This window comes from Fructilactobacillus florum DSM 22689 = JCM 16035 (assembly GCF_001436645.1).
Lineage (GTDB): Bacteria > Bacillota > Bacilli > Lactobacillales > Lactobacillaceae > Fructilactobacillus > Fructilactobacillus florum.
This window is the reverse complement of the sequence record NZ_AYZI01000006.1, coordinates 1-57,671: the sequence shown is the minus strand read 5'-3', so window position 1 is coordinate 57,671 and position 57,671 is coordinate 1. Positions and strand designations below refer to the sequence as shown.

Sequence of the window (57,671 nt, the reverse complement as noted above, 5' to 3'; positions counted from 1 at the left end):
AAAACTACAACCGGCAAACCAACCGCTAACTATTGTGCAACTTCGGCTTGAAAAAACGGATGCTCCAGCAAATTTAAAAAAATTCAGTAAACTAGTTAAAAAAAATAATCAAAAATAAAGCTGCCCGTAATAAGGACAGCTTTATTTTTTAAACATACCCTTAGCAAGCAACTGTGTTAACCCCAGTCCTTTCTTGACTACCGTCTTAAATTAAAAACTGGATAAATTAGAAATTTCAGTCTATCCAACTACGTTAAGCGAGCTTAACTAACAATCATAATAGCAACTAGCAGTAATCCAAAGTAAAACAATACCGGTAGGGCGTTTTCACGCAGTACCTGTCCCTCTTTGCCAGTTAGACCGACTACCCCACTTACCGCTACAATATTATGAATGCAAATCATGTTTCCGATCGAAGCCCCAATCACTTGTAGCGCCAACACAAGGTCAACATCCAGACCAGCATCCTTAGCCACACTTGCCTGTACCGGTGCAAATGTCAAGGTTGAAACAGTCGTACTGCCAGTTACAAATGATCCCAATCCACCTAACAGTGGTGCAATTCCGAGCCAAATTCCACTAAAGGCGTGCGCTAATTTTTCTGCCAAAAATTCTGGCATGCTAGCTAAAGAACTGGTATTAATCCCTGAATTAGTGAACACTTGAACCATTACCAGCGTTACTACCAACGCCAAAACAGTATACTTCATCGAAACAACTACTTGTTTGGTCTCCGTGCCAAAGTCCGCCCAAGATACCCGATGAATTAATAACGTTACAATCGCCACTAACACCAGCACCGTCCCTGGCGAAGCCAATAATAACCACTCGGAGTTAATCGTCTTAAAGCCCAAGATTTTCATCCAGGACAGGTTGACCTGGTTAGTTAAGAAATGATGGATTGCTGGTACAAATTTAGGTAAAACCAACAAAATCACCGTTAATACGTAGGGAAACCACGCTAGCCATAGCGGCATAGTCACTGACTCAGCCGAATTCAACTCACGAGACTGAGGCGTCTGCTGCCAAGGGTGTTTTTCAAGCTTGGCGGGTAGAAGGAAATGCAACCGAATCGTCAGAACTGCTAAGCCTAACGCCCCAATCGAACTAATAATGGCCACCATTTCGTGTCCCAAAAAATGTTGGGTTATCCAACCAATCCCGTTATAGCAAAAACCAATTAGCAAAGCCCACGGTGCTAATTCTAAGACGCTGCCAAGCTTATTTTTTTGCTGCTGATTTGGGAGTAATACGACTAGTAAAAAGATTAAAATTAATGGCAAAAACGTTCCACTAATTAATTCAACGGTCGTAATTTTGGTGCTAACGTTCTCCAGACCCCCAGCGGAGAGCGTATTACTAAGACCAACTGTCAACGGAGTCCCTACTGCGCCAAAAGAAGAAGCAGTCGAATCAGCAGCTAAGGCCAACACTACCGCAGACAACGGTTTAAAACCCAGTGCAATTAGCAGTGGCGCGGTTACCATTGCCGGGGTTCCAAACCCGGAAACCCCTTCAATTAAGGATCCAAAGAGAAAGGTCACAATCACTGCTTGCAGTCGCATATCCGTAGTTAATCGTGTAAACCCAAGGTTAATTCGTTGAATGGAATTAGTGAATTCCAAGGCTCGTAGCAACAGGAGTGCTCCAAATAAAATCCAAACAATCGGCAAACTCTTGTGAATTCCTTGCAATAAGGAAGCAGTTACGGCCAAAATCGGCATTTTCCAAAAGAAAAATCCGACTATCATAATCATGACAGCACTAATCCCCATCCCCTTGGGAGCAGGCCAATTTAAAACCCCCAAAAAGAATACTGGTAACAGAATTGGTAGCACCGACAGCAATAAATACATAAAAACCCCAATCTATCTTATTTTCTAAAAAGTCGGACAACATCACTAAATTTATTTTACGGGAGTTGGCTATACTTTTCAGCAACTAGCTCTCTATCCCGGCGGTAAGCATTCGATTATTTTTGCTGTTGTTGCCAATTGGTTAACTTATCAATGCAAAATTGGAGATAGGCGGGATTATGCTCGGGGTACAACGGCTCCGTTGGAGGAATCGGACTGATGGTTTCATAGGGCGGGCAACTTTTACCGCGATAACAGGCATCATACCAGTGCTCATCTGGATGGTATCCGCGCCGTTTCATTTCATCTAGCACTTTAACGTGAAATTGGTAGAGCTTATAAGGCGAATAATTAAAAACGTAATTAACCGTTGCATGTTTACGTCCCCACCCATTGCCGCGCAGAGCAGCGCATTCTCGATGTTGCCCTAACAGTTGCTGTCGTGGCAGGGTTGGGATTAAAGCCTCATGCCAGAGTCTCATAAATTACTCCTTTTTCAAATAAAAAAACAGTCCTGCCCATTCGCAAAACTGCTTACTAACTACATGGCTAAACTAACCGCTTGTCAAACCATTTAGCCAACAGCGATAAACTATAATTAACTACAAAATAGAGTGCTGCAATCGTAATAAACATCGGAACCATATATTTAGGGTTCTGCCCATAAATTACCTGAGAACGAAACATTAATTCAGGTAAAACGATTGCTGTCGCCAACGATGTATCCTTTACTAGCGAAATGAATTGGGAAATCAACGGTGGAATCGAGCGCTTCAACGCTTGGGGAAGAATAATGTACCAAAGCGTCTGCACCTTGTTCATCCCGGTTGAAAGGGCTCCCTCAGTCTGTCCAATTCCCACCGAAAGTAAGCCTCCGCGGATGATTTCTGCAACCATTGTCGCTTCAAAAACAGACATCGCAAAGACCGTTGCCGAAAAAGCATTCAGTTCAACTCCCAATTTTGGTAGCGCAAAGTAGGTGAAAAAGATAATTAACAGGAGGGGAAGATTTCGAATTGTGTTTACGATTAGGCGAACTGTTTTGGTAAAGTACGGAACTTTTTCATATAAAATAATTCCCAAAACAGAGCCGGCAATAAAGCTAATAATAATTGAGATTATGGAAACTCCCACGGTCACGCCTAGACCCTTAAGTAGATACTGGACGTTACTGGTACTAAATGCTCCACTCATCGAATAACCTCCTTTCCAATCCGATTTTCAAGTCGTTTGACCACCCAGGAAACGGAGGCCGTAATCAATAGATACAAAATTCCTACAATAATGTACGTATTAAATGGATCCAAGTTGGCCCCCGAAATAACATTTGCTTGGTACATCAAATCAAATCCCGCCACAAATGATAAAATCGAAGAATTTTTAACTAAGTTAATAAACTGATTCCCAAGTGAGGGAATTGCCAGCCGGAAACCTTGGGGTAAAACAATGTGGGTCATTGCTTGGGTATAGGTCAAACCATTTGACCGGGCACCCTCCATTTGACCAGCATCAACCGAAGCAATTCCTCCGCGCAAACACTCAGCAATAAAAGCTGATGTATAGAGAATTAACCCAATGGTTCCAGACCAAAAACCACCGATTTTAAAACTCGATGAAACTACGACGTAGAAAAACATAGTGATCACTAGCAACGGAATATTCCGAAAGAATTCGACAAAAGCGGTCCCAATGATTCGCAGACTACGGCTCGGTGCCAGTTCTAAAAGTGCAAAAATTGTCCCTAATAAGAGCGAGCCGACCAAGCCAATCACAGAGGAAAGGATCGTCACCCAGAAACCATTTAAAATGGTTTGCCAATTTTGTGTAAAAATATCGATCATTTTGTGAGCTCCCTCCAATCCAATCCCGGAATGTTTGAGAACCATTTCTGGATCAACCGGTTATAAGTGCCGTTGTCAATCGTTTCTTGTAACGCTCGATCTACCGCCTTGCGTAATGACGCCTGTCCTTTATTGACTGCTAACCCATATGGCTGGTTAGTAAAAGGTTTGCCCACAACTTGGGTATCATGACTCTGTTGGGCGAGCCCATACAAAATGGCATTATCGGTCGTAATGGCATCCCCTTGTCCAGATTCTAGGGCGCTTAAAGCCTGCGAGTTATCCGGCATGGCAATCACCTTAGCATTTGGCGCGAATTTCTTCATTGTATCCAGCGCCGTTGTTCCCATGATTCCAATTACCGTATATTTAGGATTATTTAAATCACGAATGCTCGTAACTGGTGACCCTTTTTTCACTAAAATAGATTGTCCCGCGGGAAAATATGACTTAGTAAAATCAACCACCTTGGCCCGTTCCGGCGTAATTGTCATCGATGCAGCTACTGCATCAACTTGGTTATTTTTTAGTAATTGAATTTTAGAATTCGTGGTTACTGGTGTGAACTCTGGTTTAATTGTGGTTCCTTGATCTTTTGCAATTTGCGCAGTTACTGCTCGGGCAATATCCACATCAAAGCCCTGACTTTCACCAGTTTTAGGATCAATCAAGCCAAATAGTCGGGTATCACACTTAACCCCCCACCGCATTGTGTGTGTTTCTTTGACGGTTTGCAGCTTATCAGTTCCCTTGAGTTGCTGCTTTTGCGCATTAATTCCAAAAAAGATGCCACCAATGATGACCAAGACTAGGATCACAGATGCCACTAGCCCGATGCGTTTTAGTTTAAATTTACTCATGCTAGGTCACCTCGATTTCTAATGATGCTCAACTTGTGATAAGAACTTACGAGCTCGTTCGCTCTTAGGATGTGCAAAGAAAGTATCCGTATGTTCGTCTTCCATGATCCGACCATCGGCCATAAAAATTACTCGGTCAGCAACGGCCTGCGCAAACTCCATTTCATGGGTCACCACCAGCATCGTCATGTCAGAATTTTTAGCAATGTCCCGCATAACGCTTAACACACTACCAACCATTTCTGGATCAAGAGCTGACGTCGGTTCATCGAACAATAGAACCTTGGGATCCATTGCTAATGAACGCGCAATTGCAATTCGTTGTTGCTGGCCTCCAGATAACTGGGCCGGATATTTGGGTGCCTGATCAGATAAGTCGACCCGTTTCAGGAGCTGCTGTGCAATTTTTTCGTTTTCTTCTGGCTTTCGTTTAAGCACTAAGCGTGGTGCTAACATAATATTTTCTAGAATTGTTTTGTTATTATATAAATTAAAATGTTGAAACACCATACCAACATCGGTTCGTAGTTGGTTTAAATTTGTCTGACTGCTAGACACATCGGCTCCATCAACTACTAATGAACCTTTCTGAATCGTTTCTAAACCATTAATCGTTCTCAAGAGGGTTGATTTCCCTGAACCAGAAGGTCCGATTAACACAACCGTCTCTCCAGCATCAATTTCTAAATTAATATCATGCAGGGCATGAAAATCCCCATAATATTTATCGACATCTTTAAATTTAATAATCGCTGACATTCGCATGTCCCTCCTTTTATTAGGAATTTATTAAGCAGTTATTTTCAATTTTACGTAACTTAGTAGCAAAAAACCAGCTTTTATGTTGCTTTTTGTAACATCTGAAGCTTGTCACGGTACTAACGACATCGTTTACTAGGCAACAACGTCGCTATAACGACCCCTAGAAGCAATAAAGTTCGTTTTGTCACTGCTTTCGTCGTCATATCGTTTCAACTCCTTACAATAAGGGTGACAATAACCGACTAAAATGTTGTTTAAAGTTCAACCAATGCGATTGACTAGCAAATACTGCTGTCGTTTGGGGCGTACTGGCAGCAACACTCTCAGCAAAGATCGCTTCAAACTGATCAGCCAACTCTTTATCATAGATAAAGGCATTACATTCAAAGTTAAGTTCAAAACTTCGATAATCTAAGTTAGCAGATCCGACTGATACAATTTCACCATCAACTACTACCGTTTTAGCGTGAATAAACCCTTGGTTATATGCGTAAACTTTAATCCCCAACTCTACTAGTCTTCGTGAATAGTACTGAGTCGCCCGATAAACAAAGGGATGATCTGGCATATTTGGTGTTACAATTTGGACGTCAACCCCTGACTGAACAGCAATTTTAAGGGCATCCAGAACTGAAGAATCTGGAATTAAATACGGCGTAGTAATCTTGATCGAATGTTCTGCCAAAGAAATCATCTTGATGTAACCAGTTTTAATCTGTTCTAACTGTGGATCCGGACCGCTAGACACAATTTGCATCATTGCAGCTCCCTGATTCTCTATTTCTGGGAAATACTTGGCACTCTGCACTGGCAAATTAGGATCAATGGCCGTCGTGGGATCTGTTCCGTTCCAATCTAGTAAAAAGCGAGATTGTAACCCATAAACTCCCTTACCATAGATTCTAATCATGCCGTCCCGCCAATTTCCAAATTTTGGTTTGCGACCTAGATACTGATCACCAATATTAAAACCACCAATATAGCCGTACTTTCCATCAATGACCACTACCTTGTGGTGATCGCGAAAGTTTACTCGCATATCGAGCAGATTAAACCGGTTGTGAAGAAACGGAAAAGCATGCCCACCAGCTTGCAGCAGCGGTTTAAAAAACTTTTGCGTGGTCCCTAAAGAACCCCAGTCATCATAAATAACCCGCACATCAACTCCCGCTTGGGCCTTCTTTACCAGCAAATCCAGCGTTTGATGACCGATTTTATCAGCATAAAACGTATAAAATTCAATGTTAATAGAACTTTCAGCGGCCTCGAGATCAGCAAAAAATTGTTTAAAGAATGGTTCCCCATCTGTATACGTCTCTACCTCGTTATTCGACAACAACGGGGCTGTATCTGAATTCATGAACATTTCAATCAAGCCAGAAGCTTTCTTAATAATCTGCTGATTCGTGGTCAATCCTGGTCCTTTGAGACCAGCCAACTCTTGCTTTTGTTCTTTGATTACTTGATCAACCTGACGCCGGCTACTATCAGATAACCGTACTAATTGATTTTTGGGTAAGCGCCGCCCAAAAAAGGAATAAATGATAAATCCAACAACGGGAATCAAAATCAAAACTAGTAGCCAAGCCCACGTGGCTGCAATGTTTCGTGGCTGCCGAAAAACTGTTATTACTGCTGCAATCGTATTGATCACAATGATTGCTAAGAAAATTAGTAGAAAAATGTTCATATACTGGCTCCTCTCTCTACTATTTATCATACTAGAACCCTAGCAAAAATGTCGGGTTTTTTCGTCAGGCCAGTGGATCCCATGGCAACAGGGTTTGTGCTGGTTGTTCTAATACCAACTGGTCAGTTGCATCCAAGTAGTCACGCTTAACAACTACTTCATAGGTAAATTCATCCATCCAATTATCTGCCATTACAAAATAGCCTTTAACTCCAACTTGATCGCCCCAACTATTTTCAACTTTCCATTTAACCGGTTGTCCCTTTTGCAAATCAACCCCCGTGAGAGTCATCGCATGGCTAACTTCTGCATCATGCATGGAAAATCTTTCCGCTTTTGTGAGCTGCGGTTCAAGTCCAAACAACTGTGCTTCTTGGTATAGATCACGGTCCAATAAACCAGCCTGACGATCTGACTGCTGTAAGACATCATTACCAAACCAGACACTAATTCCTGCCTGCAATTGTTTAATAGCTGCCTGCTTAAGCTTACTCATTGGTAAATTAATAAATTCAATTTCACGCCCACCGACCACGTTGTTCTGACTAGGTAGGGCAAATTTTTGTTGCATCGGTTTGCTAGGATCATTACTTAAAACCACATATTGATCCAAATCATTCGAGAAATATTTTTGATAAAACTGGATCGGCGTAAGTCCCTGATCGAGCTGATATTGGTGCTGATCATCCCGGTACTCGAAGTCAAATTGCGCCGGTGGTTCCCCCAAACTTTCTGAAACCATTCGGTAAACGGTTGCAAGGGCCGCCGTTTTAGCTTGGTTAAGTTGTTCATCACTTGCTTGCTGTTGAATTAAATTTCTTAACTTTAGTGCATCACTGCGGAGGGTTCGGTTCAGTAATTGTTCAAGCGCTGCCGTATTTTCGGTGTTAGCAGTCTCTGGAAATGTTTCACGTGGAACAACTCCATATTTTTCAATTAGGGCCGCCGCCATCGCCCATTGTCCCCCATCGGACCCTGGATTATCCAGATAATAAGAAACTTCTCGATCATGAACTGGTTGGTTGGCAAGTGCAATCATGCGATCATAAAAAATATTAGCACGCTCCAATTTGTCCCAAAAAAACAAGTAACTTTCTGATAGCTCAAAATCTTTAAAGTGATATTGTGCTGCAAATTGGTGGCGCAGCGTATTTAAAATCGAAAAAAGCCAACACCGTCCGCTTTTCTTTTGATTAGCAACCTTGCCCGTCGGTAACTCAATTGAAAATGTTCGATTCAACTTTGCCGGCACCTGAGCATTGTAGGCTGCCTGTTTAATCCCGTTTTTAGCCACTGCATTAGTAATCATCCGATAATCCGGACGAGCATGAAGCTGAGCTTGCAAGCTCTGAATAACATCTGGCGTAAGGGGGTGATTGAACTCTGTCATGAGGTTTGCTCCTTTAAATTTTAGTTGTCATTCTAGCCGTTTCTCAATAAAATAGCAATTTCAGAAAATAAAAAAGCTGATTAATTATAATCAGCTTTTTTATTAACTTCGATCATTTACATTTTCACGTTGTTGCTTAGTGGTTGACCATGGGAAGGTTTTCACGACCCCAATGACCTTGTCCTGAGGAACAAAGCCCCAGTACCGGCTATCATTTGACACCGAACGATGATCTCCTAGAACAAAATACTTTCCTTGTGGAACCTTCATCGCACCATTGTCCTTTGACCAGTTGGTTGAAAGTGATTTCAAATCCCAATTTCCTGGCTGGGCTTCATATTCGGTTCCCTTGCGCTGTTCCGTTTTACTGATGTAACCCTGGTCGACCACTTTACCATTAATCAAAATCTTACCATTTTGAAAAGCGACGGTATCCCCGGGCATCCCCACAACACGCTTGACATAATCTGTCCCGGCAGTTCCCAGGATTCGTTTAGTAAAACTAGTGTTTGCTGCTGCATCCGGATCAACTCCTGATGCATTAAAGACAATTACACTGTTTCGCTTGATTTTTGCCTGTCGCCAAGCAATGATGCGCTCATTATTGACGAGGTTTGGTTCCATTGACGGACCATCAACCCGCGCCATTGTGAACACAAATTGTCGAATTAGCAATGCAATTGCTAGTCCAATTACAATTGGAATTATCCAGCTAAAAATACTTTTAAAGGTTTTCATTCTGAGCTCCTTGCTTCTTTTTCACTATTACCCACTATTTTAACACTAATGGCTATGTTTCCGTAAAAAGGAAGTTTTTTCATCCCAAACCGCTTGATTCATAAACCCAGCTGGTCCGTGAGCAACATCTGGTAATATCCGTAATTCAACCTTTTCCTTTCCAATAACCGCCGTCAACTCTGCAGCTAAGTTAATGGTTTGTAAGTAAGGGACAACCCGATCACCCGTCCCCGCATACAGCAAGGTCGGAACCATGTTGTTCGTAAAATAGGTGGCCGGGTTGGCTTGCGCATTTCGCTCCAAAACTTTGTCGGGACGTTGAAAACCTAGCATTACTCCTTCAAAGGAATCAGCGGCTCCCGTTTCAGCAAACTTGGGCGTTTGTCCTAGCACCGCAAATTGCGGTTTCATCAGGGCCAAATCATAGGGACCGTAAGAAGCAATAACCCCCTGCACTTGGTCAGAATATTTAAAATTACCTCCAAATGAACTAATCAATTTCCCAGCAGTAGTACTAGCAGCGGTCACCATCGCCAACTGCGCTCCAGAAGATTCTCCCATTAAGAAGATCTGCCGCGGATTGAGGTGATAGCTAGCGGCGTGAGCCTTTACCCATCTGATAACCGCTTTTAACTCGTAAATTGGGGTTGGAAACGGAGCCATGTAGCTTAACGAATAGTCGGGGCTAACCACGGCAAAGCCTCGTCGGAGCAATTGCAAGGCTCCGTTTAGTTTTTGCGAACTACGCTGTCCAAAATACATCCCGCCCCCATAAATATCAATAATCACTGGATGTTGTTCTAAAGCCTGGTTTGGTAAATATAAATCTAGTTGATGACGTTCCCCTTCAGCATAGTTCAGTGACAAGAACTGCCGGTTGATTCCAGCAGTCTCAGCCGGCACAAATGTCGGGGTTCGATCAATAAAGCGTTCCATCTTAAATCACTTCCTTCATGGGTACATGATTAAAATTTTTGTATTAACTTCGCTAAGAAGATTGTCACAATTAAGAGATCGGCTGAGCCACCCAAACTCAGCTTTTGGAGTGCAAAATCATGACAGATTTGTTGCCACTGCTGCTGTGGAAACTGCTTAGTTTGGGAGTAAGTTATCAGCAGCTTTTGCCATTGACCATGAACGGTGGCCACAATCTGTCGATTACCCGCCCGCTTAATTAAATTACTATCGTTGCTATTAGTAACAATTGCTATTAATGCTAACAATAAACGCTCGTTGGTACTCCCTTGACTATCAACGAGCCAAGGCAGCCCAAAGTTCATTACCGTTGCAAATCCGGTTTCTGCCTCTCCTCGAATTCCCGTTGTCCCGTACTGTAAATACTGCCGTTCCCCCGCCGTCTGGGGCGGTCGTTGCTGCAAAACAGCAAAATCTTTGCGAACTAGGTCTTTCGTAAGGAGACGTTCCCTAGTTATTACGGCAGATAAAGTCGGCTGCGCTAGCTGTTGCACCGTTAGTGCAACGGTTGCCACTAAAATCCCTAGCGCAAAGATGGCCCCTTTATGCGTATTAACCTGCTTGGTTACTTGATACATTCGCTTTTCTGCAGTTTTCCCTAAAGGTCGTAGTTCCTGAAACAACTGCGTTAAATCTTTTTTTTGAAATTGAGCCCCACAGCGATAACAAGCTTGTAAATATGGCTGCATCGCCAGCGCACTATCAATAAAGTTAAACACATTCATATCAGGATGACTAGCATTTCCCGTCGGATCTACTAGCCCGGGCTTGGGATTCGCCGTCACTTCGTAGAGAAGCGCCTTAATTGCCACCTGCACCACGTCGGCCTGACTCGTTTGGGTGAGTGGCTGTTCGCTTAGTCTACTTGTCATCTTGAAACACCTCGTAATACAGCTGGTTCACATATGCTTGGAGCGCTTCTACAGAATGCGTCCGGTTCCGACCACATTCCTTAGCCAGACGACCACACAAAAAGCAAGTCCGCTTGGAAGCTGATAACTCCGCTCGATGGTAGGTTCCATGCGTCCGATTAAGCACATCCACATCAAATAACCGCCCCAGGTGATCGTGATCTTCAAACCTAACCGCCACGTGTTTGACGTCACTAGCAGCCCTCGTCACCACCAACCATGCTTCTGGTCCCGTTGGCGCTACCTCGGTCTTAGTCTTAATAATCGGCGTCAAGGTAGTTAGCTGGTCCATAAACCGCTGATAACCCACCTGAAATAGCTGTTCAATCTCTGAATTCGTCTTAATTGGTCCTGGAATGTTGAGTTTAATCGCCACCACGGTGGCATCTGGAAATTCTCGCAATAACTGTTGTTGGTAGCGGACTCGTTTGTCTTTATTGTGCAATACCTCGGCAATGGTTTGCGGAGTGCCTTTTTTAAAAATATTAATTGCCATCTAATTCCTCACAAAAAAGCTGCTATCAAATAGACAGCAGCCACTTTATAATTTTAATCTTTACGCTGTTTAATGGCATCGATAATTGAGCCATCACGATATTCCACAAGCGCAACCGTCCGATCAGTAAACTCTAATGGGGCTTCTGTACCAACAATTTGTTGGGCTAGCTCGGCTAACTCATCAATCGAATAGATTTGGAGTCCCGGTACGTTTTGCAACTGTGCTAATAAATCTGGTCGTTGCGGATTTACAGCAATTCCACGTTCTGTTACTAAAACATCAACGGAGCTTCCGGGAGTGACCACGGTATTCGCACTCTTAACAACTGAGGGAATACGACCTCGTACTAATGGAGTACAAATGATGGTTAGCTTGGCAGTGGCTGCATCTTGATGACCACCGACCGCTCCGCGAATAATTCCATCAGCACCAGTCAAGACATTGACATTAAAGTCCGTATCAATTTCTAGCGCACTCAAAATGGAAACATCCAACTGATCCACCATGGCGGCTTTATTATCGGGATCAGCATACCAAGAAGCATCGATTTCTTGTTGATTTAAATTGTTTTTCATGGACTGCGCTGCCACTTTATCAAAGTCTTGGACGTCCATCAATTTATCAATCAAGCCCGCTTCTAGTAGCTCCACCATTGGATTAGTAATCCCACCTAATCCAAACGAAGCATGGATATTACTTGCTTCCATGGCAGCTCGCAAGTAACGAGTAACTGCCAAAGCAGCTCCACCAGAACCAGTTTGAAACGAGAATCCATCTTTAAAGTAGCTTGAATTAGTAATTACATCACTTACTAAGTTAGCAATCTTTAAATTTTTAGGATCTTTCGTAAAGCGGGTAGCTCCTGAACCAATTTTATCCGGATCACCAACCTGATCAACCTCTACCACGTAATCAACTTGAGTTTGTTTGATAGAAGCAGGGGTGTTGGGATAATCAACTAGATTATCGGTTAGCAAAACCACTTTGTTAGCATAGTTGGCATCCATCAAAGCATAGCCTAAAGAACCAAAGGCTTCATCGCCATAACTACCATTGGCATTTCCACAACGATCCGCATTAGGAACTCCCAAGAAAGCGACGTCAATCTTAATTTCGCCGTTTTCGATGGCTCGTGCCCGACCACCATGTGACCGGAAAATCACCGGCTTAGCTAGCAAACCATGTGAGACTGCATCTCCTAGCGAGCCCCGCATTCCAGAAGTTGTGATGGCAGTTACCGTTCCCTGTTTGATTGCTTCAATTGCAACGTCATTCATAACTCCTGTTAGTGAAGAAGGGGCCAAGGTGAGGTTCTTGATTCCTAGTTCCATGATAATTTTCATTACTTGGTTAAAAACAAAGTCTCCATTACGGAAATGATGATGAAAAGAAATCGTCATACCATCATGAACATTTTCTTGAATAATTTTTTTCAAATCATTCGTAACTTTATCATTTCCGGTTGACAACCGGACCTGAGGAGCCGTCCGTTGAACTTCAGGATTCCCAATTTCGGTGGTTTGAAATGGGGTCAGTTGTAACTGTTCCATGACGTCTGCTGGTAACGTTCGACCTAACTTATTTTCCAATGTAATGACCCTCCTTGTCGACAATTCCAGATGCTTGGGCTAGTTTCATAACTCGTTCAGCCCGCAAAACCACAGGTCGATCAACCATCTGACCGTTCATAGAAATAACTCCAGAACCAGCTTGATGTGCTCGTTCAATGGCAGCAATAACATTTTGAGCGTTTTTAACTTGAGCCTCAGTTGGTTCAAAAACCGAATTAATTACTGGAATTTGTCGCGGATTAATAACCGACTTTCCATCGTAACCTAATTGATGAATATACTCGGTTTCATCAATCAATCCCTGCGTATTATCAACATCCGTATATACCGTGTCAAACGCAGAAATATGCGCTGCCCGCGCCGCATGAATAATCATGTTTCTGGCGAATTCTAATTCCTTGCCATCTGGATAACGGTGCGTCTGCAAATCAGTAGTATAGTCCTCTGCTGATAACGCTACCCCAATCATCCGCTCAGAGGCCTTAGCAATTGCGGGTACATTTAAAACGCCTTCAGCACTTTCAATGGCTGCCATAATGTGCGTGCTCCCCACTGGTCGACCGAAGCGTTGTTCTGCCTCAGCAACTAGTGACTCCATCTCTTTAATCATTGCAGCATTTTCAGTTTTAGGAATCCGGATGACATCAATTCCGGCTTTAACCATTGCCAAAACATCAGCTTTGACAAATTCAGTATCCAAACCATTAACTCGAACCACCAGTTCGGTATCACCGTAGTCAACCGTTTTCAATGCCTCATAGACTAATGTCCGAGCAGAATCCTTTTCTGCCAGTGAAACCGCATCCTCTAAATCAAACATAATCGAGTCAGCTCCGTAAATACCAGCGTCTTTCAGCATTCCCGCATTGTTTCCAGGAACAAACATCATGGTTCGCCGTAACCGATCTTGTTTAAAAACCATTAGAGTACCTCCCATGCTGGTTCAGCACTAGTTTGCAGTGCTCGTTGAATGGCAGTAATTGTTCGAGCCTTGATGACACAGTCCAATGCGCCTTGATCAACGGCTTTAATTTTGACATTTTCAAGCTGAAAGTCATTGGCAATCTGCGCAATTGTTGCTTTAATCTGTGTCCCAAAACGCTCGGCGACATCGGAGGTCAATTCGATTTGTACACCAGCAGTTCCTTGGCTAACCGTAATTTGAATATCTGATGACTCTAACGTACCGTCGATGGCGGTCTGTTTAATTTCCATCAATCTTCATTCCTTTCTTAATCCGCTGCTGTAATTCTTCTAAATGATTATTTAAAAATGTATACGTTGAAACCGGAACAATGGCTTGAACGCTTTTAATCATATCATTTTTTATCGCATACCGAACCACCCGTGCGGAGATTACCTGACCGTCAGGAGCTGTTTTGCGCGGTAAGACGGTCACACGAACTGCTGGTGGTAGAACTCGTTGTAACACTTGGTTATATGTGTCAGTCGTTTTAGACTGCGGTTCTGTTCCTAAAAAGCGGGTGGCAATCCCAATTTCTGGAGCAATGCGTTCCTTGAAAATGAGTGCATCAATCGTCGTTTGATAAACGATTTTATCCGTGGTCGCTGAAAGAAAATAGGCTGGAAACGTCGCATAGCTCACCAGATAATCAGCCCCTGGTACCACGATAACGTTTTTTAAATCAGCCGTCCCCGCCCGCACCAAGTCCAGCCGTTCCTTCGCACTAAACAACGACCGATTAGTACTGACAACAAAGACATAGACTCGATCACACTGGGTAGCAGCTTGTTCCACTAAAAAACGATGACCCAAAGTAAACGGGTTAGCATTCATAACAATTGCACCAGCTTGTCCACTGGAATCGTGAGGAAGCTTGGCTAGATAATCTGAAATGCTGGTATCACCTGTTTCCAAAAAGGCGGCAGTTTCACTGTGAACAATCTCTTGAAAGCCGACTCTTTGAAAACTAAGCGAGTATTGTGGCTTGGTATAAACCAGCACATGGAAAATTCCCCGTTGACTCAGATTCGTCAGTAATGCTGAAACCACTCGATTAAAATAACCAGCACTCTCTAAATCCGTATGGTTAACTGCAACATACTTTAAAATATTGCCTGCCGCAGACCCAGTCGCCACTAACTGTCCATCACTAAACAATCCCAGGGTTTGATCTAACTGGCTAACTTCCGTATCAGAAAAATCCTGAATGCCTAATCCAATTAAGAAGTCTTCCCACTGCCTTTTACTATCTTCTGCTTGGAGATTGAGCGCTCTAATTTCTGGATTCACGTCACCACCTACTTCTCTGTATTATTTTCTAACTCCATGACTGCTTGCGAAACCGTTTGAACCACCCCGGCGTCAAAAACTCCGGGCACAATTGTTTGAGCAGTTGGCGTTGCAATCATCCCGGCCAGCGCCTTTGCAACCGTGGCTTCCATGGCAGGCGTCACACTTTTAATGCCACTCTGTAATAATCCTCGATACAAGCCGGGAAAAGCTAAGATATTATTAACTTGGTTAGGATACTTGCTAGAGCCAGTGGCCACGACCGTCGCACCAGCTGCTCTAGCTTCTTCTGGATCAATCTCTGGGACTGGATTAGCCAACGCAAAAATGATCGGTTGTGCTGCCATCCGCTGAACTTGTTGGGGACTTAAAACGTTGGCTACTGATAAACCAATAAAAACGTCCTGGTCAGCAATCACATCATCTAAGGTTTCCCCAGCCACTCCTTGAAAGTTCTGCGCCAAATCAGTTTGATAATGATTGTAATTTTGGCTATCAGGATGAACGACTCCATCGACATCGACCAACGTTACCCGCTTCAGTCCAACTGCAGCTAACAAACGAGCTGTTGCTACTCCGGAGGCGCCGACCCCGTTTAAGACAACTTTTAGCTCTGACAGTGGCTTTTGAACCACTCGTGCAGCATTGATTAGCCCAGCTAGAATCACAATCGCCGTTCCTTCTTGATCATCATGATAAACTGGTATATCAACCAGTTTTCGCAATTCTTCTTCTAATTCAAAACACTTTGGTGCCGCAATATCTTCTAGATGAAATCCTGCAAAGGAAGGGGCGATCGCCTGTAAATTATGCGCCATAGTTGTAGCATCCTCTGGTTCCAATGCTAACGGAACGGCATCTACTTGAGCTAAATCTTTATACAGCAACGCCTTGCCTTCTACAATCGGTAACCCTGCTCCTGGTCCGATGTTTCCTAGACCCAAAACAGCAGTTCCATCAGTCACAACTGCCACTAGCTTCCCGCTCATCGTGTAAACATCCTTTAGTTTAGGATCTTTTTGGATGGCCTTTGCGACCTGAGCCACGCCCGGTGTATAAGCCAAGCCCAATTCCTCCTTGTTTTCAACGGGGAAATCTCCTTCAATTCCTAAAATTCCGGTATGTTTCTTGTGTATTTCAAAAACATCATCTGTCATCGTGGTTCCTCCATTAGAAGTTTCTTATAATAATTATCTGGATTTTCAAGCCGCACCAACTGTTGCTAAAAATGATAACAAAGTTTGATTAAATTGGCAGGGCTGTTCTGCCATAACTAAATGCCCAGCATTCATAATAGTCGTCGCCTGTACCAACGGGTTCATTTGCTCCATGACATTTCCAATCGCTACTGGGAAAAAGGGCGAGTGGTCGCCCGTAACCACCAGCAACGGCTTTTGCAGGCTCGTGACAACATCGCGCCAGTCCTGCGTTGCATGATCAAGTAATAGGGGATAATTTAACTCTGCATCGTAAGGGTATTGTTGTTTCAGAGTTTGCAATTTTGCAAACAATTGATCATCAAAATTATGATAGGTCGGCTTCCCTAAGGGCTGGCGAAGCCGCATATGAAAGTCATCCCAATGTAAATCAGTAAAACCATACTGCCATTGATCATCATTAATCATCTTAGGACTTTGATCAACATCTACTAGGGCTGCCACCTCTTGCTCCCCAAACAAAGAAACGTAAGCAAACATGGTCGCTGCCCCCATCGAATTACCCATTAAAATGGGATGTTTCACGTGTAACTTTATTAATAATTCCCGCAGATCCATTGCATGCCGAGTAATTCGCAATCCCTTTCTAGTATGTTCCGACTGACCCTGATTCCGCGCGTCAATATTAATAACCCGGTAGTTTTTCGCTACTAGGGCCTGAATGGTTGCTTGCCAATATTCCTTGTACGCTCCGATTCCAGAAAGAATCACAACTGGTGTTTGCGTTGAATTGCCAAAATCATCATAGGCAATTTCAATCCGATCATTCGTATAGAATTTCATCGTGCGTCCTCCCTTTATCGCAAGGCTATATTTGTATTATAAACAAAAAAACCAGCCTGTTGCTGAACAAATTTCTGCATCCGCAGAAAAATGAACATCAGACTGATCAATCAATTTACTTCGTCTTTGCCACTCGCCCCTGTTGGATATACACACTCAGAATCGACAAGTCTGAGGGGTTAACACCACTGATGCGGGCAGCTTGTGCTAAGGTTGCTGGTTGAATTTGTTTTAATTTTTCCCGTCCCTCCGTAGCAATCCCCGCAATCTCATCGTAATCAATGCTTGCAGGAATTTTCTTTTGTTCCATCCGGCGCAATTTAGCTACCTTTTCTTCTTCTTTTTGAATATAGCCAGCGTATTTTGTTTGAACCGTTACCTGTTCAACTTCCTCTGGAGCTAAGGGCGTTTCTCGGGCCGGAATAAACTTTAATAACTGATCATAATCAACGTAAGGACGTCGCAAAAATTGGGCTGCCACGATACCATCTTGCAATGGCTTGTCGCCATGCTGGGTCACAAAATCATTGACAGCTGCTCCTGGTTTAACTCGGATAGTTTGTAATCGTTGCAATTCTGAAGCTATCGCTGCTTGCTTCTTTTTGAACCTTAAATAGCGTGCTTCTGAAATCAAACCCAGCTCATAACCCAAGGGGGTTAGGCGTAAATCGGCATTATCATTTCGCAATAACAACCGGTACTCAGCTCGACTAGTCAATAGCCGATAAGGTTCATTCGTCCCCTTGGTCACTAAGTCATCAATTAACACCCCAATATATCCATCAGACCGCTTTAAAACAACGGGTTCCAATTGTTGGTTTTTTCGAGCCGCATTAATCCCAGCCAGTAGACCCTGACCCGCTGCTTCTTCGTAACCAGATGTCCCATTCGTCTGACCGGCGGTGAACAGTCCAGCAATTCGTTTGCTTTCCATATTAGGCTTCATTTGGTCAGGGGGAATGATGTCATATTCAATAGCATAGCCTGGTCGCATGAGTTCAGCATGTTCGAGCCCCTTAACGGAGTGCAACATTTCTTGTTGAATTTCTTCTGGCATTGAAGTTGACATCCCGTCAACGTACCATTCTTCATTCTCACGTCCTTCTGGTTCCAAGAAAACCTGGTGTCGGTCCTTATCAGCAAAGCGAACAACCTTGTCTTCTAATGACGGACAGTACCGCGGACCAATCCCATCAAGTACTCCATTAAACAGTGGAGACCGGTCTAGATGATCTCGAATGAGCTGATGTGTCTGTGGATTAGTGTAAGTGAGCCAGCAGGAAACCTGATCTGCCACTGACAAATAATCATCATACGCTGTTGTGAAACTAAAATGATGCGGTTGCGCATCACCCGGTTGTTCCTCTAGCTCTGTATAGTCGATTGTTTTCCCATTTACCCGCGGCGGGGTGCCAGTTTTGAACCGCTCCAATGGGAACCCCTTCGCAGCTAGATTCTCCGAAAGTCTAATCGAAGGTACCGAATTATTCGGTCCAGAGGAATAGCGCAATTCGCCAATATAAATTTGACCACGAGCAGAGGTGCCGGTAGCTAGAACCACTGCCGGGGCATAATAAGCTGCTCCCGTGTTGGTAACCACGCCATCGATCTGGTCGCTAGTTACCAACAAATCATCAACAATTGCTTGCCGCAATACCAGGCCTTCCTGTTGTTCAATCACGTGCTTCATTGCGGCATGATAAGCATGCTTATCGGCCTGGGCACGTAGCGCTTGAACTGCTGGTCCCTTTCCTGTGTTCAACAACCGCATCTGAATGTACGTTTGGTCAATGATTTTACCCATCTCACCACCCAGTGCATCAATCTCTCTGACGACGGTTCCCTTTGCCGGACCACCAAGCGAAGGGTTACAGGGCATAAATGCCACCATCTCTAGGCTAATGGTTAATAACAATGTTCGCTGTCCCATTCGCGCAGCAGCCAATGCAGCTTCACAACCAGCATGGCCCGCTCCTACTACGATAACATCATAGTGACCCGCATCGTACGGGTGCTGGACGGTGGTCTCTTTTAACTTTTCCACTCGGAAAACCCCCTTCGTGTTTCACATGAAACATTTTATTTTCCAATACAAAATTTTTTAAATAATTGATCCATCAATTCATCATCATAGTTGTCACCGGTTATCTCACCCAAAAACTCCCAAGCTCGTTGTAAATCAATTTGAACAATATCAACTGGCAACCCTTGCTTCAGCCCTTCCAAAACAGTCTGCAAAGCAGACCGAGCCTGCTCTAACAAGCTAGCCTGCCGAGCGTTCGTAACCATGACATCGAGCTGGGTGGAAGTAACTCCCTCTTCAAAAAATAGTTTTGCAAGCGCTGCTTCGAGTGCCCTAGTTCCATTTTCAGCTACCGCAGAGGTTTTTATAAGGGTTGCTTTTGGAACATCCAGTTGATCTAGTTCAATTAGTTCCGGTAAATCAGTTTTATTTAATAAGATTATGCGTTTACTGTCTTGGGTTGCTGCTAGTAACTCTCGGTCACCAGCCGTTAGTTTTTCACTAGCATTTAATACCAACAACACCAAGTCAGCCTTTTTCAAAGCCGCTTTGGACCGATCGACACCGATCTTTTCCACCTGGTTGTCAGTTTTTCGAATCCCAGCCGTATCAATCAGGTGGAGCGGGACCCCGCGCACATTAACATACTCATCGAGAACATCACGGGTCGTTCCCGGAACATCAGTTACAATTGCCTTATTTTCATGTAATAAACAATTTAATAGGCTAGATTTCCCCACGTTAGGCCGACCAACAATTGCGGTTTCCAAGCCATCACGTAAGATTTTACCTTGTTGTTCCGTCTGTAGTAGCTCATCTAGTTCCTGCATAATTTTATTGGTCTTTGTTTGCATTAGTTTCGTGGTGACTGTCTCTGCACCATCGTATTCGGGATAGTCAATATTCACTTCAACGTTTGCCAGTAAATCCACTAACTCTCGGCGCAATCGTTTGACCACCCGTGACAAACTACCATCCAACTGATTCAACGCTGCCTTTTGTGCTGTTGCTGTCTTGGCATCGATCAAATCCATCACTGCTTCGGACTGCGATAAATCAATGCGACCGTTCAAAAAAGCCCGCTTGGTAAATTCTCCCGGCTCGGCCAATCGTGCCCCTTGCCGCAAAACTAACTGAAGTACTTGGTTAGTAACTTCAATCCCTCCGTGACAATTAATCTCAACGATATCTTCTTTAGTATAAGTTTGTGGCGCCCGCATTACCGTCACCATGACTTCATCAACGGTTTCTCGATGAGCACCCGCATCGATCAGATGACCGTAGTTAATCGTATGAGTTGCCACTTTAGTTAAATCTGGTCCAGAAAAAACCTTTTCAACCAGTGCAATAGCAGTGCTCCCGCTCACCCGAACAATTGCGATCCCACCAACACCTGGCGGAGTCGAAATAGCTGCAATTGTATCGTAATCCGTTGTCATCAATGACATGCTTCAAAGCCTCCCAACCGCTTCATTACATAAAAAAAGTACCCACCCCAGACATGCGATTGCCCTGGGACAAAGTACTTTCACTACTTTATCAAGATAAATTAAACTTAATCTCATGTTAAATTTAACCATTATCATTGTCAAATTATAACTATCGAGGTGCCACAACTACTTCGCGGTTAGGATCATTTCCAATCGAATAGGTCATCAAATCATCATAGACCTCAATTTCACTGTGCACCTGTTTTCGTTCTGCAGCTGGCATAGCATCCAGATGGACAGGCTGACCACTCATTTGGACATCTCTCGCCGTCTTGCGCACTAAATCAGACAAAATCACCCGACGTCGTGCCCGGTAATCAGCGGTATCTACGGTTACTTCAACATAATTAACCCCATGATTGTTCAAATAAAATTCACAAAGTTGCTGAAGCGCATTAATCGTACGCCCGTGTTTTCCAATTAACAAGCCTTCCTTATCCGTCTGACAATCAATGTACACGTACTTACTAGTAGGCATTGCCACTTTCAGCGTTGCTGTAATCCCCAGCTGGTCTAAAACATTTTGCAAATAGGTAGCTAGATCATGAACCACCGCATAGTTTTTGTCGAATCTAGTCTGCGGCCGCGTTGCAGCTGGTCGCTGAGTGACTGGTTGCGCTGCTTCTCCCTCAGGTTGCTGCTCAGGCAAGGTGGCTTGCTGAGCATTAGAAACTGCCTGCCGTTTGATTTCGACTTGTGCTGGTTTCTTAAATAACCCCCAAAAACCGGGTTGTGGTTGCTGTAAAATTTTTATTTGTGCATTTTTTCGATCAAGTTGTAATGCTGTTAATCCATTTTCAATTGCTGCTGCAAGCGTGTCGCCTTTGTACTTAGGCATGATTTCAATCTCCCACAATTTAATTTCATTTGTTCAGCATAGCACAAAAGCAACCGACTAAAAAGAGGTTTTTAGATTTTAGATTATTAAATTTCGAAAAATATAATTGATTAAAAAATAACCACGAATATTTCTATTCGTGGTTACCTAAACTATTTTTTGTGACTGCGTTTTGCCCGCCGAACGGCCTTGGCAACTGCTCGATCATGCTCCCTTTGAGCCCGTGCCTTTTCATCCCGTTCTCGTTGCATTTTCCACGGATTCTGAATAAACAACGTCTGCACCACCTGGAAAGCATTAGTCACCACCCAGTATAGCGAAAGCGCAGATGGAACACTCAAGGCCGTAAAAAAGATTACAATCGGCATGAAAATGGTCATCATCATCACCATTCCGTTTGTCTCCGGTTGAGATTTCATCGAAAGCCAAGAACTAAAGAAGGTGAAGAGCGCTGCTAGAATTGGTAACACCAGATATGGATCGCGGTTCCCCAATTGTAACCAGAGAAACTCTCCCGTTTTCAACACTGGCGTTCGCAAAATTGCTTGATACAAAGCAAAAATAATCGGCAGTTGAACTATCAGCGGTAGCATACTAGCAATCGGATGCACCCCAGCTTCTTTATAAAGTTGGCGTTGTTCCGTTTGTAACTTCATCATCGTCTCAGTATCTCGTGATGAATATTTTTGCTGTAAAGCTTTCAGCTGCGGCTGTAACTCCCCAGTCTTTTTCATACTGCGTGTTTGATAAATCATCAGTGGCAAGATGATAATACGAACCACAATTGTGAACAGAATGATTCCAATTCCATAATTGTTATTAAAAGCTCGTGATAGCCAAATAATGGCGCGCGAGAAATTATAAACGATTAAACCATCCCAGATACCACTGCTATGACTATTAATTGGCGCTGTACTACAAGCAGATAATAAAATTCCCAAACTGCCGATCAGCGCTAGCAAACGATATTTTTTATTTTTTTTCACGATTCTTCCCCATGTTCATCAGTTTCCAGGAGCTGGGCCAGTTTTAATACGTGCCTGAGACTCGCCCGCACTGCGTCCATCGACATTCCATCCGCCTGCGGACGAGTAATTATCAAAATATCAACATCCGGACGTAATTTAGGCTTTAGTTCCGTCATAGTCTGGCGGATTCGCCGTTTAACCCAATTCCGATGTACTGCATTGCCAACTTTTTTCCCAACCGAAATCCCAATTCGGAAATGTACCTGACCCGGTTTTTCCATTTGATAAATTACAAATTGTCGATTAGCAACTGATTGATGTTTTTCAAAAACTTGCTGAAATTCTGCTTCCTTTTTTACGCGATATGACTTTTTCATTAAAAGGGTCTCCAAACTACCGTCTGTTTAAAATAAAAAAGGCCACCGAAGAATCAGTGGTCTATGCAGACAATACTTTTCTACCTTTTTGCCGCCGACGAGCTAATACTCTACGACCATTTTTAGTGCTCATCCGGGCACGGAAACCATGCACCCGATTACGGTGACGTTTCTTAGGTTGGTAAGTTCGCTTCATTACAAACCCTCCTTACTTTCTTTTGATTACCTAATTCGCTTAATTAATACTCTAACTAGTATTTCCTTTCAATGATATCACAAAACAAAATTTGCGCAAAGAACTAATTTCCGATTACAGCCCACAATCCGTGGCTTTAAAAAAAGTTTCATAAAAAACACCTGTGAATTCCTGTGGATAACTGTAGCATATATTAACAATGTTTTCCCAATATTTTCCACAAATCCACAGCTGTTATTTATTTTTATCCACAGGTTGTTAATAAATTTATAGATCTAGTCTAAAACTATTTATAACAGGCTTTTGTTATCCACAGCAAGTGGTTGAAAACTTAATTTTTTACCTGGACTTGATTTTAATTCACACCCTTGTGGAAAACTTTTACCACTAATGTGAAACATTTATACACAGACTGATTACCTCTGTGGAAAACTTATTTTTTTCGTGCTAAACTACGGCTATGTTTTTCCTAGGAGGACGACTTCGTATGAATGAAACAGACCTTTGGAATCAAATCAAAGCAAAATTCAAAGCAAACCCTAAATTTGATCATAATACGTTTGCCACATGGATTGATTCAGCAAAACCAATTTCCTTTGACGGAAAGGTCCTCACGATTGAGGTGCCTACCTCATTGCACCAAGATTATTGGAACAGTAATTTAACTTCATCATTTATTGAGTATGCCTACGGTATTACCCATCAAGATATCACCCCCAAAACCATCTTGCCAGGTGACGCCCAACCGCTGACACGCCCCCAGCAACCGGTTACCCAAAAGCCGGTGACTGATCCCCATCTCAATCCAAACTACACGTTTGATACCTTTGTAATTGGGCAGGGAAACCAGATGGCACATGCGGCTGCTTTAGCCGTCTCAGAGGATCCTGGAAAAGTCTATAATCCACTCTTTTTCTATGGTGGAGTTGGCCTTGGTAAAACCCACCTGATGCAGGCCATCGGTAACAAAGTCCTCGCTAACCATCCAGAGGCCGTTGTGAAGTATGTTACGACCGAAAAATTTACTAATGACTTCATTGACGCCCTGCAAAACAATAAAATGCAGGAATTTCGCGGTATTTATCGCAAAGTTGATCTACTCCTAGTTGACGATATTCAGTTCCTGGCTAACAAGGAAGGAACTCAGGACGAATTTTTCAATACTTTTAACGCTTTATATGAAGAAAATAAGCAAATTGTAATGACAGCTGACCGGCTCCCCAATGAAATCAATTCGCTAACCGATCGGTTGGTTTCACGGTTCAAATGGGGACTATCAGTTGATATCACCGCTCCCGATTTAGAAACACGTTCTGCAATTTTACGAGCAAAAGCCAAATCAGAGGGACTTGATATCTCAGACGACGTCATGAGTTACATTGCTGGTCAGATCGACTCAAACGTCCGAGAACTAGAAGGGGCGTTATCGCACATCAAAGCCTATGCGGCCTTAAAACAAACGCCGATTACCATGGATTTAGTTGCAGAATCACTTCGATCACTTAAATTAACTCAGACTAAAAATCCCCTAACACCAGAGCTCATCATTAAGACCACGGCCTCTTATTTCAGCGTTTCTGTCAGAGATCTAAAGGGTAAAAAAAGAGTCCAATCAATTGTGCAACCTCGCCAAATTGCAATGTATCTCGCCCGTGAACTAACTGATAATTCGTTACCCAAAATTGGCGAATCTTTTGGTGGAAAAGATCACACCACCGTGATGAATGCTTGTAAAAAAGTTAGTCAACGGTTAGGGACCGATCCTGAATTAAAAAAACAACTCACTGAATTACGAACCGAATTAAAACATTAACTGCCTAATGATATAATGCACTTGTGGATAACTATGAAAAACTAGTCTGGTTTACCCACAAAGTTATCAACAGGGACTGCGCGTGCAGTTAATAACCATTCACCTAGTTATCAACACAAATAACAGGTCCTGCTACTACTACTAAGTCTTTTACTTTAATTAAATTAAACCCAGCTAGGAGGCTGACCATATGAATTTTTCAATTAATCGTGTTGCGTTTATTAAGGCACTCAATGTGGTGCAACGAGCAATTTCTGCAAAGACCACCATTCCAATTTTAACGGGATTAAAAATTGATGTAACTGACCATGAAATTATGCTAACTGGAAGTAATGCAGATATTTCAATTCAAACCACGATTAGTACCGCTAACCCTGATAACGAACTCCAGATTCAAGCAACCGGTAGTTTGGTACTCTCACCAGCCCGTTTTTTTGCAGAAATTGTCAAGAAACTCCCAGATCGAGAACTCCAAGTAGACGTTGCTGATCAGTATCAAACCACGATTAAATCTGGGAATTCTGAATTTAATATTAATGGACTAGATGCAAATGGCTATCCCCACCTGCCAGAAATTGATCATGAGCACCAAATTGAACTACCAGCTAAATTGTTACGAGAAGTAATTAGTCAAACGGTCATTGCGGTTTCAAAACAAGAAAGTCGCCCCATTCTAACTGGAGTTCACTTTACGTTGGAAAAACATTTATTAGCAGTAGCCACGGACAGTCATCGATTAAGTCAACGCGAAGTTGAATTGGAAAGTCCACTTACCTCGCCAGCTGATTTCGTCATTCCTGGCGATAGTTTGAAAGAACTTTCGCGCATGCTAGACGATGAGGAAGATTTAATTAAACTTAGTTTGTCAGAGAATCAGGTGTTGTTTACCTTCGGGGAAACACAGTTTTATTCCCGCCTGCTAGAAGGAAACTATCCTGATACTTCCCGTCTAATTCCTAATAGTTCGGATACAAAAGTTCAGTTTGCAGCTGGTGAGCTTCTAGCAGCAGTTGAGCGAGCTTCGCTGTTGTCACATGAATCTCGGAATAATGTGATTAAACTAACGATTAAGCCGGCAGATAAGCAAGTTATGATTACCGGTAATTCTCCAGATGTCGGAAAGGTTGAAGAAAATTTAGAACCACAAGCTTTGAGTGGCAATGATCTTGAAATTTCATTTAACCCAGATTATTTGCGAGAAGCACTGCGGGTCTTTGGATCGGTTCCAGTCGAAGTGGCCTTTACTTCGGCACTTCGCCCCTTTACCATTAAGCCGTTGGAGCGACCAGATGAATTTATTCAACTAATAACGCCCGTTAGAACTTTTTAGAGAAAGAATTTAAAAAAAGCGCATATCATTCGATATGCGCTTTTTTTATTCCTAATGGTGATTTTTATCGCAAAAAGTTATACATCGCTGAGATCGTCTATAAATGGGCAATATGTACTTTTTAGGATTTTTAGCGTATAATTAAGATAATTGAAAGCGGGTGCAGGATGAAAAAAGAGGTTGTAATCAACACTCCCTATATAACATTGGGTCAATTATTAAAGATGCAGGATATTATTGCTTCTGGTGGACAAGCCAAGTGGTATTTGCGTGAAAAGGCGGTCTTTGTTAATGATGATCCAGAAAATCGGCGAGGGAAAAAATTGTATCCGGGTGATACGATCAGAGTCCCTGAAACGGGTCTTTTTTTTATCAAGGCTAAGTAGGCGGCTGTATGCAGGTGACAGACTTAAAATTACAAAATTTTCGTAATTATCAAAAGTTGCAAGCTCATTTTTCGTCTGGCATTAACGTGTTAATCGGAGCCAATGCGCAGGGAAAAACTAATCTGTTAGAGGCACTCTACGTTTTGGCCTTGACGCGCAGTCATCGGACTAATAATAACCGGGAATTAATTAGTTGGGAGGCGGCCACGGCTGATTTATGCGGGGTTGTCCAGCGGAACGCAGGTACGATCCAGCTAGAACTGAGTTTACGTCCCAAAAATAAGCGAGCTAAGTTAAATCACATCGAACAAGCAAAATTATCCAGTTATATTGGCGCATTAAATGTAATTTTGTTCGCGCCCGAGGATCTCAAGTTGGTAAAAGGAGCACCGCAACAACGACGTCGATTCATGGATATCGAGTTTGGTCAGATGAGTAACCGCTATCTTTATAATGTTACGCAGTATCGACATATTTTAAAGCAAAGAAATAACTACTTGCGTCAATTGCATTTCCATCAGGCTCATGATTTGGTTTACTTAGCTGTTTTGTCTGATCAATTAGCGGCGTATGCTGCCGAAGTGATCTATCAACGAGTGCAGTTGTTACAAAAATTACAACACTGGTCTCAGTCCATTCATCAAGAAATTTCGCATCAAAAAGAAATCTTGAAGTTTAGTTATGTAACAGCGCTTCCCAAGGACAAACTGACTTCAGTTGAGAGTATCTACCAGGGCTTGCGCGCCCAATTTGAAGCCAATCGAGATAAAGAAATTCGTCAAGGGGCCACGTTGTTTGGACCACATCGCGATGATTTACGATTTTTGGTAAACGGAAAGGACGTAGCTGTGTATGGTTCTCAAGGACAACAACGAACTGCAGCGCTGGCTACCAAACTAGCAGAAATTGATCTGATGAAAGAGGAAACCGGGGAGTATCCAGTCTTATTATTAGACGATGTTTTATCCGAGTTAGATTGTGAGCGGCAAACCCATTTGTTGACGGCTATTCAAGATAAAGTGCAGACGTTTTTGACAACAACTAGCATGAGCGATATTACGATGAAGCTCATTCACAGTCCGGCTGTTTTTCGGATTCAAGCAGGAAAGATTTTGGAGTAGGAAACAGCATGACAAAGGAGGAACGAAAATGACTGATCGGCCAGAGGAAAGTAAAGCAGAGCAGGCGCTTGAATATGATGCCAGCCAGATTCAGGTTTTGAAGGGATTACAGGCAGTTCGTAAACGTCCCGGGATGTACATTGGAGCCACTAATTCACAAGGCTTGCATCATTTAGTCTGGGAAATTGTTGATAATGGGATCGATGAAGCCCTTGCTGGGTTTGCCACTAAAATCAGCGTTGTAATTGAAAAAGATAACAGTATTACAGTTACTGATAATGGTCGGGGGATTCCAGTTGATTTGCAAAAAGAAACTGGCAAATCGGCGTTAGAAACAGTTTTCACTATTCTCCATGCCGGAGGTAAGTTTGGTGGTGGTGGATACAAGGTTTCTGGAGGGCTTCATGGTGTAGGAGCTTCGGTGGTTAATGCTCTCTCCGCCGAACTAGCAGTCGAAGTTACTCGTGATGGCAAACGCTATTATATGGATTTTGTCAGAGGGCATGTACAGACGCCCATGAAACAAATTGGAACAGCACCACACGAAGAGCATGGTACGAAGGTGCACTTTTTACCGGATCCAGATGTCTTTACGGAGACCACCGTCTTTGATATGGAGACCCTAACGACCCGGGTCCGTGAATTAGCTTTTCTAAACAAAGGCCTTCAGATTTCAATTCGAGATGAGCGGTCAAAAGAACCAGTTGAACACGACTTTCTTTATGAAGGCGGAATCAGGCACTACGTAGAATTCTTGGATCGAGGGCGGCAACCAGTTTTTCCAGACCCAGTGTACGTCGAAGGGGTTGAAAATGGCATCACTGTCGAGGTGTCACTACAATACACAAATGATTATCACAGTACCTTAAAAACATTCACTAATAACATCAATACCTATGAGGGTGGAACCCACGAAGAAGGCTTTAAGCAAGCACTGACCAGAATCATTAACAGTTACGGACGAACCAACAAGCTGATTAAAGATAACGAAGAAAATCTCACAGGGCCAGATGTTCGCGAAGGCATTACGGCGGTTGTTAGTGTGAAACATCCAGATCCACAATTTGAGGGGCAGACCAAAACCAAATTAGGTAACTCGGATGCACGGACAGCAACGAATCACGTTTTTAGTCAGGAATTTTCACAGTTTATGAATGAACATCCGCAGGTTGCTCGAGAGATTGTTCAAAAGGGACTATTGGCTGCTAAGGCCCGTTCTGCTGCTAAACGAGCCCGCGAAGTTACTCGGAAAAAGAGTGGTTTGGAAATTAATAACTTGCCCGGTAAATTGGCCAACAATACTAGTAAGGATCCTAAAATTTCAGAATTGTTTATCGTGGAGGGAGATTCTGCTGGGGGGTCGGCCAAACAGGGACGCTCCCGGTTAACCCAGGCAATTTTGCCGATTCGCGGTAAAATTTTAAACGTTGAAAAGGCCACGATGGATCGAATTCTATCCAACGAAGAAATCCGGTCATTGTTTACCGCGATGGGAACTGGATTTGGTTCAGAATTTGATGTTAACAAAGCTCACTATCATAAACTAATTATTATGACGGATGCTGATGTTGACGGAGCCCACATCCAAACGCTGTTGTTGACTTTAATCTATAACTTTATGCGTCCCATGATTGATGCGGGGTATGTCTACATTGCACAACCTCCTTTATATCGGGTTCGCCAGGGAAATAAATTTCAACAGTATATTGATTCCGATGAAGAACTACAGACACTGCTCGGATCGCTTCCAGCTGCGCCCAAGCCGCAAATTCAGCGGTACAAAGGACTAGGAGAGATGGATGCGGAACAATTGTGGGATACTACAATGAATCCGGAAAATCGTCGTTTACTGCGAGTTACTTCGGATGATGCCGAGGCTGCAGCGGCTGCTTTTACCATGTTAATGGGAGAAGAAGTTGGTCCTCGTCGTCAATTTATCGAAGCAAATGCCAAATTTGTGGAAAACCTAGATGTGTAATGTTTCATGTGAAACATTACCAGGCAAGTAAGAGAGGGAACGGAGGTTATTCAAGTGGCAAACGACGCTGGAACACCTGATAGCAGGATTACAAACATTGAATTATCAAGGAAAATGAAGTCATCGTTCTTGGATTACGCCATGAGCGTGATTGTAGCGCGGGCGTTGCCAGATGTCCGTGATGGGCTCAAACCAGTTAACCGTCGAATTTTGTATGGAATGGATCAGTTGGGAGTTACTCCAGACAAACCATATAAAAAATCTGCGCGAATCGTTGGGGATGTTATGGGGAAATATCATCCACATGGTGATAGTTCTATTTATGAAGCGATGGTTCGTATGGCACAGGACTTTAGTTATCGTTACTTGCTAGTCGATGGTCATGGAAACTTTGGGTCAGTTGATGGTGATGGGGCAGCAGCGATGCGGTATACTGAAGCGCGCTTGAGCCGAATTTCTCTTGAAATGCTTCGAGATTTGAACAAGGATACCGTTGACTTTGCGCCCAATTATGATGGAACCGAACGAGAACCAGTAGTTTTACCAGCACGAATCCCTAATCTGCTATTAAACGGGGCAACGGGGATCGCAGTGGGAATGGCGACAAATATTCCTCCGCATAATCTAAGTGAAGTTATCTCAGCAATTCATCTCTTGATGAAGCGTCCGGATGCTAGTGTTACAGAATTAATGGAAGTTTTACCGGGACCTGATTTTCCAACCGGTGGAATTGTGATGGGCAAATCAGGAATTCGTAAAGCCTATGAAACTGGTCGGGGTAACATTACAGTACGAGCCCGGGTCGAGATTGAAACGGAAAAAAATGGCAAAGAAATTATTGCCGTTACTGAACTTCCTTACATGGTCAACAAAGCTAAATTAATCGAACGAATTGCAGAACTGGTCAGAGATAAGCGGATTAATGGGATTACAGCGATTAATGACGAATCTGACCGGGAAGGAATGCGGATTGCCATCGACATTCGCCACGATGCTAGCGCCGAAGTGGTTTTGAATAATCTATACAAATTAACTCTGATGCAAACTTCATATAGTTTTAATATGTTAGCCATTAGTGATGGTTCCCCTAAAGTTCTGAGTCTCAAGGAGATTTTAAACGAATACCTGGAATACCAGGTAGAAGTAATTGTTCGTAGAACCCGGTTTAATTTGAAAAAAGCGCAGGCTCGTGCCCATATTTTAGTCGGTTTATTGGTAGCCCTTGATAATATTGAAGCGGTAATTAAGATTATTCGTAGTTCAAAAACCGGTGATGTTGCTAAACAAGAATTGATTACAAATTTTGAGCTTGATGACAAGCAGGCCCAGGCAATTTTGGATATGCGATTAGTTCGTTTGACGGGGCTAGAGCGTGACAAGATTACAGACGAACATGATAAATTAGTTGCCCAGATCAAGGACTATCAAGAGATCTTGGCCAGTCATGATCGGGTTAATGAGATTATCTACAACGAATTGTTGGACATCCAGCGGCGGTTTGGCGATAAGCGGCGGACGAAATTGATGATTGGTGAAATTACTAACATCGAGGACGAGGATCTAATCGAAGATAAAAATGTCACGATTACGCTAACGCACAATGGGTATGTTAAACGCATTACAACGGATGATTTCAAGGCGCAAAATCGTGGTGGTCGTGGAATTAAGGGGATGGGAATTAATAAAGACGACTTTATTGAACACCTGTTAACTAGTTCGACCCATGATAGTTTGCTCTTTTTCACTAATAAGGGAAAAGTTTATCGGCTGAAAGCCTATGAAGTGCCAGAATATGGCCGTTCTGCTAAGGGACTTCCGATTGTTAACCTGCTGCATCTTGATCAGCATGAAAAGATTCAAACCATTTTAAACGTTGCAAATCCAGCGCCAAATCAGCCAGACCAGTTGTTCTTTACTACCAAGATGGGGACGGTTAAGCGAACGGCATTGGCTGAATTTGTTAACATTAGAAATAATGGGTTAAAAGCAATCAACCTGCGAGAGCATGATGAAGTAATTAAAGTCTTACTAGTGAAATCTAATCAGAATATGATTTTAGCAACTCGGCAGGGTTATGCGGTTAGCTTTCAAGTTGATGCAGTGCGATTGATGGGTCGTTCGGCTACCGGGGTGCGTGGTGTTCGGCTGCGTCCAAATGACTGGGTCATTGGTGCCGATCGTTTAATTCCAGGCCAACAAGTTTTTGTAATTTCTGAAAATGGATTTGGAAAGCAAACGCCGGTGGCTCAGTATCCGATTAAAGGACGTGGCGGCAAAGGAATTAAGACCGCCCAGATTAAGGAAAAAAATGGTCCTTTAGTGGGAATGAACGTTGTTGCTGGCGATGAAGATGTGATGCTGATTACTACCCAGGGAGTGCTGATTCGAATGGCCATTGCGGATGTCTCGCAAACCGGTCGAGCAACCCTTGGAGTGCATTTGATTCGCTTGGATGATGGTTCAAAGGTAGCTACCATGACGATTGTTGCTCCCGCCGCTGAGGAATCAGATTCAATGCAAACTGAATAAAAATAAAAAAAGAAACCCGAGGGTTTCTTTTTTTGCGTATTTGGGGACGTATCGCAAAAAACATTTCGTAGATTGAAATTTAGAATACTTCGTGATAAAATTAGCAGATGTGATTTAGATTAATTAATCTAAGTCCCCTTGCTCTTCAAATCACTGAAGAGCCGATAGTCCATAAGGAGGTGCATATTCATGGAAAACAAGTATGAGATTACTTACATTATTCGTCCTGACATTGACGAAGCTGCTAAGTCTGAATTAGTGGAACGCTTCGATAAGATTTTGACTGATAATGGAGCCCAGATTCTTGACTCAAAGGATTGGTCAAAGCGTCGTTTTGCTTACGAAATTGGTGGTTTCACTGAAGGTATTTACCACGTAGTTAATTTAACTGCTGATGATAACCGGGCCATTGACGAATTTGATCGTTTAGCTAAATTTAGCGATAACATCTTACGTCAAATGACTGTTAAGCGTGATGCCTAGTTTGCGATTTGAAGGGAGCGTTTCAGATGATTAATACCGTTGTCCTAACTGGACGTTTAACACGTGATGTTGATTTGCGATACACCCAAGGAGGCACAGCCGTAGGAACCTTTAACTTGGCTGTTGACCGCCGGTTCACTAATGCTAATGGTGATCGGGAAGCTGACTTCGTCAATTGTGTTATTTGGCGGAAATCAGCTGAAAATTTGGCAAACTTTGTTCACAAGGGCTCGTTACTGGGAGTTGAGGGACGGATTCAAACCCGAAACTACGAAAACAAACAGGGTCAACGAGTCTACGTAACCGAGGTAGTTGTAGAAAACTTCACGCTGCTAGAACCCCGACAAGGTGGTGCGCAGGGGAATTCCAACAACGGTAGCCAGGCTCCGCAACAAAATCCATTTGGGACACCAAATAACCAGAATAACCAACCGAACACCGGCACTAGCTCAAGTAGCAATGATAACCCAGCTGCTGATCCATTTGCCGGGTCTGGTGACCAAATTGATATTTCTGATGATGATTTACCGTTCTAAAGAAGAGTTTACCTTAATATAAAGGAGGGAATAACATGGCTGAACAACGACACGCACGCGGACGTCGTGGAGGACACCGACGCCGAAAAGTTGATTTTATCGCTGCTAACCACATCGAATACATTGATTATAAAGATGTTGACCTATTGCGGCGCTTTATTTCAGAACGAGGTAAAATTTTACCCCGTCGAGTTAGTGGAACAAGTGCCAAAAACCAGCGTAAGTTGACCATTGCGATTAAACGAGCACGAATTATGGGCTTGTTACCATTCGTAGTAGAAGACTAGTTAAAAAAAGATTTAGCTACGGCTAAGTCTTTTTTTATAACTAAAATTTTCGGGATAACACTGGTATAATTAAAGAAAGTTTAACAAACATTAAATTTATGTATAAGGATGAAACATGAAAAAAGCTACGTTCCATTTTAACGTGCCACCCTTTTTAAAGAATCGACAGATGCGGAACATCTCATTTTTTATTGCCTTGATTTTAATTAGCGGGTTGGTAATCTCATTTCTTTATAATTTCTGGCTGGGTGTGTTGTTACTGGTGTTGGCATGTGTAGGCTTAACGGTAGTAATTCGTGATCTGAACTTAGTTGAGCAGCGGGTCAATAATTACATGGCAGACTTGTCATACGTGGTTTCTCGTGGGGAACAAGAAGCCCTGTTAGAAATGCCGGTAGGAATTTTGATGCTGGATCAAGTTCAGCGAGTTAAATGGATTAATCCATACTTGCAAAAATATTTTGCTGATGAACGAATCTTTGGATCAGCGTTAGAAACAGCGGCACCTGAGCTATATAAAATTATTCGCAAACATTGGAATCAAACAGAGGCCTTCACCGCTACGTGGCAGCAGCGGCAGTTTGTAATGCTTATTCAACGACAATACCAGACGATCTATCTTTTAGATATTACCAAATATGCCGAAGTTGAAATTAAGTATGAGAATGAAAAGATTAGTATTGGTGAAATTTATCTTGATAATTTCGACGAGCTTAGTCAAGCTATGTCTGATCAAGAAATTTCTAACTTACGAAACTATGTTACCAATAAACTTAGCAGTTGGGCGCAACAGTATGGGGTCTACCTTAAACGAATTAATGCTGATCACTATATGATGATGCTGTATGTTGAAACTCTAGAAAAGATTGAGCAGGATAAATTTAGCATCCTTGATACAATTCGCAAAGAAACGATTCAACAAAACTATCCAATTACTCTAAGTGTCGGGATTGCTTATGGTGATTCCGATCTGAATAAACTAGCAGAATTAGCTCAAAGTAATCTAGATTTGGCGCTAGGTCGTGGTGGAGATCAGGCGGTGATCAAGCCGGTGGATGAGCCTGCTCGTTTCTACGGCGGAAAGACCAATCCGATGGAAAAACGGACGCGAGTGCGAGCACGAATGATTACGCATGCCCTGCAAGATTTAATGAAAAGCTCTGATCAGATTTTTGTTGATGGTCATCGATTTCCTGATATGGATAGCTGGGGCGCGGCTCTGGGGATTCGACGAATTGCGCAGATGAACAATAAGCAGTGTTACATTGTTTTTGATGAAGAGGATGTGCATACTGATATTCAACGGCTATTGCAGGAAATTAAGCAGGATTCGGAGTTAAACGCTGCGGTGATTACTCCAGAGAAAGCCGATAAGCTAGCAACCGATGAAAGTTTATTGATTATGGTTGACCATTCGAACCCAATCATGGGGGCAGCACAGGAGCTGAATCAGCGGTTGAGTAATCGAACCGTTATTATTGATCATCATCGGCGAGGAGAAAACTTTCCAGCAAATCCATTGTTAGCCTACGTTGAGCCCTATGCTTCGTCTGCTTGTGAATTAATTACAGAAATGTTCGAATATCAAGCGGGGGACGTTGAACCAATTAGTGAGTTAGAGGCAACCGCGATGCTGGCCGGCATTGTAGTCGACACCCAGTCATTTACAGTGCGGACAGGAACACGAACGTTTGATGCTGCTAGTTATTTGCGTTCATCAGGAGCAGATGTGGATCAGGTTTCTTATTTCTTGAAGGAAAATCGAGATAATTATTTGGCAGAAATTCACTTAATTTCTCTAGTTGATTTCTTGTCAGACCAAATTGCAATTATTACGGCAGAGGTAGATCGCAATTATGATGCAGTAACGGCAGCTAAGGCCGTTGATTCGTTATTATCAGTTAACCAAGTGGAAGCCTCCTTTATCGTGTATCAGCGGACCAATGATAAAATTGGGATCTCAGCTCGGAGCAATGGTAAAATTAATGTCCAATTAATCATGGAAGAGTTAGGCGGGGGCGGTCATCTGACAGCAGGAGCAACGCAGTTGGCAGACAAAGATATTACGGCAGCCCGCACGGAACTGGTGGCAGCAATTAAAAAGCAAACCGAGGCCGCAACGGAGGTTTAATTGCTTAAACGCGGTTAAATTGGTAATGTAAACTAAAAGGAGTGGATGAATATGCAAGTTATTTTTTTAGAAGATGTGCGAGGAAAAGGAAAACGCGGTGAAATAAAAAAGATGCCAGCTGGGTATGCGCAAAACTATTTATTTAAAAATCAACTAGCTGAACCAGCAACTAAAGCAGCCATTAGCCGGGTCAAAGCGCAGCAAAAACATGCAGAAGAGCATGCAGAAGAAGAATTAGCTAATTCACAGCAACTTAAAACTAAGCTTGAAAATGAACAGACGGTGGTAGAACTAACCGCTAAAGCTGGTCAAGATGGTCGCCTATTTGGTTCAATTACCAATAAGCAGATTGCTCAAGTTTTGGCAAAACAGTTTCAAATTAAGCTTGATAAACGAAAGATTGAACTAGCTGAACCAATTAAAACGATGGGTTATACCAATGTCCCAGTTAAATTACATCCGCAAGTTACCGCTACTATTCGAGTGCACGTGGCTGAAAAATAGCTCCGGTAGGCTTCCGGTTAGAAACGAGGTTGGAAATGGATAATGACATTTTAACAGATCGAACCCCGCCACATAATAATGAGGCGGAAAAAGCGGTTCTGGGATCGTTATTCATCAATCCGGATGCGTTGCCAGATGCCATGGAGTACTTACAACCAGCTGATTTTTATCGGCGGGCGCATCAGTTTATTTTTCAAGCAATGCTTGATCTTTCTGACGATGATCAAGGAATCGATGCAGTGACTGTTACCGATAAGCTGAAGAGCCAGAACCAATTAGATGATGTCGGCGGAGTTGCGTACATTGTTGAACTGGCTGACTCCGTACCAACGGCAGCTAACCTAGTCTACTATGCTAAGATTGTTGCTAAAAAAGCGACGTTGCGGCGGCTAATTCAGACGGCTACTAAGATTGCTAGTACGAGCTATGATGAGGATGGGGACGTCGAGACCGTTTTAGATAACGCAGAACGCGATATCATGAACGTGACTGACAATCGAAATCAAAGTGGTTTTAAGGCAATCAAGGATGTGCTAGCGGCTTCCTTTACTAAGATTGACGAACTGTCAAAAAATGGTGGAGACGATGTGACAGGTCTGCCCACTGGGTACAAGGTTTTAGACGAGATGACGACTGGCTTACATCCAGGAGAATTGATTATTTTAGCAGCGCGTCCAGCAGTGGGAAAAACGGCTTTTGCCCTGAACATTGCGCAAAATGTCGGGATTAAAACTAATAAAACGGTGGCAGTGTTCAGCTTAGAGATGAGTGCGGAGTCACTGGTCAACCGAATGCTTTGTGCCGAGGGTAGTATTGATGCGAACCACTTACGAACGGGTGAACTAAGCAGTGATGAGTGGAACAGTTTAACCGTAGCCATGGGGACGTTGTCAAATGCAAAGGTATTTATTGATGATACTCCTGGAGCTAGAATGGCTTCAATTCGTGCTAATTGTCGGCGGTTGAAAAAAGAGGCCGATCGTGATGCTGCAAATGATGGGGGACTGGGATTAATTGTCGTGGACTATCTCCAGCTAATCGAAGGAAGTACACGAGAAAGCAGACAACAAGAAGTATCTGAAATCTCTCGACAACTTAAAAAATTGGCTAACGAACTTCAGGTACCGATAATTGCTTTATCCCAGCTATCTCGAGGAGTAGAACAACGTCAGGATAAACGTCCCGTTCTTTCGGATATTCGTGAATCTGGTTCAATTGAACAGGATGCTGATATTGTGGCCTTCTTGTATCGTGATGATTATTATGAACGTGATGATGGTGAAGATTCTGAGCAGCAGAACGATACCGGTAATGATAACGTTGGTGAAGTTGAAGTTATCATCGAAAAGAATCGCTCGGGTCCCCGCGGAACGGTCAAGCTGTTGTTTGTAAAGTCATATAATAAGTTCTCATCAATTTCATATGCCCAAGCTTAAAAAAATCCTACTGGCCAACGATGGTTCAGCAGGATTTTTTTATTGACGAATGGGGTTAGTTTCGGTATGATATTGGGGTGCAAACGAATAAAAATAATTTTGTTAGATATAATGTTCGTGATTAGGAGTACAAAATGGAAGTTTTTGATTATGATGATGTTCAGCTAATCCCTAACAAGTGCGTCGTGCAATCCAGAAGTGAATGCCAGACGACTTGTGAACTTGGTGGTCGTCGGTTTAAGTTGCCTGTAGTACCGGCCAACATGCAGACGGTGATTAATGAAGATCTAGCGGTGTCCTTGGCTCAACATGGATATTTTTACGTGATGCACCGGTTTCAACCGGAAAAACGCCTAGGCTTTGTGCAGCACATGCAACAACAACAGCTGTTTGCATCGATTAGTGTGGGAGTTAAGCCCGCGGAGTATGAGCTAATCGATCAGTTAGCACAGCAGCAATTGATTCCGGAGTACATTACGATTGATATTGCTCATGGGTATTCGGATGCCGTTATTGACATGATTCGACACATTAAAAAGAAGTTACCCCAGAGTTTTTTGATTGCTGGAAACGTGGGAACCCCAGAGGGAGTGCGGGCGCTAGAAAATGCCGGCGCCGATGCAACTAAGGTTGGAATTGGACCAGGAAAAGCTTGCATTACTAAGATTAAGACCGGATTTGGAACGGGTGGCTGGCAGCTAGCAGCGATTCGCTATTGTGCAAAGGCAGCACAAAAACCAATCGTAGCGGACGGTGGTATTCGAACTGATGGTGATATTGCTAAATCACTTCGTTTTGGTGCGACGCTGTGTATGATTGGTTCGCTCTTTGCCGGTCATGAGGAATCTCCTGGCAAGAAGGTTGAGCAAGATGGTCAGCAGTATAAGGAATACTTTGGTTCCGCCTCCGAATATCAGAAGGGCGCTTATCATAACGTGGAAGGTAAAAAACTATTAGTTCCATACAAAGGTAGTATTTACAATACGTTACAAGAAATGCAAGAGGACTTACAGTCTTCGATTTCATATGCAGGTGGGCGCGATTTGCGGGCACTGAAAACCGTCGACTATGTGATTTTAAAAAACACAATTTATAACGGTGACTAAGCTCTTTTTGTAGCTAAATATTTTTCATAAAAATTCGTTGGATTATTAGAGCCATCTAGAGATGGTTGCAATCCAGCGTTTTTTTTTGTACGTTATTAGAGAAGGAGAACTCGAATACTATGAAAAAATCGTTGATATACGTGGCACTGTCGACAGTGCTATTTAGTTTGATGGAAATTGCTTTAAAAGTAGCCGGGAATCAATTTAATCCGATTCAGTTGAATCTCATTCGGTTTGCACTCGGGGGGTTAGTAATTTTGCCGTTTGCCATTATGCGGTTGCGACAGCAACATCATCGCTTGCACCTAGCAGACTGGAAGATCTTCTCGCTAACCGGCTTTTTATGCGTCGTAATCTCAATGACGCTGTACCAGCTAGCCATTGTATATGGTGAACCAGCCATTGTGGCCGTATTATTTAGCTGTAATCCAGTTTTTGCTTTGATTTTTGCTTATTTGATTTTACATGAAGCCGTTTCTAGAACCGATATTATTTCGCTGGTTTTATCCGTTGTAGGTTTGCTAGTAATCATTGATCCGTTTAAATTAACTGATCCGATCGGAATTTCCTTGGCAATTTTAGCAGCAGCAACCTTTGGATTTTATAGCATTATGTCACAGGCAAGCTCTTTGAAAGTTCATTTAGACGGAGTGGTGATGACTAGTTTTACTTTTATCGCCGGAGCCTTAGAATTGCTAGTGCTGATTTTAATAACTAAGCTAGCTCCCGTTGCGCAAGTTTTGCGGTCAGTGAGTTGGCTGCGGATGTTTGCAGATATCCCAATCATGACCAATGTTAACCTAGCTAACCTGCCAATTTTATTATTTGTCGGGGTTGCCGTTACGGGAGGCGGCTTTGCTTTTTATTTTCTGGCGCTCCAACAAAGCGGCGTATCGATTGCTTCCTTAGTCTTTTTTTTCAAACCCGTTCTTTCACCGATCTGTGCCTTCTTTTTGATCGGAGAAGCAATTAATTTGCCGACGATGATTGGGATTGCAATTATTATCGTGGGTTCAATTGTGACGTTGTATGGATATCATGTCCAAAATCGTGATGAAGATGAATTATTAGAAAAATAGCAACAGTCAAAAAAGACAGCACGGATTCGTCCGGAGGCTGTTTTTTTTACTAAAAACCTTTTGTCAGCAGCATTAACAGCACTAACCAAATTTTCCTATCAATTTGTAAGTGTTTTTACTAGACGAAAACAGTGCAACTTGCTAATATAGATTGTGCGCAATGTAGTTGTGGTTCCCAGTGTACTTCGCAGCTATAGGGCCAGTTGTTGTTATCGTTGCATTATAGACAGAAAGGAATTTTTTTATGTTTAAGCACACTCGTAAATTACAGTACAACGCCAAACCAGATCGTCCAGATCCATTGATGGCTCGTCGTTTCCAGGAATCATTAGGTGGTCAATGGGGTGAAATGACCGGGATGATGTCATACTTGGCCCAAGGTTGGGCTTCAACTGGTGATGAAAAGTACAAAGACCTGTTGTTAGATACAGGTACTGAAGAAATTGCTCACGTGGAAATGATTTCAACGATGATTGCTTACTTGTTGGAAGATGCTCCAATGTACGCAAAAGAAGAAGCAATTAAAAAGGATCCTGCCCTTGCAGCAGTTGTTGGTGGCATGGACCCCGAAGCTGCCATTGTGCACGGAATGACAGCTGGTCTTACTAATCCTAACGGAGCAGCCTGGACGGGTGCCTACACTACTTCTAGTGGAAACCTAGTTGCTGATATGCGGTTTAACGTTGTGCGCGAATCAGAAGCTCGTTTACAAGTAAGTCGTCTTTACTACATGACTGAGGACGAGGGTGTTCGTGACATGCTTAAATTCTTGCTGGCACGAGAAACTCAACACCAGTTACAATTTATGAAGGCACAAGAAGAGTTAGAGGAAAAGTACGGTGTAATCGTACCAGGTGATATGAAAGAAATTGAACATGAAAAATACACTCACGTTCTGATGAACTTCTCTGATGGGGAAGGTTCAAAAGAATTTGAGGGTCAGGTTGCTAAAGATGGTCAGAAGTTCACTTACCAAGAGAACCCACTTGCTGAAGGTGGCATTCCTAAGGTTAAACCTGCTGACAAGCACCTTCACAACCACCAAGGCTAGTCGTTGAAGTTTTATTAATGACAAGGATTGGTTAAATAAAGGGATTGGTTCTGTTGATTCAGAACCAATCCCTTTTTGAAAGCAACGTTTATAAACATCAAAAAAGCCTTGGATTATTAATAATCCAAGGCTTTTTCACTAGTGGGCAGCCAGGGGATCGAACCCTGGACCCACGGATTAAGAGTCCGTTGCTCTGCCAGCTGAGCTAGCTGCCCATTTAAAGCACATGTAGTATCTTATCATAGCTGAAATTAGTCTGCAATAGCTAAAGTGAAAAATATCTTAGAAAAGCAGATTAGGCCTACTAATGAGGGGCTTATTTAGTTATGTTATACTGTAATTTGATAGAGTGCGTTTAAAGAACGTAGCTTAACTTGGTTATAATCGAAAAGTACGAACCACAAACAAGAATATTAGGAGTGATTTCTAATGGCAAAAATTTTAGTAGTTGATGACGAAAAGCCGATCACTGATATTGAGAAATTTAGTTTAACCAAAGAAGGTTATGAAGTTGAGGTGGCTAATGATGGTGAAGCAGCCTTGAAAAAGGTTGAGTCTGATGAGCCAGATTTGATTATTTTAGATTTAATGCTCCCTAAAATGGATGGGCTTGAGGTTGCTAAAGAAATTCGCAAAACTCACGACACTCCGATTATCATGGTAACGGCAAAAGATTCTGAACTTGATAAGGTACTTGGACTTGAAATTGGAGCTGATGACTACGTTACGAAACCATTTTCGAATCGGGAATTAGTGGCGCGGGTTAAAGCTAATTTACGGCGCCAATTGGTAGTTAATGAAGCAAATTCTTCAGAGGACAACGCTACAAAGGAAATTAGTTTGGGAAACTTAGTAGTTCATCCAGATTCGTATTCGGTCACCAAGAACGGCGAGCCGGTTGATTTAACCCATCGAGAATTTGAATTAATTCACTACTTAGCGCAGCATGCGGGTCAGGTGATGACACGCGAACACCTGTTACAAACTGTTTGGGGATATGATTACTTTGGAGATGTGCGGACAGTTGACGTAACCGTGCGGCGTTTGCGAGAAAAGATTGAAGATGATCCCAGCCATCCACAGTGGTTAGCAACACGTCGAGGCGTTGGCTACTATGTGCGGGATGCAAATGAGGGCGAATAAAAGAGGGCACTGTTATGAAAAATCAATGGAAATTTTTTAAATCCATTCACTTCAAAATTGCCCTAGTGTTTGTACTGATGATGTTGCTGACCCTTGAAACCGTGGGCGCCGTTTTTGTGCGGCAGCTAGAGTACCAAAATTTGAGTACCTTCAAGTATTCAATTCAGCTTAAGCCCTACGTCAACTCTTCCTTGAAACGAGAGTTAGCTCGAAAGGATCATTTTAAGGCCAATAAACAAATTCAGACGATTCTACAGGATATTGATGTTAGCAATGTTGACGAAATCACGGTTGTTGATTCCCGCGGGAATATTCGTGGAACTAACCAAACCAGCCAACAGTCCTTAGTTGGTCAAAAAAATACTGATAGTGATATTAAAAACTCACTGTATAGTGGGAAAACGATTGAAAAGAATACCGCCCGTGGTAATAACCGGTACTATACGCTGGTAACACCACTAATTAATAGTGCTAAAAATCAAAATAACATTGAGGGAGCCGTCTATATCCGGGCTAATCTAAGCCAGGTTTATCACAACATTAATAATATCACGCTGATTTATTTGTTCGCAGCCGTGTTATCAATCATCTTGGGTTTAATTCTGACCTTAATTATTTCACGGGCGATTACGCGTCCAATCGAAGAATTAAAACAGCAAACGGAACAAATTGCCCGTGGGGACTATTCTGGGCACGTCCAAGTTTATGGTAATGATGAACTGGGACAGTTAGCGCATGCGGTCAATAATTTATCAGTTCAAGTGGAGGAGTCACAGGAATCTACCGAGGCGGAACGGCGGCGACTCGACTCAGTCTTGGACAACATGACTGATGGAGTGGTTGCAACGGATCGCCGGGGGATTGTCACGATTGTTAACGACGAAACTTTGGAATTGTTAAACATTGGGCGTGATGATGTTGTCGGGCAACCATTGCTAAAAATTTTGAAATTGGATCAAAAATATGGGCTTAAAGATTTAATCGAGCGACCGGTTCAAGAATTTTTGGATTTTTCGACCCCGGAACGTAAATTGATTTTGTCAGCCCGCTTCTCGCTGCTCCAACGAAAATCTGGGTTTATTAATGGGATTGTTTGTGTGTTTCACGATGTTACGGCGCAACAAAAGATTGATTCCGATCGACGACAGTTTGTTTCAAACGTGTCCCACGAATTACGCACACCTTTAACTAGTGTTCATTCGTATTTGGAAGCATTATTAGATGGAGCATGGCAAGATCACACTTTGGCACCCAAGTTTCTGCACGTTGCGCAAGATGAGACTAACCGTATGATTCGGATGATTAATGACCTGCTCACGCTTTCACGGATGGACTCTGGAACGCAGCAATATAATCTAGAATTGGTGAACGTCAATAAATTATTTAATTATATTTTGGATCGATTTGATATGATCGTGAAAAACGAAACGACCACAAAAAAATATCTGATTAAACGTGATTTTACGAAACAAGATTTGTGGGCTGAGGTGGATACGGATCGATTTACCCAGGTGATTGATAATATCATTAATAATGCGGTGAAATATTCTCCCGATGGAGGAACGATTACCTGTCGTTTATATGAAAATCACAACCAAATCGTGCTCAGTATTTCCGACCAGGGATTGGGTATGCCGCAAGCGGCGATTAAACATATTTTTGATCGATTTTACCGGGTTGATAAGGCACGGGCGCGTGCGCAGGGCGGTAGTGGTTTAGGTCTTGCAATTTCAAAGGAAATCATGGAATCCTTTGGTGGCGATATTCGGGTAACCAGTCAAGAAGGTCGCGGTTCGACATTCTACATTTCGTTGCCATTTGAAGCAGTTGAGGAGGATTTGTGGGATGAAGGAGAAGCTTAGACACTATTTTTTGCCAGGAATGGTAGGAATTGCAGTCATTATTAGTATCATTTTGTCGGTCTCGTTGCTGACAAATCCGGCTCGCTTTAGCAGTCGATCTCATCAAAATCGAACAACAGACATGCATAATGACAATAATACGCATAACGAATTAGACCTCTATGCACCAACCCAGTTAATTGAAACCACCAGTACAGGACAGCAAAACCTAGTAACGTCTCCGACTACCAACCTAATTGGCGAAGTGTTGCGACAACTGCGCCAAGAGCATTTTTCTGCAGTGAAGCAGATTAGCACCAATAATCAAAAACAGTATCAAGCAATCCTCCACAAGCCAAATACGATGTCATTAAATTACACGAATCCGATTTCCACCGACAAAGTCGCAAAGTTACTTCGCTATCAGGATCTTAACGGGCTGGGGCAAGTTTCACGACTAGTGGTTCCCATTGATGAACCACACGAGCTTTATTTGTTAGCTGATGAGAATCAAACAGTTTATCGAGTGTCCCTTGCTACTAAGCAAGCAACTAATTTTAAAAAGTTCTTGCAGCATGGGGTTACTAAAAACCGAGTGGAAGTTAAGTTTATGAATCGAAAACCGTGGCTATTTTTCCCTAATCCAGTTATTATGAACGACTATGCGTTTATGTTACAGGAACAGTCGCAATCGTCATATCTGAATCGGGTCATTGGAAATGCAACGAATGCTAACGTTAAGCATCGTCAGGGGAAAACAACCTATAGTTCTCCTGATCAAGAGCTGACTTTCGATCATAATGACAACGTTACCTATAATAATTATCGACCAACAAAACGAATTGTTCGGCAAGAAGATGCGTTAAATGCGGCCTATCAAAATGCTATTCAGTTAGGGATTCCCTTGGACAACACTAAATTTGATAGTTATGTAGCTAAAGACCATACGGTGGTCTATCGCTTGTTCATTGAGGGTTTTCCGCTCTTTAGCGATGATCAATTAGGTACCTATACTTATCGGTATATCAATCAAAACTCCGAACAATATCAATTTTCTCTCCGCGATTTTCAGATCCCAATTCCAACTGACGATTCAAAGACAACTTTGCCGAATACGAGTGATGTACTCGCAACTTTACAGCAACGTGGGCTTAGTCATCAGCAATTGCAGGGGATGACGTTAGGTTATCAGGTGGTTACCAGCAAAGCCGATAGTTTGGTGGTAACGCTCCAGCCAACGTGGTTTGTTAAATACGATAATCAATGGGTTAACTATCAAGTAGCAGGCTTAAACAACAATAACGGAAAGGAGTAGGCGAAATGAATTTTAAGCGTATTCAGGAAATTTTTCTGCTCGCCTTTATCGTAATTGATGTTTTCCTGTACACCATGACTAAAAATGGTAATATTCAAAGTGATGATACTAATGCTGGAAGTGCTGGCAATACCATTGTCAAAGAGATGAAGCGAGATTCGATTTCGGTCGGAACGCTTTCACAAAAACGTACGAATGGGTACTATCTTTCTGCCGAAGTTCGGACGGATTTAAACGAGCACCTGGGTGACCTAAAAAACCAGAATGCGCGGGTTGATAATAATACTTTGATAAGTGATTTTCGGCATAGTTATAAACTTAATCCAGAACACCCGGAAAAACGTTTGAATGAACTGATCAAGCAGCCCGGATTTGTAATAGATGGCGCAAGTTACCATTACGATCGGGATCTATCAACAGCTACGAAGGTTGTTTATAGTCAGCTACTAGAAAATCAACTGGCGTACAGTGCTGATGGTCGCTTGACTTTTAATGTTGCGCGAAATGGTCAGTTGACAGGATACTCGCAGCGAGAACTAGCCGAAGTTAAGATTTTGCATGAAAAAGCAGAACTAATTTCAGAAGAACGTGCGGTAATCTCGCTGTACCAGTATAATGAAATTCCCAATAACTCTAAGATTTTATGGAAAAAACTGGCTTATAGTCGGTTGCTACAGATTAACGGAAAAGATGTCTATATCCCAACGTGGGTGATTGCAACTAAGAGTAATGCAACAAACAAGAATCAAGTTAATCGGATTAACGCCTTTAATGGAGCAGCTTTTAATACCCAAAAGGTAAATGTAGCTAATTCAAATAATGATGAAAACCCTCAGGGAGAAAGTGAAGCAAAGTGAAAAGCGGGGACGATCTAAAAATTAGCGTGCTATCGAGTGGGAGTGGCGGAAACTGTACGTATATTGAAACGCCTCAGCACAAAGTGATTCAGGATGCAGGCTTATCGGGAGTTCGAATTGAGCGGCTACTCCAGGCGATTGGAAAAGATCTACGTGAGGTGGATGCTTTATTTGTGACGCACGAACACACCGATCATGCTAAGGGAGTTGGCATTTTAGCCCGTAAATATGGCATGGATGTCTATGCTAATCAGGCGACGTGGCGTGCGATGGACGGTAAAATTGGCAAGATACCGATAGAACAAAAACAGCTTTTTGATCCAAACGCCACCAAATTATTAGGTGATTTGGACATTGAGAGTTTTACGGTTCCGCATGATGCAGCGCAGGCCCAATTTTACAATTACCATCATAATGGTAAAAGCTTTGTGATTGTTACTGATACAGGAGCGATTACGGATCGAATTGAGGGAGTCATCCAAAATGCGGATGCTTATTTGTTTGAGTGTAACTATGACACGGAAATGTTAATGACCGGTGATTACTCATATTCCACCAAGATGAGAATTAACAGTGCTACGGGACATTTATCGAATGTGGCTGGAACGGAGGCATTGATGGATGTGATGGGACCAAAAACCAAAAATATTTTTTTGGCGCACCGCAGTCATCATAATAATACCAAGTCATTAGCACGAATGACGGTGGCATCAATGATGCAGAGTAATGGACTAGGGGTTGGACGTGATTTTCAGCTTCGAGACACCGATGTGGAGCATCCGTCAAAGATTATAAAATTATAAGTTGTTTTGCAATCAAAACCATCAGCTAGCAAGGAAGGGCAAGCCCAGCGCTTTTTTCTTGTTAGTTTTTTTAGTATTAGCGGGTTATTGATTGTTAACGATTAACGTTTGGAAAAGTGGCTTTTCGAACAATGTTAGCGAAAATCGGTCGAAAATTAGGTAAAAAAAGAACTGCAGATAGGTACGGTGGAAATTGCTGTGTATAACTATGTGGATAAAGTATGTGAAAAATAAAGAAGCCGATGATGAAAAGGTTTTTCGCTGGTGAATAACTTTTAAATAATATCCACAGTGATTGTGGATAACTTCATGAAACAAAATCCGTAAAAAATAGAATGCTGATGTAGCAAGCTTTGGCTGCGATAATTCTTGTGTTAACGAACATATGTTGTTATTAAAAATGTGGATAACTAAAAAAGTAGTTGACAAAAGGAAAAAATATACAGTCCCAGCAAAAGCCGGATTCATGATAAAATTGAACAACCTCCTGTGGATAACTATGTGGATAAATTGTGAAAAGGAGTTAGTTATGAACATTAAATTAGCAGTTGTTGGTAAAATTAGGGAAAAATATTTTCAAGCAGCCATTCAGGAGTACCAAAAACGAATGGGACGATTTTGTGATTTTCAAATTATGCAGGTTCCCGATCAAAAGGCACCAGAAAATTTAAGTGCTGCCGAAAAACAACAGGTCATGGAACAGGAGGGAATCAGACTACTAACTAAAATTAAACCGCGCGACTATGTAATTGCCTTAGCGATTAAGGGAAAACAGTATTCATCAGAAGAGTTGGCGGCGACCATCAAAAATTTGACTACATATGGACATTCGGATTTAACCTTTGTGATTGGTGGGTCTTTAGGATTGGCGCCAGCGGTTCTGCAGCGTGCAGATGCAACGCTGTCATTTGGAGCAATGACGTTGCCCCATCAGTTAATGAGAGTGGTTTTGTGCGAACAGCTTTATCGGACTTTCATGATTAACCAACATCGCCCCTATCATAAATAACGGCGAGGAGGCAGGACCTACCTTTTAAAGTGAAATAGACTATTATTGAGATATCGTAAAAATTAGGGAGATGGGAATGTGGTTCGAAAACGACCGGCAGTTCAAGTTAAGTGGCTAACAATTATCATAATTGTGTTGGTGGGTGGAGTGGCCTGGTTGTTTACCAGATACAACGCATCATTTTACCAACAAACCGTTGCACAAGTTGAACAGGTCCACAACGGGCATCGGGAAAAAACTACCGATGAATTTCAAAATAAAGCTTATCAACAGAATCAAAATCTCCGTTTGCGGATTTTGAACGGAAATCGCAAGGGAGAACTCGTAACAACCACCAACCAGTTTACGACGGCGCAGGCAACTGATATGGAGTATCGACCAGGACAACAGGTTTTCGTTCATTTAAATGCCAAAAAGCACCAAAAAAGTAATGAAATGATTACTGGTTTTAAGCGAGATTCGGTTGTGGTGTTTCTAATCTGGCTGACAGTGACGCTATTGTTAGTAATCTTAAAACTACGAGGTTCGATGGCATTGCTGAGTTTAGTGATTAACGCCGTACTGTTTTTCTGTGCGGTTCAACTGGATGTGCGGACGAACTTTAATCCGATTTGGTTGTTTGCGGGTCTGGCGGTCATTTTTACTGTTGTGACAGCGTTTTTGATTTTTGGGAAATCCCAAGAGACGGTCGTTACCATTATGGCAACTTTGGGTGGGACTGCGGCGGCGTTGTTAATTGCTGTGTTCGTGTTGACGGCCACCAACCAGCGCGGAATGAACTTTGAGATGATGGATTATGTGACGCAACAGCGCCTGCCATTGTTCTACGCTGGTAGTATGATTGGAGCCCTTGGCGCCATTATGGATCTGTCGGCAGACATTACGTCAAGCCTCTTTGCAATTTACCGTGAGGAACCACAGCTGACTTTTTGGGAACTGTTTTTAAATGCTAGAAAAATTGGCCGTTCGATCATGGGACCGCTAATTAATGTGTTGTTTTTGATTTTTGTAGCTAGTACTTTCCCGATGATGGTGCTGTTTTTAAAGAATGGCAACAGCTGGGGATACGCTTATTCCATGATTATGACTTTAGGAATTGTCCAGAGCTTAATTAGCGGCATCGGGATTTCATTAACGGTTCCAATTACTGGACTATTGGCCGGGGGTGTTTGTGAAATGAAGGTGCTTAAATGACAACGATTATGGCCTTAATTCTAATCTTGTTTGCTTCTATGTTGTTGGCGGGTGGACGCCAAGGATTTGTTTCTTTTTTAGGGTTAATTTTTAATTTTGGGATTGTGTTTATTTCAGTAGTGCTAATTGCGATGGGATTCCCCTATCTAATCGTGACACTTATTAATGCAGTAATTATTCTGGTGGTCTCCATTTATTTTGGAAACGAGCAAGGACGCAATGCCGACGTAGCCTTTATAACGGCGTTGTTGGTGGTTGGACTACTAGTAATTTTGATTATCCCCGTGCAGCATTGGGCTCAGGTGCAAGGATTTGGAGTTGAAAATACCGAAGATCTTGAGGGGCTCTCGCTCCAACTGGGAGTTCGGTTCTTGGATGTTTCTTGTGCGATGACTATTTTGAGTTGTTTGGGTGCCGTGGCGGAAGCAGCTGTGGCGGTTGCTACTGGTTTAACCGAGTTACAAGCCCATAACCACCAAATTTCTGATGCCGAGTTGCGTCGGACGGGAACCCGTGTTGGTAAAGAGATTGTCGGGACAGCATTTAATACCCTTTTTTTTGGATTTTATGGTGAATTGCTTGGGTTATTTATCTGGTTTTCACGGCTGCACTATAGTTTTGGGATGGTTTTGAATGATAAAATTTTTGTTTCTCAACTAATTATGACTTTGATTTCAGCGATTGGAGTAGTGTTAACAATTCCGGTTACGATTGGAATCGTGATTTATCAGCATCATCACCAGCCAGCGACTACCGCAAATGATGAGCACCGTCTCAAATAGGAATGTTGGGGATTATTTGAAAAAGATTAATTTTTTTAATTGTGTTTTATTATATTTAGCTAAATTGTTTATCTAACTAATAAATAGTGCTATGATAATCACGAAAAGGGAGGTATAGATTATGACAGATGTAAAGAAGATTCCTGCAGCAGTTGCGATGGTTAAAGTCTTGGAAGCTTATGGCGTTAAGGACGTTTATGGTTATCCAGGTGGTTCAATTAACTCAACGCTCCATGCCTTGGATGCTGAGAAGGATAACATCAACTACATTCAGGTTCGTCATGAACAAGTGGGGGCGTTAGCTGCTTCTGCTCATGCTAAGTTAACTGGAAAGTTAGGAGTTGCTTTTGGATCGGCTGGTCCAGGAGCGGTTAACTTGTTAAATGGTTTGTATGACGCTAAAGAGGATCATGCTCCGGTGCTAGCCTTGGTCGGTCAGGTTCCTCATAATAATATGAACTATAATTATTTCCAGGAAATGCCTGAAGTTCCAATTTTTGAAGATGTTTCTGTTTATAATCGGATTGTAATGACTCCGGAAAGTCTGCCCCATGTCATTGATCGAGCAATTCACGAGGCTTACCAGAAAAAGGGTGTCGCTGTAGTTGTGATTCCAAATGACTTTGGGTTCGCCGAAATTCCAGATGTTCGCTACGACTCAGCCTCAGCCACGTACGACAAACCAGCCCCACAGCCAGTCGCAAGTGATGCGGAAGTTGACGTGTTCTTAGAATTAGTCCACGAAGCAAAGCGTCCGGTTATCCACGTTGGTCGGGGCATTAAAGCCGGTGGTGAAAAACTGGTAGAGTTATCACGTAAATTACAAATTCCATTTATTTTTGATGGTTTAGCAAAGGGTACTTTAGACGAAGATTACGAAGGTAATTTAGGAACAGCGAACCGAGCTGCTTCAAAAGCGGCCGATGAGATCTTAAGTACCGCTGATCTAGTGATTGCCATTGGTGGGGACTTCCCATTCGCCAACAGCGTCTATGCTAGCCATGAATTTAAATACATTCAAATTGACAATCAGGCAGTTGAATTGGGACGGCATCATGTTCCAGAACTTTCAATTCTTTCGGATGCAACGAAGTTTGTTGAAAAAGCTTTGGAGCGCAGTCAAAAGGTTGCTCCTTCAGCATTTTTCCAAGCTGCTGCTGCTGATATGCAGAACTGGAAAGCTTACATTCACAAGATGTTAACTAGTAAATCAGATCCACTGTTACCAGCTCAAGTTTACAATCAAGTAAACCGAATTGCTGAAAAAGATGCGATTTTCTCTGTTGACGTCGGTGATAACATCATTAATACGTTCCGTTATTTAGATGTTAAACCCGCACAGAAATGGGTTATTTCTGCTCTCTTTGCAACAATGGGCTCTGGAGTTCCAGGAGCAATTGCTGCTAAACAAAATGATCCAACTAAGCAGGTCTTTAACATTGCTGGGGACGGTGCTTTATCGATGGTAATGCAGGATCTAGTTACCGAGGTTAAGTACAAATTACCAATCATCAACATTGTGACTCAAAATGGCAATTTAGGCTTTATCGAAGGCGAACAAGAAGATTTGCCAATGCAAATCTTCGGTTTGGATTTACAGAAGCAAAACTTTGCCATGATTGCAAAAGGCATGGGCTTGGATGCGGTTCGAGTTAAAAACTATGCTGAGTTACCAGCTGCTTTTGATGAAGCACTGATGGCACTTAAAGCTGGGAAACCATTCTTAATTGATATTGAAATCGATAAGACGCGGGGATTACCAGTAGAAGATCTCATTGTTAAAATTAAAGATGGCAAACTCTCTGAAACGGTTAGTCCTAACTACCTTAAGAACAAAGGTAAAGGTGCTTACACTCTAGATGAGTTCTTTGCTAAATATGATGGTCAAGAATTAAAACCCCTTGCGCATTTCTTTGATGAAGCGGGTGTAAGACTTTAATCCGACTTCTTAAAACAGCTCTTATTTTGATAAGAGCTGTTTTTTTATTCTGATTTGGATACAATGGTTTTATAACGCTTGTATTTTAAGCACTAGGAAGAAGGATGGTTAATTAATGGTAGGACAGTTTTTATTTTTACTAGCAGCAGGAGTGGTGGCTGGTCTATTAGCAACGATTGCGGGACTAGCTTCGTTGGCATCTTATCCAGCGCTACTGCTGGTTGGGATTCCCCCGGTGATTGCCAATGTTTCAAATACGGTCGCCTTAATTTTCACTGGAGTTGGGGCGATTTCAGCTTCGTTGAAGGAACTACGTGGTCAGTGGAAACGGGTCATTGGCTATACAATTTTAGCCGTTATCGGAAGTTTGCTGGGAAGTTCATTTTTGTTGGTAGCTCCAGCGACCACCTTTGAAAAGGTGGTACCGTTTTTTATTTTAGTTGCCGGAGTCGTGCTACTGCTATCTGGTCGTGGGACTGAAAGTGGAGCCCAAAAACGATTGCAAGAGGATGCGCAACATCCTCGGCGGCGGCGCTGGATTCAGATTGCTAGTTTTTTGGGCATTATCTTTGTGGGAGGCTACCTTGGCTATTTTGGAGCAGCCGGTGGCGTTGTTTTGTTAGCAATTCTTGCAGTCATTACTAGAGAGGATTTTGCGCACTACAATGCGGTAAAAAATGTGATGACCTTCGCTTGTAATATTACGGCAGCAACCTTATTTATTTTCAAGGCAACTATTGCCTGGCAGGCAGTCCTTCCCTTAGGTCTGGGCTTGTTGGTCGGTGGGTATTGTGGTCCCTTAATTGTTCGACACGTTAACGTAGCCTTGTTACGAGTGCTAATTTCGTTAGCTTCTTTTGGGTTAGCTGCCGTCTTATTTTATCAGGCCTACTTCTAAAATTATCATTGAATTATTGTAATCAAACAATTAAAATAAAATAGATTACAATTAAATGAGGTGAACATGATGAAGTGGTTTTTTTGGGGTCTGACCCTATTTTGGATACTGACAGCTATGGTAATGGCATTTGTACCGATGGGGATGGAGCCAGCGATGTACATGATGCTAATCGGAATGATGGCGCATAGCATTGTATGTGCTCTGCACGCAAAATAAAAAAAGGCTCTAGAAAAGACCAAAAATCTTTTCTAGAGCCCTTTTTTAAAGGCATGGATGATGAATTTAACGCCCGCTACCAAACAATAGCATACGATAGAAATGACGGCAGCCAGATTAGCTAACAGCGGATTGATTAGAAATAAAATGCCCACGCCAATACCTAAAAGTGCCCCGATTAAAAGTACCACGTTGAATGGTTGATTAGAATGTAGATTAACGCTGATGATTTTCTTAAGCACGCTAATGGTATTACTAATAAACCAAACGGAAAATAAGAGTGCCACAAGGTAGAAACTAAAGCCATTACTTAGGATTAAGAGCGAACCGATAAGGATATCAAGGATTGCATTAAAAATTAACCAACCTCTATTTTGATGATTATCTCGAGCAACCTGATGATTTAAAAGGAGATGATAGACGCCCATGCCTAATACTAGCGTACCGATGAAAATGGTGAGAAGTCTTAGGGAGGCCAGCGGATTAATGAAGATATAGAAACCCACTATAATGATTCCAATTCCGGCAAGTAATGACCAGTGGTCTATTTTTTTAGTTTGTTTTGCTAACATACTTGGTACTGCTCCTTTGCGGTATGAAATTTAAGTAAGCAACTTATTGGGGTTGTCGCGGAGCATGAATGCTTAATTCATGTTGGACTAACCAGGTCATCAGCGCCGAAATAAATAAGATGATAGCGACAATCGTATATGGAATGTGTGGATTGATGTCCATTAAACTTCCGGCAAAGATGGGACCGATGATATTACCAATACTGGTAAGGGACACGTTAATTCCGTTAATTAAGCCTTGCTGATTCTGACCAAAACGGGTTAAGAGGGTGGTAATAGCGGGTCGTAGAATGTCGAAGGCACAGAAGATGAAGAGGGTGGCCACAATTACGGAAACGGGTTGCTGGGTCAAGAGGATCCAAACGATCCCGGCAGTGCTTATGAGAAAGCACAATCGGGTTAGTCCAATTTCTGTAAACCAGCGGACTAAGCGGTCAAAAAGGATGACTTGTAGGATCAAAGAAAAGATCCCGTTTAAAATCATTACCAAAGCAATTTCATTCAGGGTAAATTTAAAGACCTGGTTAACATAGATAGTGTAGATACTTTCAAAGCCAGCCAGGCCGAAAGAGGCAATTAAAATCATGAGAAATAAAGCGACTAAGGGTTTGGTAAGAATGGTGTTAAGGCGTCCCTTGCGAATGATACTGGGGTCCGCTACTGCTCCACGACTATGATGTTTGAGATGACTAGGCATACCAAAAACAAAGACAATTGCGGCAATGATCCCTGCAGTTCCGGCAACCCAGAAAGGAGTTTTATAACTAACGTTGGCCAGCACGCCGCCAAGACCGGGTCCAAGAATCAAGCCACCACTAAACGAAGCGGAAAGCCACCCGATCACGCGCGCCCGATCTCGTTCACTAGAAAGATCCGCTGCTAAAGCCATCGAGGTAGTCCCAACCATGGCTGCTGCAATCCCACCAATCAGACGGGAAATATCGAATAACCACAAAGTTCCTGCTGCTGCGAAGAGAAATTCAGAGATGGTATACAGTAAGAGGCCGATCGTGAGGATGGGAGCGCGCCCGATGCGATCGGAAAGCCGTCCGACAATTGGAGAGAAAATGAACTGAGAAAAGGCGAATAATGAGGTCATAATTCCCATATCGGCGGCCGTTAAATGGTATTGAGTCTTGATAAAGGGACCAATCGGAATTACTAAACTCCATCCAAGACAAATGATGAAATTCGCGATGATAATGATTGCAATCGCCTTTTTAGTTGCATGATTCATAGCGGCTCCTTTCTAGATTCTCAGTTGTCGGTAAGCGTTAAAACAAAAGTATTCATAATTTAGAACAAATAGTTTACAATTGCAATCAAAGTATTTATTAAGACTAGGAGAGCAATCCAGATGGCAAAAATTGAACGTTTCTATAATTTATTCCAACCGGAACATTATAATGTATATTTAGATATTAATCGACAGACAAAAATAATTCACGGTCAAACCACGATTACGGGGCAAGCTACGCAAACCCAAATTGCCGTTAATCAAAAGGGACTTGCTGTGAGTGAGGTGCTTGCTGACGGAGTAGCAGTTCCTTTTGAAATTGATGATGAGGCGGAAGCATTGCGGATAACGTTACCAGTTGCTCCGGCAACGGTTACCTTGCAAGTTACTTATCAAACGAAATTAACCGATAGTTTGATGGGAATCTATCCATCCTACTACAAGGTTGACGGTCAATCCAAGCAGATAGTTGGAACCCAGTTTGAAACTACCTTTGCACGTCAAGCCTTTCCAGGCATTGATGAGCCAGAAGCTAAGGCGATCTTTCGCTTGGCAATTAAATTTGATGAACAGCCTGGAGAAACGATTCTGGCGAACATGCCAGAGGATTATGAGGCGGATGGAATTCATTACTTTCAGCCAACCGTTAAAATGTCAACATACTTAGTGGCGTTTGCGTTTGGTGAGTTGCAAAGTAAATTAACGACCACTACCAGTGGGGTTCAGGTCGGGGTTTTTGCTACAAAAGCGCATGAGGCAAAAGAATTGGACTTTGCTTTAGATCTTGCTAAGCGGTCAATTGAATTTTACGAGGATTTTTATCATACACCTTATCCATTGCCAAATTCTTGGCAATTAGCACTGCCTGATTTTTCTGCGGGGGCAATGGAAAACTGGGGTCTCGTTACGTACCGAGAAGCATATCTACTGATCGATCCAGAAAATACTTCATTTGACGTGAAACGTTTAGTTGCTACCGTAATTACGCATGAATTAGCTCATCAGTGGTTTGGTGATTTAGTTACTATGAAGTGGTGGGACGATCTGTGGTTGAATGAAAGCTTTGCTAATATGATGGAATATGTGGCGGTTGATGCCCTAGAACCAACGTGGAAGATTTGGGAGTTGTTCCAGGTATCTGATGTTCCAGCCGCCCTAGAACGTGATGCGACTGATGGAGTTCAACCAGTACACGTTGAAGTTCGCAACCCGGCTGAAATTGATGCGCTTTTTGATCCAGCGATTGTCTATGCCAAGGGAGCACGGATGCTGGTGATGGTCCGGGCACTCTTAGGAGATGATGCCTTAAGAGCTGGGCTGAAACAGTATTTTGCTGATCATCAATATGGAAATGCTCAGGGATCTGATTTGTGGCAAGCACTTGAGGATGCCTCTGGTTTAAAAATCGGTGAAATTATGCATTCTTGGCTGGAACAGCCTGGTTATCCGATGGTACACGCTCAAGTAAATGCAGAAGGACAACTGGTCTTAACCCAACAGCAGTTTTTAATTGGAGCAGGACAAGACCAAGGACGGCAGTGGGAGATTCCCTTAAATGGTAATTACGGGACAACTAAGATTATGCAGGAGCGGACGCTAACAGTTGGTGATTACCAACAACTTCGCCAGCAAGCTGGGGAACCCTTCCGTTTGAACGTTGGAAACAACTCTCATTATATTGTCAAATATGACCAGACATTATTAGCAGATATTTTGCAACATGCAAAATCATTATCGGCGATTGATCAACGCCAAATTCTGCAAGACTTGCGGTTACTTGCTGAGGCTCAGCAGGTTTCTTACGCTGATTTGGTACCATTATTACAAAAATTTGTTACCAGTCCAGCTAGCATTGTTAATGCTGAAATTTACCAAATTGCGCAGCAATTGCGGATATTTGTGGAACCGGGGAGTCTTGCAGCACGTCAACTGCGAATGCTCTTTGCAGCTCTCAGTCAGGCAACGGTTGCACGACTCGGGTTTGTGCCGAAGGCTGATGAGAGCAATGATGATCAATTAGTTCGACCATTAGCCTTGAGTGCAGCACTCTATGGGAAAAATGAACAGGTGATTAGCGAAGCTCACCAGCTATTTGGGCAATATCAAGAGAATTTAGCAGCATTGAATGCAGATGTGCGGGAGCAGGTTTTGCAAAGTGAAGTTGAACATTTTGCTAATCGGGAATTAGTAACTAGCTTATTACAACTTTATCAACAAACTTCTAATGCTAGCTTTAAAGAAGATTTGCGACAGGCACTGCCACACGTTCAGGATCCGGCTCGACTACAACAACTGGTCACTGAATTTAAGCATGCAGACGTCATTAAGCCACAGGATTTACGGGCTTGGTATCGTGGGGTTTTACAAAATCCTGCAGGAGAACAGCTCGCCTGGGACTGGCTCAGAGAGAACTGGGACTGGTTGGAAGCCACAGTTGGTGGGGACATGGAATTTTCGACTTACATTACAGTAACGGCTCAGATTTTTCATACCCCCGTGCGGTTAGCTGAATTTAAAGATTTCTTCCTGCCCAAAATTGATGTTCCTGGTCTAGGTCGTGAAATCAAATTGGATACCAAGTTGATTGCTGGAAAAGTATCATTAGTAGAAAACGAACAAAAGGCGGTTAAATTGGCTATTGCGGCCACAAATTAACCGTTTAAAGTTAAAACGTCATTCGAAATTATCGGATGACGTTTTTTTCTGACATTAATTGACTAAAACTATTGACAGTTGCGGTTGAGGGTTATAAGATAGTTCTTGTCTTCAAGATTAAAGAAGATTAGTGCTGATGAAACAGTGACAATTCATTGAAAATAATGATTGACAAATATTTACTAACGCGCTATGATA

54 protein-coding genes and 1 tRNA gene (1 of these 55 running past the window's edge) are annotated in these 57,671 nt (G+C 42.5%); 28 read left to right on the top strand and 27 right to left on the bottom strand.

What is annotated here, in order from left to right; all coding sequences use genetic code 11:
* On the top strand, positions 1 to 118 hold the final stretch of the coding sequence (locus FC87_RS04305) for an alpha-keto acid decarboxylase family protein (protein ID WP_035421815.1). It extends 1,556 nt beyond the left edge of the window; only the last 118 of its 1,674 coding nucleotides appear in the window; its start codon lies beyond the left edge, outside the window; the stop codon is at positions 116 to 118.
* 145 nt (positions 119 to 263) lie between these two features.
* Here FC87_RS04305 and FC87_RS04300 read toward each other — a convergent pair whose 3' ends face one another.
* From FC87_RS04300 to rpmH, 24 genes are all read right to left on the bottom strand, one after another.
* Positions 264 to 1,856, bottom strand: coding sequence for an L-lactate permease (locus tag FC87_RS04300; protein ID WP_009166424.1), 1,593 nt, complete (start codon positions 1,854 to 1,856; stop codon positions 264 to 266).
* Between the two features lie 116 nt (positions 1,857 to 1,972).
* A complete protein-coding gene (locus FC87_RS04295) occupies positions 1,973 to 2,338 on the bottom strand; it encodes a TIGR02328 family protein (RefSeq protein WP_009166423.1) in 366 nt (121 codons plus the stop codon).
* A 67-nt stretch (positions 2,339 to 2,405) separates the two neighbouring features.
* Positions 2,406 to 3,050: an amino acid ABC transporter permease gene (locus FC87_RS04290; protein ID WP_035421817.1), complete on the bottom strand. Its 645-nt coding sequence runs from the start codon at positions 3,048 to 3,050 to the stop codon at positions 2,406 to 2,408.
* A complete protein-coding gene (locus FC87_RS04285; RefSeq protein WP_035421819.1) occupies positions 3,047 to 3,697 on the bottom strand; it encodes an amino acid ABC transporter permease in 651 nt (216 codons plus the stop codon). The genes FC87_RS04290 and FC87_RS04285 overlap by 4 nt, the downstream gene beginning before the upstream one ends.
* Positions 3,694 to 4,557 (bottom strand): transporter substrate-binding domain-containing protein, encoded by an 864-nt coding sequence (locus FC87_RS04280; protein ID WP_009166422.1) that lies wholly within the window; start codon positions 4,555 to 4,557, stop codon positions 3,694 to 3,696. Before FC87_RS04280 ends, FC87_RS04285 begins: the two co-directional genes overlap by 4 nt.
* A gap of 18 nt (positions 4,558 to 4,575) precedes the next feature.
* On the bottom strand, positions 4,576 to 5,316 hold the full coding sequence (locus tag FC87_RS04275; RefSeq protein ID WP_009166421.1) for an amino acid ABC transporter ATP-binding protein: 741 nt from the start codon (positions 5,314 to 5,316) through the stop codon (positions 4,576 to 4,578).
* A 220-nt stretch (positions 5,317 to 5,536) separates the two neighbouring features.
* Positions 5,537 to 7,009, bottom strand: a complete 1,473-nt coding sequence (gene cls, locus FC87_RS04270) for a cardiolipin synthase (RefSeq protein ID WP_056961728.1) — start codon at positions 7,007 to 7,009, stop codon at positions 5,537 to 5,539.
* A gap of 64 nt (positions 7,010 to 7,073) precedes the next feature.
* On the bottom strand, positions 7,074 to 8,399 hold the full coding sequence (locus FC87_RS04265) for a C1 family peptidase (protein ID WP_035421823.1): 1,326 nt from the start codon (positions 8,397 to 8,399) through the stop codon (positions 7,074 to 7,076).
* Positions 8,400 to 8,501: 102 nt separating this feature from the next.
* The gene (gene lepB, locus FC87_RS04260) at positions 8,502 to 9,137 is read right to left on the bottom strand and encodes a signal peptidase I (RefSeq protein WP_035421827.1); all 636 of its coding nucleotides are present in this window, start codon (positions 9,135 to 9,137) and stop codon (positions 8,502 to 8,504) included.
* A 45-nt stretch (positions 9,138 to 9,182) separates the two neighbouring features.
* On the bottom strand, positions 9,183 to 10,073 hold the full coding sequence (locus tag FC87_RS04255) for an alpha/beta hydrolase (RefSeq protein ID WP_056961726.1): 891 nt from the start codon (positions 10,071 to 10,073) through the stop codon (positions 9,183 to 9,185).
* Positions 10,074 to 10,102: 29 nt separating this feature from the next.
* Positions 10,103 to 10,984 (bottom strand): triphosphoribosyl-dephospho-CoA synthase CitG, encoded by an 882-nt coding sequence (citG, locus tag FC87_RS04250; RefSeq protein ID WP_054690533.1) that lies wholly within the window; start codon positions 10,982 to 10,984, stop codon positions 10,103 to 10,105.
* Positions 10,974 to 11,519 (bottom strand): citrate lyase holo-[acyl-carrier protein] synthase, encoded by a 546-nt coding sequence (gene citX, locus FC87_RS04245; protein ID WP_056961724.1) that lies wholly within the window; start codon positions 11,517 to 11,519, stop codon positions 10,974 to 10,976. Before citX ends, citG begins: the two co-directional genes overlap by 11 nt.
* A 53-nt stretch (positions 11,520 to 11,572) precedes the next feature.
* On the bottom strand, positions 11,573 to 13,111 hold the full coding sequence (citF, locus tag FC87_RS04240; protein WP_035421829.1) for a citrate lyase subunit alpha: 1,539 nt from the start codon (positions 13,109 to 13,111) through the stop codon (positions 11,573 to 11,575).
* On the bottom strand, positions 13,101 to 14,015 hold the full coding sequence (gene citE, locus FC87_RS04235) for a citrate (pro-3S)-lyase subunit beta (protein ID WP_009166413.1): 915 nt from the start codon (positions 14,013 to 14,015) through the stop codon (positions 13,101 to 13,103). The genes citF and citE overlap by 11 nt, the downstream gene beginning before the upstream one ends.
* Positions 14,015 to 14,308 carry a citrate lyase acyl carrier protein gene (gene citD / locus FC87_RS04230; RefSeq protein WP_009166412.1) on the bottom strand — a complete coding sequence of 98 codons (294 nt, stop codon included), beginning with the start codon at positions 14,306 to 14,308 and terminating at the stop codon, positions 14,015 to 14,017. Before citD ends, citE begins: the two co-directional genes overlap by 1 nt.
* On the bottom strand, positions 14,298 to 15,347 hold the full coding sequence (citC, locus tag FC87_RS04225) for a [citrate (pro-3S)-lyase] ligase (RefSeq protein WP_035421830.1): 1,050 nt from the start codon (positions 15,345 to 15,347) through the stop codon (positions 14,298 to 14,300). Before citC ends, citD begins: the two co-directional genes overlap by 11 nt.
* 8 nt (positions 15,348 to 15,355) lie before the next feature.
* Positions 15,356 to 16,504, bottom strand: coding sequence for an NAD(P)-dependent malic enzyme (locus FC87_RS04220; RefSeq protein ID WP_054690524.1), 1,149 nt, complete (start codon positions 16,502 to 16,504; stop codon positions 15,356 to 15,358).
* 45 nt (positions 16,505 to 16,549) lie between these two features.
* Complete coding sequence (locus FC87_RS04215) at positions 16,550 to 17,347, bottom strand: alpha/beta fold hydrolase (RefSeq protein ID WP_054690521.1); 798 nt, start codon at positions 17,345 to 17,347, stop codon at positions 16,550 to 16,552.
* Positions 17,348 to 17,462: 115 nt separating this feature from the next.
* A complete protein-coding gene (gene mnmG, locus FC87_RS04210) occupies positions 17,463 to 19,391 on the bottom strand; it encodes a tRNA uridine-5-carboxymethylaminomethyl(34) synthesis enzyme MnmG (protein ID WP_054690517.1) in 1,929 nt (642 codons plus the stop codon).
* Between the two features lie 35 nt (positions 19,392 to 19,426).
* Positions 19,427 to 20,818, bottom strand: a complete 1,392-nt coding sequence (gene mnmE, locus FC87_RS04205; protein WP_056961722.1) for a tRNA uridine-5-carboxymethylaminomethyl(34) synthesis GTPase MnmE — start codon at positions 20,816 to 20,818, stop codon at positions 19,427 to 19,429.
* 151 nt (positions 20,819 to 20,969) lie between these two features.
* Positions 20,970 to 21,698, bottom strand: coding sequence for an RNA-binding cell elongation regulator Jag/EloR (gene jag / locus FC87_RS04200; protein WP_056961720.1), 729 nt, complete (start codon positions 21,696 to 21,698; stop codon positions 20,970 to 20,972).
* Between the two features lie 152 nt (positions 21,699 to 21,850).
* Positions 21,851 to 22,687: a membrane protein insertase YidC gene (gene yidC / locus FC87_RS04195; RefSeq protein ID WP_035421843.1), complete on the bottom strand. Its 837-nt coding sequence runs from the start codon at positions 22,685 to 22,687 to the stop codon at positions 21,851 to 21,853.
* Entirely contained in the window at positions 22,681 to 23,043 is a 363-nt protein-coding gene (gene rnpA, locus FC87_RS04190; protein WP_054690515.1) for a ribonuclease P protein component, read from the bottom strand. Before rnpA ends, yidC begins: the two co-directional genes overlap by 7 nt.
* A 61-nt stretch (positions 23,044 to 23,104) precedes the next feature.
* A complete protein-coding gene (gene rpmH, locus FC87_RS04185) occupies positions 23,105 to 23,239 on the bottom strand; it encodes a 50S ribosomal protein L34 (protein ID WP_035421847.1) in 135 nt (44 codons plus the stop codon).
* 487 nt (positions 23,240 to 23,726) lie between these two features.
* On the opposite strand from rpmH, the gene dnaA reads away from it, so the two are divergent.
* From dnaA to FC87_RS04110, 15 genes are all read left to right on the top strand, one after another.
* A complete protein-coding gene (dnaA, locus tag FC87_RS04180) occupies positions 23,727 to 25,052 on the top strand; it encodes a chromosomal replication initiator protein DnaA (RefSeq protein WP_082619218.1) in 1,326 nt (441 codons plus the stop codon).
* Between the two features lie 190 nt (positions 25,053 to 25,242).
* Positions 25,243 to 26,382, top strand: coding sequence for a DNA polymerase III subunit beta (dnaN, locus tag FC87_RS04175; RefSeq protein WP_009166402.1), 1,140 nt, complete (start codon positions 25,243 to 25,245; stop codon positions 26,380 to 26,382).
* 167 nt (positions 26,383 to 26,549) lie between these two features.
* Complete coding sequence (gene yaaA, locus FC87_RS04170) at positions 26,550 to 26,768, top strand: S4 domain-containing protein YaaA (RefSeq protein WP_035421855.1); 219 nt, start codon at positions 26,550 to 26,552, stop codon at positions 26,766 to 26,768.
* A gap of 8 nt (positions 26,769 to 26,776) precedes the next feature.
* Complete coding sequence (recF, locus tag FC87_RS04165; RefSeq protein ID WP_009166400.1) at positions 26,777 to 27,889, top strand: DNA replication/repair protein RecF; 1,113 nt, start codon at positions 26,777 to 26,779, stop codon at positions 27,887 to 27,889.
* A 28-nt stretch (positions 27,890 to 27,917) separates the two neighbouring features.
* Entirely contained in the window at positions 27,918 to 29,867 is a 1,950-nt protein-coding gene (gene gyrB / locus FC87_RS04160) for a DNA topoisomerase (ATP-hydrolyzing) subunit B (protein ID WP_009166399.1), read from the top strand.
* A gap of 54 nt (positions 29,868 to 29,921) precedes the next feature.
* Positions 29,922 to 32,396, top strand: coding sequence for a DNA gyrase subunit A (gene gyrA, locus FC87_RS04155; RefSeq protein ID WP_035421857.1), 2,475 nt, complete (start codon positions 29,922 to 29,924; stop codon positions 32,394 to 32,396).
* Between the two features lie 189 nt (positions 32,397 to 32,585).
* The gene (gene rpsF / locus FC87_RS04150; protein ID WP_009166397.1) at positions 32,586 to 32,879 is read left to right on the top strand and encodes a 30S ribosomal protein S6; all 294 of its coding nucleotides are present in this window, start codon (positions 32,586 to 32,588) and stop codon (positions 32,877 to 32,879) included.
* Positions 32,880 to 32,905: 26 nt separating this feature from the next.
* Entirely contained in the window at positions 32,906 to 33,415 is a 510-nt protein-coding gene (gene ssb, locus FC87_RS04145; protein WP_009166396.1) for a single-stranded DNA-binding protein, read from the top strand.
* Positions 33,416 to 33,450: 35 nt separating this feature from the next.
* On the top strand, positions 33,451 to 33,702 hold the full coding sequence (gene rpsR, locus FC87_RS04140; RefSeq protein ID WP_009166395.1) for a 30S ribosomal protein S18: 252 nt from the start codon (positions 33,451 to 33,453) through the stop codon (positions 33,700 to 33,702).
* A gap of 115 nt (positions 33,703 to 33,817) precedes the next feature.
* Positions 33,818 to 35,833: a DHH family phosphoesterase gene (locus FC87_RS04135; RefSeq protein WP_191975879.1), complete on the top strand. Its 2,016-nt coding sequence runs from the start codon at positions 33,818 to 33,820 to the stop codon at positions 35,831 to 35,833.
* 51 nt (positions 35,834 to 35,884) lie between these two features.
* On the top strand, positions 35,885 to 36,337 hold the full coding sequence (gene rplI, locus FC87_RS04130) for a 50S ribosomal protein L9 (RefSeq protein ID WP_009166393.1): 453 nt from the start codon (positions 35,885 to 35,887) through the stop codon (positions 36,335 to 36,337).
* Between the two features lie 35 nt (positions 36,338 to 36,372).
* Entirely contained in the window at positions 36,373 to 37,773 is a 1,401-nt protein-coding gene (dnaB, locus tag FC87_RS04125) for a replicative DNA helicase (RefSeq protein ID WP_009166392.1), read from the top strand.
* Positions 37,774 to 37,907: 134 nt separating this feature from the next.
* Positions 37,908 to 38,879: a GMP reductase gene (locus tag FC87_RS04120; RefSeq protein WP_035421859.1), complete on the top strand. Its 972-nt coding sequence runs from the start codon at positions 37,908 to 37,910 to the stop codon at positions 38,877 to 38,879.
* A gap of 119 nt (positions 38,880 to 38,998) precedes the next feature.
* Positions 38,999 to 39,958 (top strand): DMT family transporter, encoded by a 960-nt coding sequence (locus FC87_RS04115; RefSeq protein ID WP_035421861.1) that lies wholly within the window; start codon positions 38,999 to 39,001, stop codon positions 39,956 to 39,958.
* A gap of 244 nt (positions 39,959 to 40,202) precedes the next feature.
* Positions 40,203 to 41,009, top strand: coding sequence for a manganese catalase (locus FC87_RS04110; protein WP_009166389.1), 807 nt, complete (start codon positions 40,203 to 40,205; stop codon positions 41,007 to 41,009).
* A 142-nt stretch (positions 41,010 to 41,151) separates the two neighbouring features.
* Here the strand turns inward: FC87_RS04110 and FC87_RS04105 are convergent.
* Positions 41,152 to 41,224, bottom strand: a tRNA-Lys gene (locus FC87_RS04105).
* A 214-nt stretch (positions 41,225 to 41,438) separates the two neighbouring features.
* Between FC87_RS04105 and yycF the strand changes: the two genes are divergently transcribed.
* The 11 genes from yycF to FC87_RS07090 all read left to right on the top strand — a co-directional run bounded on the left by yycF (position 41,439) and on the right by FC87_RS07090 (position 53,009).
* Positions 41,439 to 42,152, top strand: coding sequence for a response regulator YycF (yycF, locus tag FC87_RS04100; RefSeq protein WP_009167284.1), 714 nt, complete (start codon positions 41,439 to 41,441; stop codon positions 42,150 to 42,152).
* Between the two features lie 14 nt (positions 42,153 to 42,166).
* Positions 42,167 to 44,014 carry a cell wall metabolism sensor histidine kinase WalK gene (gene walK / locus FC87_RS04095; protein ID WP_009167285.1) on the top strand — a complete coding sequence of 616 codons (1,848 nt, stop codon included), beginning with the start codon at positions 42,167 to 42,169 and terminating at the stop codon, positions 44,012 to 44,014.
* Complete coding sequence (gene yycH, locus FC87_RS04090) at positions 43,998 to 45,308, top strand: two-component system activity regulator YycH (protein ID WP_035421177.1); 1,311 nt, start codon at positions 43,998 to 44,000, stop codon at positions 45,306 to 45,308. The genes walK and yycH overlap by 17 nt, the downstream gene beginning before the upstream one ends.
* Before the next feature lie 5 nt (positions 45,309 to 45,313).
* Entirely contained in the window at positions 45,314 to 46,165 is an 852-nt protein-coding gene (locus FC87_RS04085; protein ID WP_035421176.1) for a two-component system regulatory protein YycI, read from the top strand.
* Positions 46,162 to 46,968, top strand: a complete 807-nt coding sequence (locus FC87_RS04080) for an MBL fold metallo-hydrolase (RefSeq protein WP_009167288.1) — start codon at positions 46,162 to 46,164, stop codon at positions 46,966 to 46,968. Before FC87_RS04085 ends, FC87_RS04080 begins: the two co-directional genes overlap by 4 nt.
* A 529-nt stretch (positions 46,969 to 47,497) precedes the next feature.
* The gene (gene rlmH, locus FC87_RS04075; RefSeq protein ID WP_054690496.1) at positions 47,498 to 47,977 is read left to right on the top strand and encodes a 23S rRNA (pseudouridine(1915)-N(3))-methyltransferase RlmH; all 480 of its coding nucleotides are present in this window, start codon (positions 47,498 to 47,500) and stop codon (positions 47,975 to 47,977) included.
* A gap of 78 nt (positions 47,978 to 48,055) precedes the next feature.
* Complete coding sequence (locus tag FC87_RS04070; RefSeq protein ID WP_056961718.1) at positions 48,056 to 49,171, top strand: YibE/F family protein; 1,116 nt, start codon at positions 48,056 to 48,058, stop codon at positions 49,169 to 49,171.
* Complete coding sequence (locus FC87_RS04065; protein WP_009167291.1) at positions 49,168 to 49,953, top strand: YibE/F family protein; 786 nt, start codon at positions 49,168 to 49,170, stop codon at positions 49,951 to 49,953. Before FC87_RS04070 ends, FC87_RS04065 begins: the two co-directional genes overlap by 4 nt.
* Before the next feature lie 121 nt (positions 49,954 to 50,074).
* Entirely contained in the window at positions 50,075 to 51,892 is a 1,818-nt protein-coding gene (gene spxB / locus FC87_RS04060) for a pyruvate oxidase (RefSeq protein ID WP_056961716.1), read from the top strand.
* A 115-nt stretch (positions 51,893 to 52,007) separates the two neighbouring features.
* Complete coding sequence (locus FC87_RS04055) at positions 52,008 to 52,790, top strand: sulfite exporter TauE/SafE family protein (RefSeq protein ID WP_056961714.1); 783 nt, start codon at positions 52,008 to 52,010, stop codon at positions 52,788 to 52,790.
* Between the two features lie 66 nt (positions 52,791 to 52,856).
* A complete protein-coding gene (locus FC87_RS07090; RefSeq protein ID WP_164476871.1) occupies positions 52,857 to 53,009 on the top strand; it encodes a hypothetical protein in 153 nt (50 codons plus the stop codon).
* A 32-nt stretch (positions 53,010 to 53,041) separates the two neighbouring features.
* On the opposite strand, the gene FC87_RS04050 is transcribed toward FC87_RS07090, so the two are convergent.
* Positions 53,042 to 53,581 carry an HdeD family acid-resistance protein gene (locus tag FC87_RS04050; protein WP_054690493.1) on the bottom strand — a complete coding sequence of 180 codons (540 nt, stop codon included), beginning with the start codon at positions 53,579 to 53,581 and terminating at the stop codon, positions 53,042 to 53,044.
* A gap of 43 nt (positions 53,582 to 53,624) precedes the next feature.
* The gene (locus FC87_RS04045) at positions 53,625 to 54,818 is read right to left on the bottom strand and encodes an MFS transporter (protein ID WP_054690490.1); all 1,194 of its coding nucleotides are present in this window, start codon (positions 54,816 to 54,818) and stop codon (positions 53,625 to 53,627) included.
* A gap of 120 nt (positions 54,819 to 54,938) precedes the next feature.
* Between FC87_RS04045 and FC87_RS04040 the strand changes: the two genes are divergently transcribed.
* Positions 54,939 to 57,473, top strand: a complete 2,535-nt coding sequence (locus FC87_RS04040; protein WP_056961712.1) for a M1 family metallopeptidase — start codon at positions 54,939 to 54,941, stop codon at positions 57,471 to 57,473.
* Positions 57,474 to 57,671: the final 198 nt, after the last annotated feature.

Coding starts and splice junctions, on each gene's coding strand:
- FC87_RS07090 (WP_164476871.1), top strand. CDS start 52,857: ATGATGAAGTGGTTTTTTTGGGGTCTGACCCTATTTTGGATACTGACA.
- FC87_RS04120 (WP_035421859.1), top strand. CDS start 37,908: ATGGAAGTTTTTGATTATGATGATGTTCAGCTAATCCCTAACAAGTGC.
- FC87_RS04050 (WP_054690493.1), bottom strand. CDS start 53,581: ATGTTAGCAAAACAAACTAAAAAAATAGACCACTGGTCATTACTTGCC.
- FC87_RS04055 (WP_056961714.1), top strand. CDS start 52,008: ATGGTAGGACAGTTTTTATTTTTACTAGCAGCAGGAGTGGTGGCTGGT.
- mnmE (WP_056961722.1), bottom strand. CDS start 20,818: ATGTCATTGATGACAACGGATTACGATACAATTGCAGCTATTTCGACT.
- rpmH (WP_035421847.1), bottom strand. CDS start 23,239: ATGAAGCGAACTTACCAACCTAAGAAACGTCACCGTAATCGGGTGCAT.
- rplI (WP_009166393.1), top strand. CDS start 35,885: ATGCAAGTTATTTTTTTAGAAGATGTGCGAGGAAAAGGAAAACGCGGT.
- FC87_RS04040 (WP_056961712.1), top strand. CDS start 54,939: ATGGCAAAAATTGAACGTTTCTATAATTTATTCCAACCGGAACATTAT.
- walK (WP_009167285.1), top strand. CDS start 42,167: ATGAAAAATCAATGGAAATTTTTTAAATCCATTCACTTCAAAATTGCC.
- jag (WP_056961720.1), bottom strand. CDS start 21,698: ATGCCTAAGTACAAAGGCGACACGCTTGCAGCAGCAATTGAAAATGGA.
- dnaN (WP_009166402.1), top strand. CDS start 25,243: ATGAATTTTTCAATTAATCGTGTTGCGTTTATTAAGGCACTCAATGTG.
- FC87_RS04110 (WP_009166389.1), top strand. CDS start 40,203: ATGTTTAAGCACACTCGTAAATTACAGTACAACGCCAAACCAGATCGT.
- spxB (WP_056961716.1), top strand. CDS start 50,075: ATGACAGATGTAAAGAAGATTCCTGCAGCAGTTGCGATGGTTAAAGTC.
- rnpA (WP_054690515.1), bottom strand. CDS start 23,043: ATGAAAAAGTCATATCGCGTAAAAAAGGAAGCAGAATTTCAGCAAGTT.
- FC87_RS04290 (WP_035421817.1), bottom strand. CDS start 3,050: ATGAGTGGAGCATTTAGTACCAGTAACGTCCAGTATCTACTTAAGGGT.
- ssb (WP_009166396.1), top strand. CDS start 32,906: ATGATTAATACCGTTGTCCTAACTGGACGTTTAACACGTGATGTTGAT.
- dnaA (WP_082619218.1), top strand. CDS start 23,727: ATGAATGAAACAGACCTTTGGAATCAAATCAAAGCAAAATTCAAAGCA.
- FC87_RS04065 (WP_009167291.1), top strand. CDS start 49,168: ATGACAACGATTATGGCCTTAATTCTAATCTTGTTTGCTTCTATGTTG.
- yaaA (WP_035421855.1), top strand. CDS start 26,550: ATGAAAAAAGAGGTTGTAATCAACACTCCCTATATAACATTGGGTCAA.
- FC87_RS04255 (WP_056961726.1), bottom strand. CDS start 10,073: ATGGAACGCTTTATTGATCGAACCCCGACATTTGTGCCGGCTGAGACT.
- FC87_RS04085 (WP_035421176.1), top strand. CDS start 45,314: ATGAATTTTAAGCGTATTCAGGAAATTTTTCTGCTCGCCTTTATCGTA.
- citG (WP_054690533.1), bottom strand. CDS start 10,984: ATGACAAGTAGACTAAGCGAACAGCCACTCACCCAAACGAGTCAGGCC.
- citD (WP_009166412.1), bottom strand. CDS start 14,308: ATGGAAATTAAACAGACCGCCATCGACGGTACGTTAGAGTCATCAGAT.
- FC87_RS04295 (WP_009166423.1), bottom strand. CDS start 2,338: ATGAGACTCTGGCATGAGGCTTTAATCCCAACCCTGCCACGACAGCAA.
- FC87_RS04265 (WP_035421823.1), bottom strand. CDS start 8,399: ATGACAGAGTTCAATCACCCCCTTACGCCAGATGTTATTCAGAGCTTG.
- FC87_RS04045 (WP_054690490.1), bottom strand. CDS start 54,818: ATGAATCATGCAACTAAAAAGGCGATTGCAATCATTATCATCGCGAAT.
- FC87_RS04280 (WP_009166422.1), bottom strand. CDS start 4,557: ATGAGTAAATTTAAACTAAAACGCATCGGGCTAGTGGCATCTGTGATC.
- FC87_RS04300 (WP_009166424.1), bottom strand. CDS start 1,856: ATGTATTTATTGCTGTCGGTGCTACCAATTCTGTTACCAGTATTCTTT.
- cls (WP_056961728.1), bottom strand. CDS start 7,009: ATGAACATTTTTCTACTAATTTTCTTAGCAATCATTGTGATCAATACG.
- gyrB (WP_009166399.1), top strand. CDS start 27,918: ATGACTGATCGGCCAGAGGAAAGTAAAGCAGAGCAGGCGCTTGAATAT.
- FC87_RS04215 (WP_054690521.1), bottom strand. CDS start 17,347: ATGAAATTCTATACGAATGATCGGATTGAAATTGCCTATGATGATTTT.
- dnaB (WP_009166392.1), top strand. CDS start 36,373: ATGGATAATGACATTTTAACAGATCGAACCCCGCCACATAATAATGAG.
- FC87_RS04275 (WP_009166421.1), bottom strand. CDS start 5,316: ATGTCAGCGATTATTAAATTTAAAGATGTCGATAAATATTATGGGGAT.
- FC87_RS04135 (WP_191975879.1), top strand. CDS start 33,818: ATGAAAAAAGCTACGTTCCATTTTAACGTGCCACCCTTTTTAAAGAAT.
- FC87_RS04285 (WP_035421819.1), bottom strand. CDS start 3,697: ATGATCGATATTTTTACACAAAATTGGCAAACCATTTTAAATGGTTTC.
- citE (WP_009166413.1), bottom strand. CDS start 14,015: ATGGTTTTTAAACAAGATCGGTTACGGCGAACCATGATGTTTGTTCCT.
- recF (WP_009166400.1), top strand. CDS start 26,777: ATGCAGGTGACAGACTTAAAATTACAAAATTTTCGTAATTATCAAAAG.
- FC87_RS04115 (WP_035421861.1), top strand. CDS start 38,999: ATGAAAAAATCGTTGATATACGTGGCACTGTCGACAGTGCTATTTAGT.
- yycF (WP_009167284.1), top strand. CDS start 41,439: ATGGCAAAAATTTTAGTAGTTGATGACGAAAAGCCGATCACTGATATT.
- yycH (WP_035421177.1), top strand. CDS start 43,998: ATGAAGGAGAAGCTTAGACACTATTTTTTGCCAGGAATGGTAGGAATT.
- lepB (WP_035421827.1), bottom strand. CDS start 9,137: ATGAAAACCTTTAAAAGTATTTTTAGCTGGATAATTCCAATTGTAATT.
- rpsF (WP_009166397.1), top strand. CDS start 32,586: ATGGAAAACAAGTATGAGATTACTTACATTATTCGTCCTGACATTGAC.
- rpsR (WP_009166395.1), top strand. CDS start 33,451: ATGGCTGAACAACGACACGCACGCGGACGTCGTGGAGGACACCGACGC.
- FC87_RS04220 (WP_054690524.1), bottom strand. CDS start 16,504: ATGACAGATGATGTTTTTGAAATACACAAGAAACATACCGGAATTTTA.
- citX (WP_056961724.1), bottom strand. CDS start 11,519: ATGGCAATTAATATTTTTAAAAAAGGCACTCCGCAAACCATTGCCGAG.
- rlmH (WP_054690496.1), top strand. CDS start 47,498: ATGAACATTAAATTAGCAGTTGTTGGTAAAATTAGGGAAAAATATTTT.